Annotated in this window: 55 protein-coding genes and 1 riboswitch (1 of these 56 running past the window's edge); of the genes, 33 read left to right on the top strand and 22 right to left on the bottom strand. The window is 64.6% G+C overall.

Features of this window, described 5'->3' with window-relative positions; genetic code table 11:
• Both P6U27_RS03990 and P6U27_RS03995 read right to left on the bottom strand, forming a co-directional pair.
• Nucleotides 1-248, bottom strand: the 5' end (the start) of a protein-coding gene (locus tag P6U27_RS03990; RefSeq protein WP_122400758.1) for a phospholipase. 823 nt of this gene lie to the left of the window's left edge; only the first 248 of its 1,071 coding nucleotides appear in the window; the start codon lies at nt 246-248; the stop codon falls past the left edge of the window.
• Nucleotides 249-272: 24 nt separating this feature from the next.
• Nucleotides 273-1,244, bottom strand: coding sequence for a S1C family serine protease (locus P6U27_RS03995; RefSeq protein ID WP_122400759.1), 972 nt, complete (start codon nt 1,242-1,244; stop codon nt 273-275).
• A gap of 279 nt (nt 1,245-1,523) precedes the next feature.
• On the opposite strand from P6U27_RS03995, the gene P6U27_RS04000 reads away from it, so the two are divergent.
• The 6 genes from P6U27_RS04000 to P6U27_RS04025 all read left to right on the top strand — a co-directional run bounded on the left by P6U27_RS04000 (nt 1,524) and on the right by P6U27_RS04025 (nt 8,827).
• Nucleotides 1,524-2,942, top strand: coding sequence for a M20 family metallopeptidase (locus tag P6U27_RS04000; RefSeq protein WP_162500098.1), 1,419 nt, complete (start codon nt 1,524-1,526; stop codon nt 2,940-2,942).
• A gap of 263 nt (nt 2,943-3,205) precedes the next feature.
• Nucleotides 3,206-4,996, top strand: a complete 1,791-nt coding sequence (locus P6U27_RS04005) for a peptide ABC transporter substrate-binding protein (protein WP_122400761.1) — start codon at nt 3,206-3,208, stop codon at nt 4,994-4,996.
• A gap of 28 nt (nt 4,997-5,024) precedes the next feature.
• Entirely contained in the window at nt 5,025-5,984 is a 960-nt protein-coding gene (locus tag P6U27_RS04010; RefSeq protein ID WP_122400762.1) for an ABC transporter permease, read from the top strand.
• Nucleotides 5,950-6,867 carry an ABC transporter permease gene (locus tag P6U27_RS04015; RefSeq protein ID WP_122400763.1) on the top strand — a complete coding sequence of 306 codons (918 nt, stop codon included), beginning with the start codon at nt 5,950-5,952 and terminating at the stop codon, nt 6,865-6,867. Before P6U27_RS04010 ends, P6U27_RS04015 begins: the two co-directional genes overlap by 35 nt.
• Entirely contained in the window at nt 6,867-7,862 is a 996-nt protein-coding gene (locus tag P6U27_RS04020) for an ABC transporter ATP-binding protein (RefSeq protein ID WP_122400764.1), read from the top strand. The genes P6U27_RS04015 and P6U27_RS04020 overlap by 1 nt, the downstream gene beginning before the upstream one ends.
• Nucleotides 7,859-8,827 (top strand): ABC transporter ATP-binding protein, encoded by a 969-nt coding sequence (locus tag P6U27_RS04025; protein WP_122400765.1) that lies wholly within the window; start codon nt 7,859-7,861, stop codon nt 8,825-8,827. Before P6U27_RS04020 ends, P6U27_RS04025 begins: the two co-directional genes overlap by 4 nt.
• Before the next feature lie 14 nt (nt 8,828-8,841).
• Here the strand turns inward: P6U27_RS04025 and P6U27_RS04030 are convergent, their stop codons facing one another.
• Together P6U27_RS04030 and P6U27_RS04035 are read right to left on the bottom strand one after the other, a co-directional pair.
• Nucleotides 8,842-9,489: an HAD family phosphatase gene (locus tag P6U27_RS04030; RefSeq protein WP_162500539.1), complete on the bottom strand. Its 648-nt coding sequence runs from the start codon at nt 9,487-9,489 to the stop codon at nt 8,842-8,844.
• A 114-nt stretch (nt 9,490-9,603) separates the two neighbouring features.
• Nucleotides 9,604-9,825: a dodecin gene (locus P6U27_RS04035; RefSeq protein WP_129146234.1), complete on the bottom strand. Its 222-nt coding sequence runs from the start codon at nt 9,823-9,825 to the stop codon at nt 9,604-9,606.
• 204 nt (nt 9,826-10,029) lie between these two features.
• Between P6U27_RS04035 and P6U27_RS04040 the strand changes: the two genes are divergently transcribed.
• Entirely contained in the window at nt 10,030-10,323 is a 294-nt protein-coding gene (locus tag P6U27_RS04040) for a hypothetical protein (RefSeq protein ID WP_160118748.1), read from the top strand.
• A 95-nt stretch (nt 10,324-10,418) separates the two neighbouring features.
• Here the strand turns inward: P6U27_RS04040 and P6U27_RS04045 are convergent, their stop codons facing one another.
• The 5 genes from P6U27_RS04045 to P6U27_RS04065 all read right to left on the bottom strand — a co-directional run bounded on the left by P6U27_RS04045 (nt 10,419) and on the right by P6U27_RS04065 (nt 16,100).
• On the bottom strand, nt 10,419-10,976 hold the full coding sequence (locus P6U27_RS04045) for an HNH endonuclease (protein WP_025033554.1): 558 nt from the start codon (nt 10,974-10,976) through the stop codon (nt 10,419-10,421).
• Between the two features lie 204 nt (nt 10,977-11,180).
• The gene (locus P6U27_RS04050; protein WP_407193691.1) at nt 11,181-12,158 is read right to left on the bottom strand and encodes a peptidyl-alpha-hydroxyglycine alpha-amidating lyase family protein; all 978 of its coding nucleotides are present in this window, start codon (nt 12,156-12,158) and stop codon (nt 11,181-11,183) included.
• Between the two features lie 216 nt (nt 12,159-12,374).
• Entirely contained in the window at nt 12,375-13,889 is a 1,515-nt protein-coding gene (locus P6U27_RS04055; protein ID WP_122400768.1) for an acyl-CoA synthetase, read from the bottom strand.
• Nucleotides 13,890-13,904: 15 nt separating this feature from the next.
• Nucleotides 13,905-15,089 carry an ABC transporter substrate-binding protein gene (locus P6U27_RS04060; protein ID WP_122400769.1) on the bottom strand — a complete coding sequence of 395 codons (1,185 nt, stop codon included), beginning with the start codon at nt 15,087-15,089 and terminating at the stop codon, nt 13,905-13,907.
• Between the two features lie 36 nt (nt 15,090-15,125).
• The gene (locus tag P6U27_RS04065; RefSeq protein WP_209294853.1) at nt 15,126-16,100 is read right to left on the bottom strand and encodes a nitronate monooxygenase family protein; all 975 of its coding nucleotides are present in this window, start codon (nt 16,098-16,100) and stop codon (nt 15,126-15,128) included.
• Between the two features lie 178 nt (nt 16,101-16,278).
• On the opposite strand from P6U27_RS04065, the gene P6U27_RS04070 reads away from it, so the two are divergent.
• Nucleotides 16,279-17,163 carry a LysR family transcriptional regulator gene (locus tag P6U27_RS04070; protein ID WP_407193692.1) on the top strand — a complete coding sequence of 295 codons (885 nt, stop codon included), beginning with the start codon at nt 16,279-16,281 and terminating at the stop codon, nt 17,161-17,163.
• Here P6U27_RS04070 and P6U27_RS04075 read toward each other — a convergent pair.
• Complete coding sequence (locus tag P6U27_RS04075; protein ID WP_407193693.1) at nt 17,160-17,813, bottom strand: DNA-3-methyladenine glycosylase family protein; 654 nt, start codon at nt 17,811-17,813, stop codon at nt 17,160-17,162. The genes P6U27_RS04070 and P6U27_RS04075 overlap by 4 nt on opposite strands.
• Before the next feature lie 130 nt (nt 17,814-17,943).
• Between P6U27_RS04075 and gluQRS the strand changes: the two genes are divergently transcribed.
• A complete protein-coding gene (gluQRS, locus tag P6U27_RS04080) occupies nt 17,944-18,813 on the top strand; it encodes a tRNA glutamyl-Q(34) synthetase GluQRS (protein ID WP_122400772.1) in 870 nt (289 codons plus the stop codon).
• Nucleotides 18,814-18,914: 101 nt separating this feature from the next.
• Nucleotides 18,915-20,180: an ATP-binding protein gene (locus P6U27_RS04085; RefSeq protein WP_407193694.1), complete on the top strand. Its 1,266-nt coding sequence runs from the start codon at nt 18,915-18,917 to the stop codon at nt 20,178-20,180.
• Here the strand turns inward: P6U27_RS04085 and P6U27_RS04090 are convergent.
• Nucleotides 20,107-21,000, bottom strand: a complete 894-nt coding sequence (locus P6U27_RS04090; RefSeq protein WP_407193695.1) for a YihY/virulence factor BrkB family protein — start codon at nt 20,998-21,000, stop codon at nt 20,107-20,109. The two genes, P6U27_RS04085 and P6U27_RS04090, sit on opposite strands and share 74 nt — an antisense overlap.
• Nucleotides 21,001-21,314: 314 nt before the next feature.
• On the opposite strand from P6U27_RS04090, the gene P6U27_RS04095 reads away from it, so the two are divergent.
• The 6 genes from P6U27_RS04095 to P6U27_RS04120 all read left to right on the top strand — a co-directional run bounded on the left by P6U27_RS04095 (nt 21,315) and on the right by P6U27_RS04120 (nt 25,460).
• Complete coding sequence (locus P6U27_RS04095; protein WP_035711572.1) at nt 21,315-21,509, top strand: twin transmembrane helix small protein; 195 nt, start codon at nt 21,315-21,317, stop codon at nt 21,507-21,509.
• 88 nt (nt 21,510-21,597) lie between these two features.
• Nucleotides 21,598-22,170 carry a cob(I)yrinic acid a,c-diamide adenosyltransferase gene (locus tag P6U27_RS04100; RefSeq protein WP_122400774.1) on the top strand — a complete coding sequence of 191 codons (573 nt, stop codon included), beginning with the start codon at nt 21,598-21,600 and terminating at the stop codon, nt 22,168-22,170.
• A gap of 125 nt (nt 22,171-22,295) precedes the next feature.
• On the top strand, nt 22,296-23,045 hold the full coding sequence (locus P6U27_RS04105; RefSeq protein ID WP_122400775.1) for an electron transfer flavoprotein subunit beta/FixA family protein: 750 nt from the start codon (nt 22,296-22,298) through the stop codon (nt 23,043-23,045).
• Nucleotides 23,045-23,989 (top strand): electron transfer flavoprotein subunit alpha/FixB family protein, encoded by a 945-nt coding sequence (locus P6U27_RS04110; protein WP_027573280.1) that lies wholly within the window; start codon nt 23,045-23,047, stop codon nt 23,987-23,989. The genes P6U27_RS04105 and P6U27_RS04110 overlap by 1 nt, the downstream gene beginning before the upstream one ends.
• Nucleotides 23,990-24,198: 209 nt before the next feature.
• Nucleotides 24,199-25,080 carry a 3-hydroxybutyryl-CoA dehydrogenase gene (locus P6U27_RS04115; protein WP_122400776.1) on the top strand — a complete coding sequence of 294 codons (882 nt, stop codon included), beginning with the start codon at nt 24,199-24,201 and terminating at the stop codon, nt 25,078-25,080.
• Nucleotides 25,081-25,265: 185 nt separating this feature from the next.
• A complete protein-coding gene (locus P6U27_RS04120; protein ID WP_407193696.1) occupies nt 25,266-25,460 on the top strand; it encodes a putative motility protein in 195 nt (64 codons plus the stop codon).
• On the opposite strand, the gene tlpA is transcribed toward P6U27_RS04120, so the two are convergent.
• Nucleotides 25,457-26,122: a thiol:disulfide interchange protein TlpA gene (gene tlpA / locus P6U27_RS04125; protein WP_122400777.1), complete on the bottom strand. Its 666-nt coding sequence runs from the start codon at nt 26,120-26,122 to the stop codon at nt 25,457-25,459. The two genes, P6U27_RS04120 and tlpA, sit on opposite strands and share 4 nt — an antisense overlap.
• Before the next feature lie 101 nt (nt 26,123-26,223).
• Here tlpA and argH point away from each other — a divergent pair, with 101 nt between their 5' ends.
• The 3 genes from argH to lysA all read left to right on the top strand — a co-directional run bounded on the left by argH (nt 26,224) and on the right by lysA (nt 29,297).
• A complete protein-coding gene (gene argH / locus P6U27_RS04130; protein WP_122400778.1) occupies nt 26,224-27,621 on the top strand; it encodes an argininosuccinate lyase in 1,398 nt (465 codons plus the stop codon).
• Nucleotides 27,622-27,714: 93 nt separating this feature from the next.
• Nucleotides 27,715-28,008, top strand: coding sequence for an LPS translocon maturation chaperone LptM (gene lptM / locus P6U27_RS04135; RefSeq protein ID WP_122400779.1), 294 nt, complete (start codon nt 27,715-27,717; stop codon nt 28,006-28,008).
• A 23-nt stretch (nt 28,009-28,031) separates the two neighbouring features.
• Nucleotides 28,032-29,297, top strand: a complete 1,266-nt coding sequence (lysA, locus tag P6U27_RS04140; protein ID WP_122400780.1) for a diaminopimelate decarboxylase — start codon at nt 28,032-28,034, stop codon at nt 29,295-29,297.
• 16 nt (nt 29,298-29,313) lie between these two features.
• Here lysA and P6U27_RS04145 read toward each other — a convergent pair whose 3' ends face one another.
• Nucleotides 29,314-30,204 (bottom strand): NAD(P)-dependent oxidoreductase, encoded by an 891-nt coding sequence (locus tag P6U27_RS04145; protein ID WP_122400781.1) that lies wholly within the window; start codon nt 30,202-30,204, stop codon nt 29,314-29,316.
• Between the two features lie 145 nt (nt 30,205-30,349).
• Complete coding sequence (locus P6U27_RS04150) at nt 30,350-30,733, bottom strand: carboxymuconolactone decarboxylase family protein (RefSeq protein ID WP_122400782.1); 384 nt, start codon at nt 30,731-30,733, stop codon at nt 30,350-30,352.
• A 168-nt stretch (nt 30,734-30,901) separates the two neighbouring features.
• Between P6U27_RS04150 and P6U27_RS04155 the strand changes: the two genes are divergently transcribed.
• Nucleotides 30,902-33,571, top strand: a complete 2,670-nt coding sequence (locus P6U27_RS04155; protein ID WP_407193697.1) for a TIGR02302 family protein — start codon at nt 30,902-30,904, stop codon at nt 33,569-33,571.
• Between the two features lie 217 nt (nt 33,572-33,788).
• Here the strand turns inward: P6U27_RS04155 and P6U27_RS04160 are convergent, their stop codons facing one another.
• Nucleotides 33,789-34,163: a response regulator gene (locus tag P6U27_RS04160; protein ID WP_407193698.1), complete on the bottom strand. Its 375-nt coding sequence runs from the start codon at nt 34,161-34,163 to the stop codon at nt 33,789-33,791.
• A gap of 38 nt (nt 34,164-34,201) precedes the next feature.
• Nucleotides 34,202-35,080, bottom strand: a complete 879-nt coding sequence (locus tag P6U27_RS04165; RefSeq protein ID WP_407193699.1) for an MJ0042-type zinc finger domain-containing protein — start codon at nt 35,078-35,080, stop codon at nt 34,202-34,204.
• Between the two features lie 191 nt (nt 35,081-35,271).
• Between P6U27_RS04165 and ftsE the strand changes: the two genes are divergently transcribed.
• The 4 genes from ftsE (at nt 35,272) to P6U27_RS04185 (ending at nt 38,727) form a co-directional block, all read left to right on the top strand.
• Nucleotides 35,272-35,931 (top strand): cell division ATP-binding protein FtsE, encoded by a 660-nt coding sequence (gene ftsE, locus P6U27_RS04170; protein ID WP_122406363.1) that lies wholly within the window; start codon nt 35,272-35,274, stop codon nt 35,929-35,931.
• Nucleotides 35,924-36,892: an ABC transporter permease gene (locus tag P6U27_RS04175; protein WP_122400785.1), complete on the top strand. Its 969-nt coding sequence runs from the start codon at nt 35,924-35,926 to the stop codon at nt 36,890-36,892. Before ftsE ends, P6U27_RS04175 begins: the two co-directional genes overlap by 8 nt.
• Before the next feature lie 333 nt (nt 36,893-37,225).
• Nucleotides 37,226-37,930, top strand: coding sequence for a YdcF family protein (locus tag P6U27_RS04180; protein WP_407193700.1), 705 nt, complete (start codon nt 37,226-37,228; stop codon nt 37,928-37,930).
• A 23-nt stretch (nt 37,931-37,953) separates the two neighbouring features.
• Entirely contained in the window at nt 37,954-38,727 is a 774-nt protein-coding gene (locus P6U27_RS04185) for a 1-acyl-sn-glycerol-3-phosphate acyltransferase (protein WP_122406364.1), read from the top strand.
• On the opposite strand, the gene P6U27_RS04190 is transcribed toward P6U27_RS04185, so the two are convergent.
• Nucleotides 38,724-39,335, bottom strand: coding sequence for a gamma-glutamylcyclotransferase (locus P6U27_RS04190; protein WP_122406365.1), 612 nt, complete (start codon nt 39,333-39,335; stop codon nt 38,724-38,726). The two genes, P6U27_RS04185 and P6U27_RS04190, sit on opposite strands and share 4 nt — an antisense overlap.
• A gap of 110 nt (nt 39,336-39,445) precedes the next feature.
• On the opposite strand from P6U27_RS04190, the gene P6U27_RS04195 reads away from it, so the two are divergent.
• Nucleotides 39,446-40,630: a DUF2125 domain-containing protein gene (locus P6U27_RS04195; RefSeq protein ID WP_122400787.1), complete on the top strand. Its 1,185-nt coding sequence runs from the start codon at nt 39,446-39,448 to the stop codon at nt 40,628-40,630.
• Nucleotides 40,631-40,716: 86 nt separating this feature from the next.
• On the opposite strand, the gene P6U27_RS04200 is transcribed toward P6U27_RS04195, so the two are convergent.
• From P6U27_RS04200 to P6U27_RS04210, 3 genes are read right to left on the bottom strand one after another with little or no spacing between them, the layout of a single operon-like run.
• Nucleotides 40,717-41,652, bottom strand: coding sequence for a prephenate/arogenate dehydrogenase family protein (locus P6U27_RS04200; protein WP_122400788.1), 936 nt, complete (start codon nt 41,650-41,652; stop codon nt 40,717-40,719).
• Entirely contained in the window at nt 41,649-42,746 is a 1,098-nt protein-coding gene (gene hisC, locus P6U27_RS04205) for a histidinol-phosphate transaminase (RefSeq protein WP_122400789.1), read from the bottom strand. The genes P6U27_RS04200 and hisC overlap by 4 nt, the downstream gene beginning before the upstream one ends.
• Before the next feature lie 33 nt (nt 42,747-42,779).
• A complete protein-coding gene (locus P6U27_RS04210; RefSeq protein ID WP_122400790.1) occupies nt 42,780-43,628 on the bottom strand; it encodes a chorismate mutase in 849 nt (282 codons plus the stop codon).
• Between P6U27_RS04210 and P6U27_RS04215 the strand changes: the two genes are divergently transcribed.
• The 3 genes from P6U27_RS04215 (at nt 43,627) to metW (ending at nt 45,891) form a co-directional block, all read left to right on the top strand.
• Complete coding sequence (locus tag P6U27_RS04215) at nt 43,627-43,845, top strand: hypothetical protein (RefSeq protein ID WP_122400791.1); 219 nt, start codon at nt 43,627-43,629, stop codon at nt 43,843-43,845. The genes P6U27_RS04210 and P6U27_RS04215 overlap by 2 nt on opposite strands.
• Before the next feature lie 4 nt (nt 43,846-43,849).
• A riboswitch (SAM riboswitch) is annotated at nt 43,850-43,929 on the top strand.
• A 94-nt stretch (nt 43,930-44,023) separates the two neighbouring features.
• A complete protein-coding gene (locus P6U27_RS04220; protein WP_122406366.1) occupies nt 44,024-45,226 on the top strand; it encodes a homoserine O-acetyltransferase in 1,203 nt (400 codons plus the stop codon).
• A 2-nt stretch (nt 45,227-45,228) separates the two neighbouring features.
• The gene (gene metW, locus P6U27_RS04225) at nt 45,229-45,891 is read left to right on the top strand and encodes a methionine biosynthesis protein MetW (RefSeq protein WP_122400792.1); all 663 of its coding nucleotides are present in this window, start codon (nt 45,229-45,231) and stop codon (nt 45,889-45,891) included.
• A 77-nt stretch (nt 45,892-45,968) separates the two neighbouring features.
• On the opposite strand, the gene P6U27_RS04230 is transcribed toward metW, so the two are convergent.
• Complete coding sequence (locus tag P6U27_RS04230) at nt 45,969-46,832, bottom strand: alpha/beta fold hydrolase (RefSeq protein WP_122400793.1); 864 nt, start codon at nt 46,830-46,832, stop codon at nt 45,969-45,971.
• Nucleotides 46,833-47,047: 215 nt separating this feature from the next.
• Here P6U27_RS04230 and P6U27_RS04235 point away from each other — a divergent pair, with 215 nt between their 5' ends.
• Complete coding sequence (locus P6U27_RS04235; RefSeq protein WP_122400794.1) at nt 47,048-47,707, top strand: TIGR02594 family protein; 660 nt, start codon at nt 47,048-47,050, stop codon at nt 47,705-47,707.
• A gap of 119 nt (nt 47,708-47,826) precedes the next feature.
• Here the strand turns inward: P6U27_RS04235 and P6U27_RS04240 are convergent, their stop codons facing one another.
• Nucleotides 47,827-48,615, bottom strand: coding sequence for an MOSC domain-containing protein (locus P6U27_RS04240; protein WP_122400795.1), 789 nt, complete (start codon nt 48,613-48,615; stop codon nt 47,827-47,829).
• A 241-nt stretch (nt 48,616-48,856) separates the two neighbouring features.
• Between P6U27_RS04240 and clpB the strand changes: the two genes are divergently transcribed.
• The 4 genes from clpB (at nt 48,857) to P6U27_RS04260 (ending at nt 54,594) form a co-directional block, all read left to right on the top strand.
• Nucleotides 48,857-51,496 (top strand): ATP-dependent chaperone ClpB, encoded by a 2,640-nt coding sequence (clpB, locus tag P6U27_RS04245; protein ID WP_407193701.1) that lies wholly within the window; start codon nt 48,857-48,859, stop codon nt 51,494-51,496.
• A 383-nt stretch (nt 51,497-51,879) separates the two neighbouring features.
• Complete coding sequence (locus P6U27_RS04250) at nt 51,880-52,878, top strand: hypothetical protein (RefSeq protein ID WP_407193702.1); 999 nt, start codon at nt 51,880-51,882, stop codon at nt 52,876-52,878.
• Between the two features lie 11 nt (nt 52,879-52,889).
• On the top strand, nt 52,890-53,618 hold the full coding sequence (locus P6U27_RS04255) for a lysozyme (protein WP_197711526.1): 729 nt from the start codon (nt 52,890-52,892) through the stop codon (nt 53,616-53,618).
• A gap of 46 nt (nt 53,619-53,664) precedes the next feature.
• Complete coding sequence (locus tag P6U27_RS04260; RefSeq protein WP_129145574.1) at nt 53,665-54,594, top strand: hypothetical protein; 930 nt, start codon at nt 53,665-53,667, stop codon at nt 54,592-54,594.
• Nucleotides 54,595-54,825: the final 231 nt, after the last annotated feature.

Raw genomic sequence — 54,825 nt, forward strand, 5'->3', positions numbered from 1 at the left:
CCGGCAAAGGCGGCAAGCGTCTCGTTGCAGGCGCGATCGAGCCGCTCGCGGAGGCCAGCGAACTGCTCCGGCCACGCTCCGATCGCGGTGTGTGCGGCCTGCAGCGCCTCGTCCGGTGTGCCGATTGCGTTCATCACGGAGGCGAAGGCCGGCGGGTGCAAATGCCGCTGGAAGAAGCCGAGCGCTTCCAGCGCATTGAGCAGCGGCGGCAGCACGGCCACGATGTCGTCCACCACGGCCTCGGTCATCGCCCGCTTCCTCGAGCCTTGGGATCAGTGCAGCTTCGGCGCCTTCAGGAGCTTGAAGCGATCGGTCGAGGTCACTGTGACGTCGAAGGTGACGCCTTCATGGTGCACGGTCAGCGGCACGTCGATGCCGGCGGGGCCGAGCGCCCACATCTTCTTGTAAAAATCGATCTGGCTCGTGACCTTGTCGCCGTCCACGGCGAGGATGACATCGCCGGTCTTGAGCTCGGCGCGGGCGGCCGGGCCGTTGCCGGAGATCCCGATCACCACCACGCGGTTGTCGATCTCGGTCGAGAAGAGCCCGAGCCAGGGCCGCGCCGGCTTGTTGACGCGGCCGAATTTGCGCAAGTCCTCCAGGATCGGCTTCAAGAGGTCGATCGGCACGTTCATATTGACGTGCTCGGCCTTGCCTTCCCGTTCGCGCTCGAGCTGGAGCGAGCCGATGCCGATCAACTCGCCGCGTTCGTTGAGCAGCGCCGTGCCGCCCCAGTTCGGATGTGCGGGACAGGTGAAAATGGCCTCATCCAGCAGATACTCCCAGTAGCCGGCGAATTCCTGCTTGGCCACGATCTGACTCGCGACGGAGCGCGTGCGGCCGCCGGCGCCGCCCACCACGACGCGGTCGCCGATCCGGGTTGCCGCCGACGAGCCCAGCGGCAGCGGCGCGACGTCGAGCCGGCCGAGCGCCTGCACCAGCCCGAACCCGGTCTCGGAATCGAAGCCGAGCGCATGGCCCTCCACCACGCGCCCGTCGGCGCGGTGCAGCCAGAGCGTTTCTGCCTCGGTGATGAGATAGCCTATCGTCAGCACCAGCCCATCGTCGATCACGACGCCGTTGCCGGCCCGTTCGGTGCCCAGCGTCTCGGCGCTGAAGGCATCCGGCGGGATCAGGGCGTGCAGGCCGACGACGGAGCCGAGAGCGCGGTCGAGATCGAAACCGTAGTCGCTCGCCCGCGGCTGGTTCGCCGGCGGCACTCTCCATTCGGTCAGAGTGCTCATGGAGTTCTCCTGGCTGAGAGCGTCACTCCGGCGGGTTAGCGGAACGACGCGCGAAGCACGCGTAATTTAAGCTGGAGCAGGCCGTCTTGAAAGCCTCGTTCCCAATATTCGTGAGAACGCCGGGTGAAATCTTTGAAAGGCACGGAAACACCCCTTTCACTGGGCGCCGTGCGATCCGGCATCGGCCGCATGGCTGCTGTCCGGCGGGATGCTAGGCGCCGCACAGCGAAGCTGCTAACCATTGCCGCTTCGTTTGACCTTGGGATCACGGACGACAACATGGACAACCGCAGCGACATCTGGCGTGGCATCGACACGATCAAGGCACGTTTCATCGACCTCAGCGACAGGGTCTGGGGCATGCCGGAGGTCTGCTACACCGAGTCACGATCGGCCGCCGAGCATCTCGCCGAGCTGCGCCATCAGGGCTTCCGCGTCACCGAGAACGTCGCCGGCATCCCGACCGCGTTGATGGGCGAGTGGGGCGAGGGCGGTCCGGTCATCGCCTTCATGGGTGAGTACGATGCGCTCCCGGGTCTCAGCCAGGAGGCGGGTGTCGCCGAGCATCGCCCGGTCGAGACCGGCGGCCATGGCCATGGCTGCGGTCACAATCTGCTCGGTTCCGCCGCACTGCTCGCCGCGACCGCGGTGAAGGACTGGCTGGCAGAGAACAAGGTGCCCGGCCGCGTGCGCTATTATGGCTGCCCGGCTGAGGAGGGCGGCGCGGCAAAGGCCTTCATGGTGCGCTCCGGCGCGTTCGCGGACGCCGACATCGCCATCACCTGGCATCCGCACAGTTTCTGGGAAGTCGCGGTGACGCCGTCGCTCGCCAACACGCGCGCGGATTTCATCTTCACCGGCCGCACCTCACACGCGGCGGCCTCGCCGCATCTCGGCCGCTCGGCGCTCGACGCGGTGGAGTTGATGAATGTCGGCGTGAACTACATGCGCGAGCACATGCCGAGCGACGCGCGCGTGCACTACGCCTTGCTCGACACCGGCGGCATCGCGCCCAACGTGGTGCAGGCCCATGCGCGGGTGCGCTACTCGATCCGCGCCCGCGATCTTCCCGGCATGAACGAACTGGTCGAGCGCGTCTCCAAGATTGCGCAGGGCGCCGCGTTGATGACCGAGACCAAAGTCGAGATGAAGATCATCTCCGCTGTCTCCAACATCCTGCCGAACGCGCCGCTGGAACAGGCGCTGCACCAAGTGATGGAAGAACTCGGACCGCCGCATTTCGACGATGCGGACAAGAGCTTTGCCAGCCAGATCCGTGCAACCCTGAGCGACAAGGACATCGCGTCGGTCTATTACGCGATCGGCATGGAGCCGACCGATCGGCCGCTGGCCGACTTCCTGGTGCCGCTCGATGCCAAGCGCAACCCGCTCGTAGGTTCGACCGATGTCGGCGACGTGAGCTGGGTGGTGCCGACGGTGCAGGTGCACGCACCCACGGTTGCGATCGGCACGCCCTTCCACACTTGGCAGGTGGTGGCGCAGGGAAAGAGCCCGCATGCCCACAAGGCCATGGTGCAGGCGGCCAAGGCGATGGCCGGCCTCGGCATCAAGGCGTTGACGGAACCGACGCTGATCAAGGCCGCCAAGGCGGACCTTCAGAAGCGGACGGCCAAGACGCCTTACGTCTGTCCGCTGCCGGATCACGTCGCGCCGCCGCTCGACATGTCCGTGGCGTAGAATTCCGCCTCGATACTTCGTCTGATCCGGCGAACAAATTTTCCGCAGTGCAGCGCGCAAATCCAGCAGATTTTCATGCTGGATTGCCGAACGGATGGGCTGCGGAACGCAATTTTGCTCAATGGAAAGCCAGAAGACCGTTTGCATACACACGGTCCCTGTTGACGTGCACCCCATTCGGTGTGCCATCTACCGCCAGCCAAAACCGGCGGTCGCCTCTTGCGGCCGCCTGCATCCATACCGGAACCAGACGGGGGACAACCATGCTGGATAAAGAACTGCGTTCGATGATCGGCCAGGTGAAGGACGGGCGGATGGATCGCCGCGGCTTCATCAAGCACATGGCCGCCGTTGGTCTCACCGCTCCCCTGGCCAACCAGATCCTCGCGCTCGGCGGCGTCGCCATGGCCGAGGGCGCCTCGACGTACAAGCCGACCAAGCGCGGCGGTGGTGGTGCGCTGAAGCTGTTGTGGTGGCAGGGCCCGACCTTGCTCAACCCGCATTTCGCTACCGGCACCAAGGATCAGGACGGCTCGCGCCTGTTCTATGAACCGCTCGCCTGCTGGGATCCGGACGGCAACATGAAGCTGGTGCTGGCGGCGGAGATCCCGTCGATCCAGAACGGCCTGCTCGCAGCTGACGGCAAGTCGGTGACGTGGAAGCTGAAGCCCGGCGTGAAATGGCACGACGGCAAGCCGTTCACCGCCGATGACGTCGTCTTCACCTGGGAATACATCATCGATCCCGCGACCGCCGCCATTACCGTGGCGACCTATCGTGACATCACCGTTGAGAAAGTAGACGACCTGACGGTTCGCATCACTTTCAAGAAGCCGACGCCGTTCTGGGCGGACGCCTTCGTTGGCGCTCCCAACACCATCATCCCCAAGCATCTGTTCGCCGACTACAAGGGATCCAAATCGCGGGAGGCACCGGCCAACCTATCGCCGGTCGGAACCGGCCCCTACAAGTTCGTCGAATTCAAGCCCGGTGATCTCGTCCGTGGCCAGCTCAATCCCGATTACCACATGCCGAACCGGCCCTATTTCGACACGGTCGAGATGAAGGGCGGTGGTGACGCCGTCTCGGCCGCGCGCGCCGTGATCCAGACCGGCGAGTACGATTTCGGCTGGAACATCCAGGTCGAGGACGACGTCCTCCTGCGCCTGGAGAAGGGCGGCAAGGGCAAGACCATCTATGCCGTCGGCGGCGATACCGAGTTCATCGCGCTCAACTTCACCGACCCCAACACCGAGGTCGACGGCGAGAAGTCGTCGATGAAGACCAAGCATCCGCTGTTCTCGGACCCCGCCGTGCGCAAGGCGCTGTCGCTGCTGGTCGATCGCGAGTCGGTGAAGAAGGCGATCTACGGCCGTGCCGGCCGCACCACGGCCAATTTCCTCAACGGCCCGGAAAAGTTCGTCTCCAAGAACACCTCGTGGGAATTCAGCATCGAGAAGGCTTCGAAGATCCTGGACGATGCCGGCTGGAAGCCGGGCGCGGACGGAATTCGCGAGAAGGACGGCAAGAAGCTGAAGCTGCTCTACCAGACCTCGATCAACGGCCCGCGCCAGAAGACGCAGGCGATCGTCAAGCAGGCCTGTCAGAAGGCCGGCATCGACGTCGAATTGAAGTCGGTCGTGGCCTCGGTGTTCTTCTCGTCGGACGTCGCCAATCCCGACACCTACGCGAAATTCTATGCGGACATCGAGATGTTCCAGATCCCGCTGAGCCAACCCGATCCGTCGCAGCACATGCGCCGCTTCCTGTCGACCAACGTCGCCACCAAGGAGAACAAGTGGCAAGGCACGAACTTCCCGCGCTGGGTCAACAAGGACTACGATGCGGCGATCGAAGCCGCTGAAAGCGAGATGGATCCGCTCAAGCGGGCAGCGCACTACATCAAGGCCAACGACCTCATGTATCAGGACACCGTGTTCATCCCGGTGCAGCATCGGCTCAAGGTGGAAGCGGCGGCCAACAATTTGCGCCCCATCATCAGCGGCTGGGCTAACGAAACCGACAATCTGCACGATTGGTACCGCGAGGAATGATCCCCAGCTCTAGACGGGGCCTTCCCTCATGAGTCAATACGTCCTGCGTCGCCTGCTGATTGCGATTCCGAGCCTGCTCGGAATTTCGGTCGTGCTGTTCGTCGTGCTTGCGCTCGCCCCCGGCGATCCGTTCTCCGAACTGGCGACCAATCCGAACGTACCGCCCGAAGTGCAGGCCGCGCTTCGGGCCAAGTTCGGCCTCGACGATCCGATCTACCTTCGTTACCTGCACTGGCTCAACGCCATGCTGCACGGCGACTGGGGTTTCTCCTTCGTCAGCCGGATGGACGTCGACACGCTGATCCTGCAGCGCCTGCCGGCCACGCTCTACGTGATCGGCTCGGCGCAGATCCTGGCGCTCCTGATTGCGATCCCGGTGGGCGTCTATGCTGCGACCAAGCCGTATTCGCTGTTCGACCAGATTGCCAACACGCTCGCCTTCGTCGGTTTTTCGCTGCCGACCTTCTTCACCGGCATCCTGTTCATCCTCATCTTCTCGGTTACGCTGGATTGGCTGCCGTTCGTCTATACCACCGACATCAAGGCGACCGGCATCCGCTGGGTGCTTGAGATGATTCGTCAGGCGATCATGCCGGTGGCGGTGCTCGGCCTGTTCCAGGCGGCGTCGATGACGCGCTTCGTGCGCTCGGCGATGCTCGACGTCATCAGGCTCGACTACGTCACCACAGCCCGGGCCAAGGGCCTCGGCCAGGCCAAGGTCATCGTCAAGCACGTGATGCGCAACGCCATGATCCCGGTCGTGACGCTCATTGCGTTGCAGATGCCCGCGGTGTTCGGCGGCGCCATCGTCACCGAGCAGATCTTCCGCATTCCCGGCATCGGCTCGCTGCTGATCTCCTCCATCCTTTCCAACGACACGCCGGTGGTGATGGCCGTCACCTTCGTCTTCGCGTGCCTCGTGGTGCTGTTCAACCTCATCGCGGACGTCCTTTATGGCTGGCTTGACCCTCGCATCTCCCTCCGCTGAGCGGGGCGTCTACTCGCCCTGGCGCGAGACGTGGCGGCGTTACAGCCGCCACCGGCTCGCCGTGATCAGCGCCTTCCTGCTCCTGATCCTGGTGCTGGCGGTGGTGGTCGGCCCGTTCATCTGGCGCATCAAGATCAACGAGATCGACATCGTCGCCGGCCTGCAGGGGCCATCGCTCGCGCATCCCTTCGGCACCGACGATCTCGGCCAGGACATTCTGGCGCGCATGATCTATGGCGGCCGGATCTCGCTCGCGGTCGGGCTCGCCGCGATGCTGGTCTCGGTTTTCATCGGCACGCTGATCGGCGCGCTTGCCGGCATGTCGCGCGGCGCCCTCGGGCACGGATTGATGTGGCTCACGGACCTGTTCCTCTCGCTGCCGCAGCTGCCGCTGCTCCTGCTGCTGATCTATCTCTTCCGTGACGGGCTGAAGCAGGTGTTCGGCCCGGAGGGCGGCATCTTCATCCTGATCGTGCTCGTGATCGGGGGCCTGCGCTGGATGCCGGTGGCGCGGCTCGTGCGCGCCCAGTTCCTGTCGATCCGCGAGAAGGAGTTCGTCGAGGCGGCCCGCGCGCTCGGCGCCAGTCCGGTGCGGCAGGTGGTGCGGCACATCCTGCCCAATGCGGTCGGCCCCGTGATCATTGCCGGCACCATCGACGTCGCCGCCGCCATCATCGCGGAATCGACGCTGTCCTTCCTCGGCCTCGGCTTCCCGCCGGACACCCCGACCTGGGGACGGCTGCTGTATGACGCCAAGGACTTTCTCGACATTGGCCCGCACTGGGCGCTGTTTCCGGGCGGCGCGATCTTCATTGCGGTGGTCGCCATCAACTTCATCGGCGACGGCCTGCGTGACGCGCTCGATGCGCGACGGGTGATCTGATGGCGCCGCTGCTCGAGATCAAGGGCCTGAAAACCCACTTCTCCACCGACGACGGCATCCTCCAGGCCGTCGACGGCGTCGACATCTCCATCAACAAGGGCGAGACGCTCTGCGTCGTCGGCGAGTCCGGCTGCGGCAAGACCGTCACCGCGATGTCGATCCTGAAGCTGATCGCGATGCCTCCGGGCCGCATCGCGGCCGGCCAGATCATCTTCGAGGGCCGCGATCTCGTGCCGCTGACGAGCAATCAGCTCGACGAGATCAGGGCCAAGGAGATCGGCTTCATCTTCCAGGAGCCGATGACCTCGCTCAATCCGGTGCTCACGATCGGGGAGCAGATCGCCGAGAGCCTGCGCCGGCATGAAGCGGTGACCAAGAAGCAGGCGCTCGAACGCACCATCGAGATGCTGAAGCTGGTGCAGATCCCCAATGCCGAAGGCCGCGTGCACAATTATCCGCACCAGTTCTCCGGCGGCATGCGCCAGCGCGTCATGATCGCTATGGCGCTCGCCTGCAAGCCGAAGCTGATCATCGCCGACGAGCCGACCACCGCGCTCGACGTCACCATCCAGGCGCAGATCCTCGACCTCTTGCAGGACATGAAGGAGCGCTTCGGCATGGCGGTGATGCTGATTACCCATGCCATGGGCGTCGTCGCCGAGACCGCGCAGCGCGTCGTCGTGATGTATGCCGGCAAGGTCGTGGAGGAAGCGCCCGTCGATGATCTCTTCGGCGATCCCCGCCATCCCTATACGCAAGGCCTGATCCGCTCGATCCCGCGCATCGACCTCGACAGCGAACACAAGACGCGGCTGGAGGCGATCGGCGGCTCGGTGCCGATCCTGATCAATCCGCCGGTCGGCTGCCGCTTCGCGCCGCGCTGCAAGTTCGCCATGAACGTCTGCACCGAAAGGGAGCCGCTGCTGCGCGAGGTCTCGCCCGGCCATCGCATGGCCTGCCACTTGGGAGATACAAGCGTGGGAGCCGCGTCATGAGCGAACCGTTGCTCCGCGTCAGCGGCCTGAAGAAACATTTTCCCGTGCTCGGCGGCCTGCTGTCGCGCCAGGTCGGCACGGTCTATGCGGTCGACGGCGTGTCGTTCTCGGTCAACCGCGGCGAGACGCTTGGTCTCGTCGGCGAATCCGGTTGCGGCAAGTCGACAACCGGACGCTGCGTGCTGCGCCTGATCGAGCCGACCGACGGCGAGGTCATCTTCGACGGCCAGAACGTGCGCAAGCTCGGCGGCAACGATCTGCGCGCGATGCGGCGGAACATGCAGCTGGTGTTCCAGGATCCGTTCGCCTCGCTCAATCCGCGCATGACGGTCGGCGCCATCCTCGGCGAGGCCTTCACCATCCATAATCTCGCCGCCTCCCCGAAAGAGCGCGAGGAGCGCGTCGCGGCCCTCCTGGTCAAGGTCGGACTCAAGGCCGAGCACATGCGGCGCTATCCGCACGAGTTCTCTGGTGGCCAGCGCCAGCGCATCGTGATCGCGCGGGCCCTTGCGGTCGAGCCGAAGCTGATCGTCTGCGACGAGCCGGTCTCCGCGCTCGACGTGTCGATCCAGGCGCAGGTGATCAACCTCCTGGAGGATCTCCAGGCCGAGCTGAACCTCACCTATCTCTTCGTCGCGCACGACCTCTCTGTCGTCGAGCACATCTCCGACCGCGTCGCGGTGATGTATCTCGGCCGCATCGTCGAGCTCGCCAAGGCCAGCGATCTCTACCGCAATCCGCAGCATCCCTACACCAGGGCACTGCTGTCGGCGGTGCCGGTGCCCGATCCCAAGCTCAAGCGCGAGCGCATCCGCCTCAAGGGCGACGTGCCGAGCCCGATGAAGCCGCCGTCGGGCTGTCACTTCCACACCCGCTGTCCGATCGCCCAGCCGCGCTGCGCCGAGAGCGCGCCGGCGCTGAAGGAGGGGGCGGGAGGGCACTTCGTGGCGTGCCATCTCGCCTGACGTGTACGAAGCATTCAGCCGTGAGGCAGGCCGCGCTCCGAGAGAGCCAGCCTGAAGGCCTCCACCGACGTGTGGTGATGCGCGAACAGGCCCGCCTCTCGCGCGCCCGCGACGTTGGCCGCGAGATCGTCGACGAACAGGACGGTCTCCGGCCTCACATTGAGCTCCGCCAGGCAGAGGCGATAGCAGCGCGGGTCCGGCTTTGCAGCCTTGAACTGGGCCGAGGTGTAGATTCGGGAGCCGAACAGCGGACGCAAGTCCGGCAGCAGTCTGTCGATGTGGTCCGCGACCAGGGTGGTATTGTTGGTCAGCACGGCAATGTCGACGCTTTTGCGTAAGCTGTCGGCAATCTCCAGCATCGCGGAATTGGGCTGCATGGAACGGCGCCGTGCCTCGACCCAGTCCTCCAGGGATAAGGGGCAGCCGATGCGTTCGCCGAAGCCGCGCAGATAGTCCGCAGCATCGAGAGCGCCGCAATCGCCGAGCGACTCGAACCCGGATTCCCATATCGCCTTGTGGACGAACTCGCTCGTGACCCCTGCGAGCTCCGCGAGATACGCCACTCGCTTGCTCCTATCGTAGCGACAGAGGACGTTATCCATGTCGAACAGGACGAGCTTGACAGCATCAACCACAGCAACACTCTTGGCCCGGCCGGATATGGCCGCTACGAGCATAGACTGGAAGCGTACGATGCTGCCTGACAGCGGGTCAATGGTGGGCTCCGAAGGCGCCGTTCGCGAGGTTTGCGGATGGCGTCCAACGTGGGGCCGCAGTCACTCTTCGAGCGTGAAGCCTACGCGCAGGGTTACTTGATAGTGGCCGACAGTGCCGTTCTCGATGTGGCCACGAGTCTGCACCACCTCGAACCACCTCATCTCGCGAACGGTCTTCGACGCGCGGCTGATGGCGTTCTTGATCGCGTCGTCGATCGAGGTTTCGGACGATCCGACCAGGTCCAGGATCTTGTAGACGTGATCATGCTCGGCTGCGGGCATCATGGCCTCCCTCGGTTGCGCTGCGCCACGCGTCGATGCGTGTGCTCCCATTTGAACGAGCGCGGGGGCGGTCCGGTTCCGTCCTGCGCGATGGCCCGCATGCGCAGCCGAGGTGGAGCGGCCAACGTCGCCGCTGGTGACCTTGTTGCGACTAGGTGAAACTCCGATCGTGAGCAAAGCGCCGGGAGCCCACTCGAACGGGCGGTGAGCGCAGCCACCGTCACACCATCTTTCGAACGCGACCATCGCTATCCCATCGATCTTGCTGCGAGGAAGTACGCCCCTCAGGACCATGACGTCCGTGAATCCAAGACGCTCAATCCCAGAGTTGGGTTCGGAGAGGTGGCGGATGCTGACGAGACGGCCACCGAAGACAATTGGGCTCAGAGTATCGAGACCGACACGCCCCTCGAGATCAGCGGCTCTCTTGATTGGATCGACTTTCGGGTCGATCGCTCGAAAGAAGCGGGGATCGGAAGTCCGCAATCCAGCCCATAGACCGTGGCGGGCCAGCCAATTGAAAGAGCAGCCACGAAGATGGCTGATCGCATGCCGCGAGGACGACCGAACTGCATCGCCTCCAGCTCGCAACCCTACGGATCCAGCTCCGTATCCCAGTACAGATAGTCCAGCCAGCTGTCGTGCAGATAATTCGGCGGGAAGAGACGGCCGTTGCGATGGAGCTGGTGCACGGTGGGCGCGAACGCGGTCTGGCGCGGAAACATTTTTGCCTGCGCCGGCGTGAGGTTGCCCTTGCGCAAATTACACGGCGAGCACGCCGCGACCACGTTCTCCCAGGTGGTCTGGCCGCCTTTGCTGCGCGGGATGATGTGATCGAAGGTGAGGTCTTCGGGCGAGCCGCAATATTGGCAGGCGAAACGATCGCGCAGGAAGACGTTGAATCGGGTGAAGGCGGGATGGGTGGTCGGCTTGACGAAGGATTTGAGCGAAACCACGCTCGGCAATTGCATTTCTAACGTCGGACTTCGAACCGCCTGATCGTAATGGGCCACGATGTTGACGCGGTCGAGGAACACCGCCTTGATCGCGTCCTGCCACGACCACAACGACAGTGGGTAGTAACTGAGCGGCCGGAAGTCCGCATTCAGCACCAACACCGGCCAACTGCCTTGCGAGACATGTGCGTTCAAGTAACGCTCCCGGCCTCCAATGTACGCTGCGAAGCAGCATGTATTGACATACTACATGCAGCGTGACGGGATTGTGAAGCCCGTTGAGCGACTTATTCAAGCGCAAGCAATGCGGCCGCGGGGTGGCAAAAGTGCTCAAAAAGCCGCGATTCCGGAGGCGTGCGGAACCGCCCGCCCCAGCAGGGGCTCGCCTTGCCGCGGCGGCTACTCCCGTACCCGCTCCAGCTTCTGCAGGCACCGCGTCGTTCGCACCGTGGCCGGCATCTCCTCGTCCGGAAAGCTGGTTTCCCAGTTGGTGACGCCGACCTCGCCGACATAGATGTCGCCCCTCGAGTCCAGTGCGATCCCATGCGGCGCGAGGAACTTGCCGCTGGCAACACCCGGGCCCTCCTCGCCGCCAAGCCGCGCGATGCGATTTCCCTTGGCGTCCACGATCGACAGCCGCGGGCCGAGATTGGGCACATTGCGGTTGATGGCAAGGCCCGGGCCGAGTTCGCCAATCACGAAGGTCGGGCTCTCGGCCCCGCCACAGCAGCACAGCGCGCAGGGGCGATGCAGGTTGTTCCATTGCGTCTCGTATTTGCCCTCGCCATTGAAGACCTGGACGCGGTGGTTCTCGCGATCGGCGACATAGACCCAGCCGTCGGCATCTGTGGCGATATTGTGCACGATGTTGAACTGGCCCGGGTCGGTGCCCGGCTCACCCCAGCTCTTGATCAGCTTGCCGTCGGGCGTGAACTTGTGCACGCGCGCATTGCCATAGCCGTCGGAGACGTAGATCTCGCCCTGCGGCGACAGCGCGGTGTGAGTGCAGCGGTGGAACGGCTCGCCGCTCATGAACGGCGCCGGCTTTGCGGGGATGCCGAGCGTCAGCAGCACCTTGCCGTCGGTGGTGCATTTGCGCACAGTGTGGTCGCCGTCGTCGGTGCAATAGAGGTTGTCATCGGCGTCGATATGCAGCCCGTGCGCGCGGGAGAACAGGCCTTCGCCAAAACTGCGGAGGAAATTGCCCTCGCGGTCCAGCACGACCATCGGATGGGCGCCGCGATTGAAGACGTAGATCTGGTGCTTGCTGTCAACCGCGACCGAGGCGACATCGGTGAGTTGCCAGCCGTCCGGTAGCTTTGCGAAGTTTTCGACGACGCGGTAGCGGTGCTCGCCGCTGCCGAGAATGGCTGGCATGTGTATCTTCCCTCATTCCCTCTCGGGGCTGCGATGCAGTCTCCACGTTGTCATTGCGAGCGCAGCGAAGCAATCCAGAATCCCTCCGCGAAGACAACCTGGATTTGCTTCGCTGCGCTCGCAATGACGATGTTGCTCAAGCTGTGCTCATAGTCACAGCGCCTGGCAACTATGGCCGCCCCGTTTGCAACCTCAACGCTGTTCGTTCGCGTGCCCTCAACTCCGGTTTGCCCAATAAGGATCACGCAGCTTGCGCTTGAAGATCTTTCCGGTCGCCTCACGGGGCAGCGCGTCCAGGAATTGGACCTCCTTCGGCACCTTGAAATTGGCCAATCGCTCGCGCAGAAAAGCCTGCACGCCCGCGGCCGTGAGCTGCGCACCAGGCTCCGGCTCGATGCAGGCGCACAGCCGCTCGCCAAATTCGGCGTCGGGAATGCCGAACACGGCGCAGTCGCGCACCCCTTGCATTGCGATCAGCACGTTCTCGATCTCGGCGGGATAGATGTTGACGCCGCCCGAGATCACCATGTCGCGCTTGCGGTCGCACAGGAACAGATAGCCGTCTTCGTCGAGATAGCCGACGTCGCCGACGCTGACCAGGCCGTCGCGTCCGGCTTCGGCGCGGGCCTGCGCCTTGCCGTGATAGTCGAAGTCCGGCACCGCCGTTTGGCGCATGTAGATCTCGCCGACCTCATTGACGTCGCAAAGGCTGCCGTCATCGCGAAAAATCTTGACGATGCCGCCTTCGATGGCGCGGCCCACCGTGCCGGGCTTCCTCAGCGCCTCCTCGGCCGAGTGCCACACCGGGATGCCGGTCTCGGTCGAGCCGAAATATTCGTTGATGACCGGTCCCCACCAATCGATCATGGCGCGCTTGACCTCGGGCGGGCAGGGCGCGGCGCCATGCACGACGAAGCGCAGCGACGACAGGTCGTAGTGCTGCCTGACGGCCTCGGACAGGCGCAACAGGCGGACGAACATGGTCGGCACCATGTGGATATGCGTCACCCGGTGGCGCTCGATCAGCGCCAGCAACTCCTCGGCGTCGAACCGCGCCTGCAGCACGATGGTGCAGCCGTTGCGGAAGGCCATCATGCCGTAGGAATGCGGCGCGGAGTGATACATTGGCCCGTTGATCAGCACGACCTGGTCCTCGCGCGGCTTGATGCCGTAGGCGATCGCGCCGACGCGCTCGGAGGCGGCCGCCTGTTCCGGCTGCATCGGCATGCGCCGCACGCCCTTCGGCATGCCCGTGGTCCCCGACGTGTAGATCATCGCCGCGGCACGGCGCGGCGGCTCCTGCATTTCCGGATGACTGTTGCGCCAGCGGTCCCAATCGGTCAGTCCGGCCGGGACCTCGGTCAGCTCATGGGGAATGGCGAAGGTCGTCGCCAGCTCGGGCGGCGTCGCGACGACGAGCAGGCGGACATCTTCCGGAATACCGCCACGAATTTGCGGCAGCAGGTCGGCGTGGCAGACCAGGATCTTCGCAGCGCTATCCGTCAGGATATAGCGGACCTCCCCGGCTTTCAGGTGCCAGTTGATCGGCACCACGGGGCTGCCGAGCGCGGCCGAGGCCGCGACCACCTCGAACAGGGCGAAATCGTTGCGCAGCATCATGGCGACTGGCGCGCCTTCGGCAAGGCCGAGGGTGCGCAGCCCGCTTGCCGCGCGTCTGATGCGCGCCTGGATCTCGTCGTAGCCGATCTGGCGCTCACCGCTGATGATCATTGTGTGCCCTCGAGTCTAGCGATCGTCCAGCACGTCACCGAACCCCACCCAGCTCTTGCCGTTGAAGCGCCGGAGCTGAAGCTGCTGGAACGGCAGATAGTCGTCGGAGCCGGTCGAAACTGCCATGCCCGGCAGCAGCAGCGGCAGCTTCACCTCCTTCAGCGAGGCCGCCTGGCGCATGATGTTGTCGCGGCTGAAATCATCCTTGCACGCCTTCAGCACGGTCATCAGCAGTGTCGCATAGTGGTAGCCGGCTGCGTAGTTGGAATTGGAGAGATCCGCGTTCGGCATGTAGTGCTTCATGAAGGCGAAATATTCCTTCACACCGGGATCGTTGGCCCATTGCGGGTCCATCGTGTCCTTCTGGTTGCTCGACGAGATCAGGCCGACGGCGTTGTCGAGCCCGGCGGGCTCCAGGAACGAGATCGACGAGGCCGAGGTCGGCACGAAGAACAGCTCGGGCTTCCAGCCGATCTCGGCCACGCCCTTGATCATCTGCGAGGTGAACTTGCCGAGCACGACGCCGAACAGCACGTCGGCGCCCGACGCCTTCAGGGTCGAGAGCTGCGAGCTGATCGTCGGCGCGCTGGTCTCATAGGTCTGCTCCGCAACGATCATGCTGGCGGCCTTGGCGCCGAGCGCGCGTTTGAAGCCCGCGACATAGTCGCGGCCGAAATCATCGTTCTGGGACAGGATGGCGATCTTGGCGTCGGGCTTGGTCCGCAGCACGTGCTTGCCATAGACCACGCCCTCGGACTCGTAGGCGGCCATGCCGGGCATGGTCCACGGATATTTCTGCGGATCGGCCCATTTCGTCGCGCCCGAGAGCACGAACAGCTGCGGGACTTTCTTGCCGTTGAGATAGCGCTGCACGGCGCTGTTGGTGGCGGTGCCGAGCGAGCCGAACATCATCAGCACTTCGTCCTGTTCCACCAGCTTGCGGGTCTGCTCGACTGTTTTTGGCGGCGAGTAGGCATCGTCCAGCGTGATGAACTTGACCTTGCGGCCGTTGATGCCGCCCTCGGCATTGACCTTCTCGAAGAAGGCCTCCTGCGTCCGCCCGATCGCGCCGAAGCCGGAGGCCGGGCCGCTATAGGGCAGGGTTTGTCCGATGCGGATCTCGCCGCTGCCTTCGGCATGGGCGCCGCCGCTGGCGAGCGCCAGCAGGGACAGGCCGATCAATGCGGCTGCCAGCTTCATGATGTCCTCCCTTTTTTTCTTGCCCGGTCCGAGACGTCAGGCGCTCACGCGCATCAGGAAATCCTGACCGGCCTGATCGAATTCACTCTTCATGCGGTCGACGAGCTCCGCGACGGGAGGGACATCGGTGATCTGTCCGATGCCCTGGCCCGATCCCCAGATGTCGCGCCACGCTTTCGATTTCATGTTGCCGCCGGAGCCAAAGTTCATCTTCGATTTGTCGGCGACCGGGAGATTGCCCGGGTCGAGGCCGGCGGCGGCGATCGAAGGGCCGAGATAGTTGCCGTGCACGCCGGTGAACAGGTTGGTGTAGACGATGTCGTGCGCGGCATGCTGCGTCAGCGCCGACTTGTAGGCTTCGTCGGCATTGGCTTCCCTCGTGGCGATGAAGCGCGTGCCCATATAGGCGAGGTCGGCGCCCAGCGTCAGCGCGGAGGCGATGCCAAAGCCGTCGCTGATCGCGCCCGACAGCAGGATCGCGCCGTCGAACCATTGCTTGACCTCGCGGACCAGCGCGAAGGGCGACAGCGTGCCGGCATGTCCGCCGGCACCGGCGCAGACCAGGATCAGGCCGTCGACGCCCTGCTCGGCGGCTTTGCGCGCATGCTTGACGTTGATGACGTCGTGGAACACCAGCCCGCCATAGGAGTGCGCGGCCTCGACGATCTCCGCCGGCGGCCGTAGCGAGGTGATGATGATGGGCGCCTTATGCTTGACGCAGGTCTCCATGTCCTTCATCAGCCGGTCGTTGGAGGTATGACAGATCTGGTTGACGGCGTAGGGCGCGACCTTCTTGCCGGGATTGCGCGATCTGTATTCGCCGAGCTCGTCCTCGATGCGGCTCAGCCATTCGTCGAGCTTCTCGGCCGGACGGGCATTGAGCGCGGGAAAGGACCCGACCACGCCCGCCTTGCACTGGGCGATCACCAGCTCCGGCCCGGAGACGATGAAGAGGGGCGAGCCGACGACGGGCAGCTCGAGCGAATCCTTCAAGAGAGTGGGCAGCGCCATCATGTCCTCCTGAAACGCGGCACCGCCGGCGGGCGGATGACGAGGCGTTTCCATGTTGATTGTCGCGCGGGCGGATTGGCGCCCGTGTTGCGGATTTGAGTCCATTATAAGGTTGGACGGCGCGGCCCGGCCGTTCAATAATGAACGGACCATCATTTAGATATGAACAAGGCTGCCGATGGACTGGGACCTTTGCAAGACCTTCGTTGCGGTCGCCGATACCGGCAGCTTCACCGCCGCCGCCCGCCGGCTGCACACCAGCCATCCCACCGTCAGCCGCAACATCGCGGCGCTGGAAGCCCAGCTCGGCACCCGATTGGTGGCGCGCGCCGCCGACGGCCTGGCGCTGACCGCGGATGGAAGGACGTTGCGCGAGCACGCCGAGGCAATGGCTGCGGCGGCGCTACGGGCCGAGACCGCGGTCGCGGCGAAAGGACACAAGGCGCGCGGTATCGTCAAGCTGTCGATCGGCGCGACGCTGGCCTCTCATTGGCTGATGCCGCGCTTGCCTGCCTTCCTGCGTGCGCACGATCATATCCAGCTCGAGATCATCACCCATCCGTTTCCGGCAAGCGTGCGCCGGCGTGAGGCGGACGTGGTATTGCGGCCCGTCGACAGCGGCGAGGAAAACCTGGTTGGCCGCAAGATCGGCCGTCTCGGCACGGGATTCTATGCCTCCCGCGATTATGCCGCCGGGCGGTCACTGCCTGAACGGCGCGGCGAGTGGAAAGGGCACAGCGTCATCGGTTTCGCCGACCAGGCGTCCAATGCGCAGCTCGCGCGCTGGAGCGACGTCGTCACGCGGCAGGCGAGGGTGGTGATGCGCTGCTCCTCCCAGGGGGACATGCTGGCGGTCCGCGCCGGGATCGGAATCTCGGCACTGTCGTGCTTCGTCGCCGAAGCCTATTCCGATCTCGTGCGCGTCGCCCCGCAGAAGCTCGCCAGCGTCGCGGATCTGTGGCTGCTGGCCCATCCCGACCTCGTCGAGCTCCCGGCGGTGCGCGCCGTGGTCGATTTCGTCGCCGAATGCGCCCGGGCCGACCGCGCGCGGCTGCGGGGCTAGCCCGCCCCCGCGAGCACGCCCTCGCGTTTCTTCACCGCGCGGTAATAGCTCCACCACAGATGCGCCGCCGCGCCGCGCAGTGGACGCCAGGGTTCGGCGAGCGGCGCCATTTGCTTCTCCGTCGGCCGCGCCTTGAGGCCGAGCCCGATCTTGATGCCCTCCTGCACCGCGAGGTCGCCGGCCGGCCAGGCATCGCCGTGGCCGAGGCAGAACAGCAGGTAGACGTCCGCGGTCCACGGCCCGATGCCGGGCAGCGCGATCAGCGTGTGATGCGCGGCATCGCCATCTTCTTCTGCAAGCACGTCCAGGTTCAACCGCTGCGCGGTGATCTCGCGGGCGAGATGCTTGAGGGTCTTGATCTTGGCGGCGGAGAGGCCGAGCCGTCCCAGCCGGTCGGTGCGCGCGCGGCGCACGGCGTCATGGTCGAACGGATCGAACGCCGCCGACAGCCGTCCCCAGATCGCCGCGGCACTCGCGGTCGAGAGCTGCTGCCCGCAGACGATGTGCGCCAGCCCCGTAAAACCCGGCTCGCGCCGCCGCAGCGCCGGCATGCCCGCGATCTCGAGCACGGGTTTAAGGCGCGGATCGCGCTTGATCAGCGCGTGAACGGCGTCTTCGAGATCGGACTGGGTTTCGAGGTGAATGGTCATTCTTATGGGATCATTGTTATGGGACTCGTCATGGCCGGGCTTGACCCGGCCATCCATCTCCTATCGTAACAGAGTCATGGAGGATGGAGTGCCGGGTCAAGCCCGGCAATGACGGATACACCGAGAACTCATGCCACCCGTTTTCCGATTTGCCCCGAGCCCGAACGGCTTCCTGCATCTCGGCCACGCCTATTCTGCGCTGCTCAATTTCGATCGCGCGCGAGAGACCGGCGGGCGGCTGCTGTTGCGGATCGAGGACATCGACGCGACGCGCTGCCGGCCGGAATACGAGACGGCGATCTACGAGGATCTCGCCTGGCTCGGAATTGCCTGGGAGAGGCCGGTGCGCCGGCAGTCCGAACATCCCGCCGATTATCGCGCCGCCCTGGAAAAGCTCTCTGCGCTCGGTCTCGTCTATCCCGCCTTCGAAAGCCGGGCCGAGATCGCAAAGCTTGTGGCCGCGCGCGAGGCCGATGGGCCATGGCCGCGCGATCCGGACGGCGCACCGCTTTATCCGGGCGACGCCAAATCACTGTCGGCTGACGAGCGCTCGCAGCTGATCGCCTCGGGCGCGCCTTACGCGCTGCGTCTCGACATGGCGGCCGCCTGCCGCGGCGCCGCCGGCCTGAGTTGGAACGAGCTCGGCGAGGGGCCCGATGGCGAGCGCGGCAGCGTCCCGGCGCGGCCCGAGGTGTGGGGCGACGTGATCCTGGCCCGCAAGGAGACGCCGACCAGCTATCATCTGTCGGTGATCGTCGACGACGCACTCCAGGGCGTCAGTGAGATCGTGCGGGGCCAGGACCTGTTTCATGCCACATCGGTGCACCGTTTGTTACAGGTCCTGCTCGGCCTGCCCGAACCCACCTATCGCCATCACCGGTTGATTCGCGACGAGGCAGGCCGGAAGTTGTCGAAGTCGAGCCGCTCGACCGGTCTGCGCGCCTTGCGTGCGGCCGGCATCGCGCCTGCCCGTGTCCGCCAGCTGGTGGGATTAGATTAAGTTTCTCTGGGGGTTAGCTAAACGTCGCCGTGACTCCGGGGGTTCCTCCATGCCATGCTTGGCCAGTGCGGGGTTCGAAGAGGGTACTTCGAAGGGGATTCATGGCGGCGAAAATGCGTCCAGCGCGCACAACGCGGACGTCCAGGCGGCTGCCTCGGAAGCCCGGGGCGGCCGCCCGGTTGCGCAAGCGCAGCACCAAGGCGGTCGGGCCGGACGTGGTCCAGGCGGCGCTGGCCGCCTTTGCTCATGAGGTCCGCACCCCCCTGACTGGTATTCTGGCGATCAGCGACCTGCTCGCGACCTCCGATCTCGGCGAACGGGAGCGGCGCTGGGCCGATACGATCAAGGCCGGTGCCGAGCATCTGGCGAGCCTCGCCACGCTGTTCGTGGATGCCGCCAAAACGGGCAAGGGGGCGGGAAAGGGCGGCGGCGCGCTGCGGCAGGACCTGTTCGACCTCAGGACGCTTGCCCGCAGCGCCGGCGATTCGCTGGCCGGCCGCGCCGCGGCCAAAGGTCTCCGGGCCGAGGTCGGGATCTCCGAAAAGCTCCCTGGACTTGTGGTCGGTGATCCCGTCCGCCTGCGCGCCGCGCTCGAGAACCTGATCGACAATGCCGTGAAATTCACCGACCAGGGCGGCGTGGCGCTCGCAGTCGAGCCGTGGCGTCCGGCCAAAGGTCAAGCGAAGGGCAAGGGCAGGGTCGGCGTCGCCTTTGCGGTCTCCGACAGCGGCATCGGCCTCACCATGGCCGAGATCAAGCGGCTGTTCCGTCCGTTCACCCAGGCCAATGTCACCATCGCCTCACGCTTCGGCGGTGCCGGCCTGGGGCTCTCCTCGGTCAAGCAATTGGCCCGCGCGATGGGCGGCGATATCACCGTGGCACCGCGCCGCGGCGGCGGCGCCACCTTCACGTTGACGGTGTCGCTGGATGCTGCGGGGTCAGGCAAGACTCGCAAGGCGAAGGACGGCAGCGAGCCCGAAGCGGTCGCCGCCCTTCGCGTGCTCAGCGTCGAGGACAATCCATTCGGCCGCGTCGTGCTCAACACCATCCTGACCGAGCTTGGCCATCATGCCGAGTTCATCGGGCGCGGCGAGGATGCGGTCGGCCGGCTGGAGCAGGGCGCGTTCGACGCGGTGCTGATGGACATGGTCCTGCCGGGCATCGACGGCATCGAGGCCATCAAGCGGATTCGCGCGCTGCCGACGCCGCTGGCTCAGATTCCGATCATCGGCGTGTCCGGCCGCGGCGAGGACGAGGCAGCCTCGCGCCAGGCCGGTGCCGATGCCTTCCTAGTCAAGCCTGTGTCTCCGCGGGCTTTAGCGACTGCGCTGCTTGAAGCGACACGCCTTGAGGAAGCCGCGACTTGATGATCGCAGCGTTGAGTTCGCCGCCGTAAACGAAGATCGCGGCGATGAAATACAGGAACACCAGCGCGATGATCACCGAGGCGAGGCCCGCATACATCGTGACGTAGTTGTTGGCGAAGCGCGCCAGATACTGTCCGAAGACGACGCCGGAAACCAGCGACGCCACCACTGTGAAGATGATGCCCGGCACGATCTGGAGGAAGCTGCGCCGTCCCGCCGGCAGCCAGGCGTGCAGGATGAACAGCGCCACCACCAGCGCGCTGATGGTGATGCCGTAGCGTAGCCAGGTGAGAATGCTTTCGTTCGATTCGACGAACAGGGGAATGTGGCGCCGCGCGGCCTCGATGATCAGCGGACCGAGCACGATCAGGAATGCCATGGCGAGGGCCGTGAAGGCCGCAATCAGCGTATAGGCGATCGATTCCAGCCGCAGCCAATACCAGCGCCGCATCTCCACCACTGCATAGGCGCGGTTGAGCGCGACCCGGAGCGCCTCGACGCCGTTGGAGGCGAAATAGACCGACAGCGCCGCGCCGATGGTCAGGATGCCGGTGCGCGTGGTGGTCAGCACGTCATGCACCTCTCCGGAGATCGAATCGGCGACCTGCTTGGGCCAGACCTGAAGCATCAAGCCGGCGGCTTGGTCGGCGAGTTCCTTGGAGCCGAAGAAGCCGGCGAGCGAGGTCAGCACGATCAGGAACGGGAATAGCGCCATCAGCGTCGACAGCGCGATGTGGCTAGCGATCGCCCAACCATCATCGGCGAGGAACGTGTAGAACGCGTCCATCACCACGACGTAGATGTAGCGGATCGCTTTCACCGCTTGCTCCAGCTTCGCCTCTCCCCGCGCGCGAGGAGGGGCCGACGCAAGCCGAGCGATGCGCAGCATCGTTCGGCGGCGGGTGAGGGGGACTCTCCGCGGGGACGAAGAGAGAGGGACGCGCGGAGAATCCCCCTCACCCGGAATCCGCGCTGCGCGCGCATTCCGGCCTCTTCCCGCACGCGGGGAGAGGCGAAGAGAACGGGGCGCTCGCGCAAATCGGAAATCATCGAACCAGCTTCTGATATTATTGGCTCAAAAGCCAGATCGCGAACGCCATGGCGGACCGGCGCACACGGTGTTATCTACCCCCAATGGCATCTCTCCTCAGTACTTTCATCCTGCCGGCGGCAGCGGGCGCCGTGGCGCTGGTGCTGCTGCTCGGACTCGTCAACATGATGCGCGGTGGTTCGCCCAACACCTCGCAGAAGCTGATGCGCTGGCGCGTGCTGCTTCAGTTCGTGGCGATCATCATCGCGATGCTCGCGGTCTGGGCGATGGGGCGATAGGGCATGATCCGAAACCCGAAGGGCCGCGTTTGCGAAAAGTGCGAAGCGGTTTTCCGACAAGGTCATGCCCTAAACCAAGGAGACCAGCATGGTGGTGCTGAACCGCATCTACACGAAGACCGGTGACGACGGCACGACGGCGCTCGGAACCGGCGAGCGGCGTCCGAAATACGATCTGCGCATCGAGGCCTATGGCACCGTCGACGAGACCAATGCGGCCATCGGCGTGGTCAGGCTTCACACGCGGGACATGCCCCAGTTCGATGCGATGCTTGGCCGCATCCAGAATGATCTGTTCGATCTCGGCGCGGATCTCGCCGTGCCCGAACGGGAGGGCAAAGCCGAGCGGCTGCGGGTAGTGGTGGGTCAGGTCGAGCGGCTCGAGCGCGACATTGACGCGCTCAACGACAAGCTCGCGCCGCTGACCTCCTTCGTGCTTCCCGGCGGCACGCCGGCCGCTGCCTATCTGCATGTGGCGCGCACGATATGCCGCAGGGCGGAACGCGTGATCGTGGAACTGGCGGCTCGGCCTGGCGAGCCGGTCAGCGCGGCTGGCATCCAATATATGAACCGCCTGTCCGACTTCCTGTTCGTGGCCAGCCGGGCCGTTAATGGCAATGGCGCCGGCGATGTGCTCTGGGTTCCGGGCCAGAACCGCTGACCCATCGCGGTCCGCAATTCAGAAGGCCAAAATTAGAGCCGTTCGCGCGTTGACCGGGGCAGATCAGGCCTTTAGGTTCCGCGCCAGTTGATAACCCCCCTCCTAAATTGAGTGAAAGAGGATCGATGAAGGTCTTAGTGCCGGTAAAGCGGGTGGTCGATTACAACGTCAAGGTCCGCGTCAAGGGCGATGGGTCGGGCGTTGAACTCGCCAACGTCAAGATGTCCATGAACCCGTTCGATGAAATCGCGGTCGAGGAAGCGTTGCGCCTGAAGGAAGCCGGCAAGGCCACCGAGGTCGTGGTGGTCTCCATTGGACCGGCGCAAGCGTCTGAGACGATCCGCACTGGTCTCGCCATGGGCGCCGATCGCGGCATCCTGGTCAAGGCCGAGGGCACCGTCGAGCCGCTCGCCGTCGCCAAGATCCTGAAGAAGGTTGCCGAAGAGGAGCAGCCTGGCCTCATCATCCTCGGCAAGCAGGCGATCGACGATGACAGCAACCAGACCGGCCAGATGCTGGCCGCGCTGCTCGGCTGGTCGCAGGCGACCTTCGCTTCCAAGCTCGAGGTCGAAGGCTCTGATTTCAAGGTCACGCGCGAAGTCGATGGCGGCCTGCAGACTGTGAAGCTGAAGGGACCGGCGATCGTCACCACCGATCTCCGCCTCAACGAGCCGCGCTACGCTTCGCTGCCCAACATCATGAAGGCGAAGAAGAAGCCGATCGCGGAGAAGACCGTCACCGATTACGGCGTCGACGTCGCCGCGCGTCTCGAGGTTCTCAAGACGGCTGAGCCGGCCGGCCGCAAGGCAGGCGTCAAGGTCAAGGACGTCGCCGAGCTGGTGTCGAAACTCAAGAACGAAGCCGGGGTGCTCTGATGACGACGCTTCTGATTGCCGAACACGACAATGCGTCGCTGAAGGATGCGACCAACAAGGCCCTGACCGCGGCTGCCGCGCTCGGTGCGGATGTCGAGGTGCTGGTCGCCGGAAAGAACGCCAAGGCCGCGGCGGATGCCGCTGCCAAGCTCGCCGGCGTGAAGAAGGTTCTGCTCGCCGATGGCGACCTCTACGCGCACGACCTCGCCGAGCCGCTGGCCGCACTGGTCGTGTCGCTGGCGTCCGGCTATGACGCGATCGTCGCGCCGGCGACCTCGCGCTTCAAGAACGTGATGCCCCGCGTCGCCGCCCTGCTCGACGTCATGCAGGTCTCGGAGATCATCAAGGTGGTCGCGCCCGATACATTCGAGCGCCCGATCTACGCCGGCAACGCCATCCAGACGGTGAAGTCGAAGGACGCCAAGAAAGTCATCACGGTGCGGACCTCGACCTTCGCCGCAGCTGGCGAAGGTGGCAGCGCGCCGGTCGAGAACGTGGCGGCGGCCGCTGATCCGGGTCTGTCGACTTTCGTCGGCGAGGAGGTCGCCAAGAGCGACCGTCCCGAGCTGACCTCCGCGAAGATCATCGTCTCCGGCGGCCGCGCCATGCAGAGCCGCGAGAACTTCGCCAAATACATCGAGCCGCTCGCCGACAAGCTGGGCGCCGGCGTCGGTGCCTCGCGCGCCGCGGTCGATGCGGGCTATGCGCCGAACGATTGGCAGGTCGGCCAGACCGGCAAGGTCGTGGCGCCCGAGCTCTACGTCGCGGTCGGCATTTCCGGCGCTATCCAGCATCTGGCCGGCATGAAGGACTCCAAGGTGATCGTTGCGATCAACAAGGACGAGGATGCGCCGATCTTCCAGGTCGCCGATTACGGCCTGGTCGCCGACCTCTACCAGGCGGTTCCGGAGCTCACGGCCGAACTCGCCAAGCTCGGCAAGTAAAGCCGTACAAAACACCGGCCGGGAGGTATAAACTCCGGCCGGTGTTTCATTTTTGACGCGTTTTCTTTGGCGTGGGGCACGCCTTCGAAGCGATCCAATCTAGGTTTCGAGCCAAGGTTCTGATTAAATCAGGCTTCTGGTCAAATCAGACCTCCCGGCTCAGGGGATAGGCAGGGCGCGACATGCGCGCCGTTCCGGTGGATGACATTATGGCGGCAGTGATCAAGAAGGTCGGCGTGATCGGCGCGGGTCAGATGGGCAATGGCATCGCGCATGTCGCGGCGCTCGCCGGCTTCGACGTGGTGCTCAACGACGTTTCGGCCGACCGCCTCAAGTCGGGCATGGCCACCATCAACGGCAATCTGGCGCGCCAGGTCTCCAAGAAAGCCGTCACCGAGGACGACAAGGCGAAGGCGATGGCGCGCATCACGCCGGCCGAGAAGCTGGACGATCTCGCCGATTGCGACCTCGTGATCGAGACCGCTGTCGAGAAGGAAGAGGTCAAGCGCAAGATCTTCCACGAACTCTGCGCCGTCTTGAAGCCGGAGGCGATCGTCGCCTCCGATACGTCCTCGATCTCGATCACACGGCTCGCCGCCGCCACCGATCGCCCGGAGCGCTTCATCGGCATTCACTTCATGAATCCGGTGCCGCTGATGGAGCTGGTCGAGCTGATCCGCGGCATCGCCACTGATGATGCGACCTTCGACACGGCCAAGGAATTCGTGGCCCGGCTCGGCAAGCAGGTCGCCGTGTCGGAGGATTTCCCGGCCTTCATCGTCAACCGCATCCTGCTGCCGATGATCAACGAGGCGATCTACACGCTGTATGAAGGCGTCGGCAATGTCGAGGCGATCGATGCGGCAATGAAGCTCGGCGCGCATCATCCGATGGGCCCGCTCGAGCTTGCCGATTTCATCGGCCTCGATACCTGCCTCTCCATCATGCAGGTGCTGCACGAGGGGCTGGCCGATTCCAAGTACCGCCCGTGCCCGCTACTGGTGAAATACGTCGAGGCCGGTTGGCTCGGCCGCAAGACCCAGCGCGGCTTCTACGACTATCGCGGCGCCAAGCCGATTCCGACGCGGTAAGACAGTCCTGTGCCCCGGACGCAGCGCAGAGCGCTGCCGAGACGGCGCACAGAAGCCACGTGCACGGGGCCCCGGCTCTGAGGCGCGTCACTTCGTGCCGCACCTCGTCCGGGACACCAAACCTTCCCACTCACCTCTCGTTAACGCCTCGCGCCTAGGTTACGGCCGGTACGAGGGCTCGCGTCATGGATATGATGCCAATGGTCAGCACCATGCTGGCCGCTCAGCAAGGCGCGCTGCAGTCGAATATTGCGGCGACGCTGACCAAGCAGAACATGGATATGGAGAAATCCACCGTTCTGACGCTGCTCGGTGCCGGTCAGCCATCGCTCGCCAATGTCGGCCCTGGCGTCGGCGGCAATCTCAACGTGACGGCTTAAAGCGACGCGGCGGCCTTGCCGGTCGCCGCCCGGATTAGCTTGAGCGCGTCCTCGCTTGCCCATTCCGCCGGTCCCGCGATCGTCGCGATCTCGCACCCCTGGGGGTCGACCAGCACCGAGGTCGGCATGCCCAGCGCCCGGCCTATGGCCTTAAGATCCTGAAAAACCTTTGCTTTCTGGTCGTTGAAATAGCCGAGCCGGGTCAGATTGGCTTCTTTCAGGAACGCCCTGGGCTTCTCGGGGTCGCGGGTGTCGATGTTGATCGCCACGACCTCGAAATTCGGGCCCGACAGCTTGCCCTGGAGCTCGTCCAGCGCCGGCATTTCCTTCCGGCACGGCACGCACCAGGTCGCCCAGAGGTTCACCAGCAGCGTCTTGCCGCGGAAGTCGGACAGTTTTTTCGGCTTGCCGTCCGCGTCCTCGAAGACAAGGTCGGGCAGCTTCAACGGGGCGCTCGCCATGGTCAGCGCCGCCACCTCGCCATGGGCGAGCGGGGCAATCTTCTGCGCTGTGGCCACCGCCGTTCGGCAAGCGGGATCGCCAGATGGTGCGCGGTTGAGGCGGAGCCCGTACAGCGCGGCGAAGCCAGCCAGTCCGCCAATCGCCACGGTGGCGATGACGAGGGGGATGCGGCGCGTGGCGGAGGGCTTCTGGTCGAGCATATCGTTTGTCATCCGGTCGCAGATATGGCTATCAGGGGCCTCTTAATACGGCTGGCTGCGGCCAGCAAACGTGCGGCAAATCAAGGCGTGAGCAGGGGATCATGAGCAACAAGATGTGGGGCGGCCGGTTCTCGGAACGTCCCGACGAGATCATGGAAGAGATCAACGTCTCCATCGACGTCGATCGTCACCTCTTCGCCCAGGACATTGCCGCGTCCAAGGCCCACGCCGCGATGCTGGCCAACCAAGGCATCATCACGGCTTCTGATGCGAAAAATATCGGCAAGGGTCTAGACACGATTTTGTCAGAGATCGGCAAGGGCGGCTTCGAATTCAAGCGCGCGCTCGAGGACATCCATATGAATGTCGAGAGCCGCCTGTCGGAGCTGATCGGCCCCGCCGCCGGTCGCTTGCACACCGCGCGCTCGCGCAACGACCAGGTCGCGACCGACTTCCGTCTGTTCGTCCGCGATGTGATCGACGAGACCGATGCCGCGCTTGCCGCGTTCCAGCAGGCGCTGGTGCAGCGCGCGCTGGAGCACGCCGGCACGGTGATGCCCGGCTTCACGCATCTGCAGACGGCGCAGCCTGTCACCTTTGGCCACCATCTGCTCGCCTATGTCGAGATGGCCGCGCGCGACCGCGGCCGCTTCAGGGACGCGCGCCAGCGGCTGAATGAATCCCCGCTCGGCGCGGCCGCGCTCGCCGGCACCTCGTTCCCGATCGACCGCCACGCCACCGCGAAGGCGCTCGGCTTCGACCGGCCGATGGCGAACTCGCTCGATGCGGTCTCCGATCGCGACTTCGTGCTGGAGACGCTGTCGGCGGCCTCGATCTGCGCCGTGCACATGTCGCGCTTTGCCGAGGAGATCGTGATCTGGACTTCGCCGCTGGTCGGCCTTGTCAGGCTCAGCGACAAGTTCACCACGGGATCCTCGATCATGCCGCAGAAGCGCAATCCGGATGCCGCCGAGCTGGTGCGCGCCAAGACCGGCCGCGTCATCGGCGCGCTCAACGGGCTGCTGATCGTCATGAAGGGCCTGCCGCTCGCCTATCAAAAGGACATGCAGGAGGACAAGCAGGGCGCCATGGAGGGTTTTGCCGCGCTGTCGCTCGCGATCCGGGCCATGACCGGCATGGTCCGCGACCTCGTCCCTGACCAAGCCAAAATGAAGGCGGCCGCTGGCGAGGGTTACGCAACGGCGACTGATCTTGCCGATTGGCTGGTGCGGACCCTGAAGATGCCGTTCCGCGAGGCCCATCACGTGACTGGCCGGATCGTGGCGAAAGCCGCGGAGGGCGGCGTGGCGCTGCACGAGCTGCCGCTCAAGGAGATGCAGGCCATCGAGCCAAAAATCACCAAGGAGGTGCTCGGCGTGCTCTCGGTCGAATCGTCCGTGAAGAGCCGCACCAGTTTTGGCGGCACCGCGCCGAAGAACGTGGCGTCCCAGGCCAAAGCCTGGGCGAAGCGGCTGGAAAAAGAGCGAAAATTGGGCTGAGGGCAAAATTTCGCTTATGTTTCATGATCATCCGGCTCTCGCCAGAACGCGCCAATCTCTGTATGGTGCGCCGCGCGTAGTGGGGATTTCGTCGTGACGTCAAAGTTTCGCCCGGCCAGTTCGGGGTGGACCATCATTGTCTTGAGCCTGACGGCGCTTGCGCTGGCCGGCTGCGGCCGCAAGGGTCCGCTGGATCTGCCGCCGACCGCCTCCAACGCGTCCACGACCAGCGGTGCCGCACCTGTAGATACCGAGGCCGAAACTCAGCGGACGCCGAGCGTGTTCAACCCGACCTACGGTGCGGATGCCGCGCCCGCGGCGGCGAAGGGCAAGAAGAAACCGTTTATTCTCGACCCGCTCCTGGACGAACCTCCCGCCAAGAAATAAGCCGGGACAACCGAGCCTGCGCCATGAACCATTTCGAATATCGCAACGGCGTGCTGCACGCCGAGGCGGTGAACCTGTCCGAGCTGGCCGCGACCGTCGGCACGCCGTTCTATTGCTATTCGACCGCGACGCTCGAGCGGCACTACCGCGTCTTCACCGACGCCTTCGCCGGCGAGAAGGTGCTGGTCTGCTACGCCATGAAGGCGAACTCCAACCAGTCGGTGCTGCGCACGCTGGCCAAGCTAGGGGCCGGCGCCGACGTGGTCTCGGGCGGCGAGTTGAAGCGCGCGCTGGCCGCAGGCATTCCCGCAAGCAAGATCGTGTTCTCCGGCGTCGGCAAGACCGAGGCCGAGCTGCGTGCTGCGCTCGCCGCCGACATCCTCTGTCTCAACGTCGAATCCGAGCCGGAGCTCGAGCTGCTGTCGCGCCTTGCGACCGAGATGGGCAAGACCGCGCGGATCTCCTTGCGCGTCAATCCCGACGTCGATGCCGGCACGCATGCAAAAATCTCCACCGGCAAGTCCGAGAACAAGTTCGGCATCCCGATCGTGCATGCCCGCGAGGTCTATGCGCGCGCTGCGAAGCTGCCCGGTATCGAAGTGACCGGCACCGACGTACATATCGGCAGCCAGATCACCGACCTCTCCGGCATGGAGACCGCGTTTCGCATCCTCTCCGAATTCGTGCAGACGCTGCGCAGCGACGGCCATGACATCTCCCACGTCGATTTCGGCGGCGGCCTCGGCATTCCCTATTACATGGACCGCGAGGCGCCGCCGGCGCCGGCCGCCTATGCCGCCATGGTCAAGCGCGTCAGCCACAATCTCGGCTGCACGCTGATGTTCGAGCCGGGCCGCATGATCGTCGGCAATGCCGGCATCCTGGTCGCCAAGGTGATCTATGTGAAGCACGGCGACGGCAAGAACTTCGTCATCATCGACGCCGCCATGAACGATCTGATCCGCCCGACGCTGTACGAGGCCCATCACGACATCCTGCCGGTGACGCAGCCCGCCTCGGGCGCCGCCACCATCATGGCCGACGTCGTCGGCCCGGTCTGCGAGACCGGCGACTATCTCGCCCTCGACCGCACGCTGCCGACGCCAAAGCCCGGCGATCTGCTCGCCATCATGACCGCAGGCGCCTATGGCGCGGTGCAGGCCGGCACCTACAACACCCGGCCGCTGGTGCCGGAGGTGCTGGTGAAGGGCGACCAATACGCCGTGGTGCGCCCGCGCGTCGAGGTCGAGCAACTCATCGCGATGGATAAGCCGGCGCCGTGGCTGTGAGTGTTTAGGCGCGGCGCTATGTCTTCCGCCCGACCACCACGCCCGCCTTCTCCTCGATCGGCTTGATTGCCGCGGTGAAATCGGACTCGGCGCCTTCCGCGCTGATCACGGTCTCCCATAACCGTCCGACCGCATCCGCCACCTCCATCGACAGGCCAAGCTGCTTCATCTCCGCCAGCGCCAGCCGCACGTCCTTCACCATCAGTCCGGTGGCGAAGCCGAAATCGAAGGTGCGCGGCAGCACCGAGCGCGGGAACTTGTCGCGGCTCGCCGTGTTCATGCCCGAGCCGGCATTGATGACGTCGATCATCACGGCGGGATCGAGCCCGGCCTTGACGCCCATCACCACGGCTTCCGACGTTGCCACGATCGCGGTGGCCGACAGGAAATTGTTGGCGAGCTTCATGGTCTGGGCCGCGCCGGGCTTCTCGCCGATGAAGAACACCTTTCCGATCACGTCGAGCGCCGGCTTGAGCAGCTCGAACTCGGCTTTCGGGCCCGACACCATCACTGCCAGCGTGCCCTTCTCGGCGCCGCCGACTCCGCCGGAGACGGGACAGTCGATCTGCACGATGTCGCGTTTGGCGAGGAGGCCGTGAATCTTCACGGCCATCGCCGAGCCGACCGTGGAGAGATCGATGAAACGTTTGGCGCGCTTGCCCTCGATCACGCCGTTCGCTCCCGTTGCGACCTCGAGCGAAGCCTGCAGCGAAGGCAGGCTCGCCATGACGGTCTCGACTTGATCGGCGACGTCCTTCGGTGACGCCGCCGCAATTGCGCCGCGCGCCACCAGCTTGTCCATGACCTCCTTGCGCGTGTCGAATACCACGAGCCCGTGTCCCGCCTCGATCAGCCGCCGCGCCATCGGAAAACCCATGTTTCCGAGGCCGATGAATCCGATGTCCATGGTGTTTCCTTGTGGTTGTTATTCGTTGCTGTCGTGAAAATCCGCGCTCCATCCCCCGTGTCGTCCCGGACAAGCGCGCCTCAAGCGCGCGCTGATCCGGGACGACGATGAGGAGGAACGTTGCGCCCCTCACTCACACGCCGCCTCACGCCTTCCCATCGATCTCGGCGAACACCTCGCGCGCGATGCGGAAACTGTCGACCGCGGCGGGCATGCCGCCATAGATCGCGACCTGCATCAGGATCTCGCGGATCTCTTCGCGGCTGACGCCGTTGGTGAGTGCACCCTTGAGATGCGCGCGAAACTCGTGCTGGCGGTTGAGGATCGCGATCATGGCAATGTTGAGCATGCTTCGGGTCTTGCGCGGCAGCTCCTCGCGGCCCCACACCGCGCCCCAGCAATATTCGTTGAGCATCTCCTGGAACGGACGGTTGAAATCGTCGACGTTCTTCAGGGCGTTGTTGACATAGGCCTCGCCCAGCACCGCTTTGCGGACTTCCAGGCCCTTGTCGTGCATCTTCTTGTCCATGGCGTTTCCTTTGTTCCAACAGGGATGGCGCGCGGAAATTACGGGGTTGCACCGGGCCAGTCACGTCCTCGTGTTATGCGGGAAAAGGAGGCTCCTCCGTACCGGAACGGATGCCTCAGTGCTGCCGTTGTGATAGGCTCTTCTCTACCGGGCAACCTGGAGAGTTGATTGAACGGCGTCACCCCCGGCCCGTCAGGCCCGATCCGCAACAGTGACGCGCTGTCGCGGCTGAAGCTGGCGCAGGCCCTTGATCGGGCTACTTATGCCATCGCGTGGGAGCGTGCCTGGCCCAATGTGGCGCGCCTTCTGACCGTCGCCGGCTTGTTCCTGGTGGTGTCCTGGGCTGGTCTCTGGCTCGCCGTGCCGTTCGTTGCCCGGGCCATCGGCCTTGCCCTCTTCGCTGCGATTGCAGTCGTCGCCCTGTTCCCGCTGATTCGCTTCCGCTGGCCGAGCCGCGAGGAAGCGCTCGCCCGGCTCGACCGTGGCTCCGGCATCCGTCACCGCCCGGCCACCACGCTCACGGACACGTTGACCTCGCAGGACCCGGTCGCGCAGGCGCTGTGGCAGGCGCAGCGCGAGCGTACGCTCGCCTCCATCAAGCGCATCCGCGCCGGTCTGCCGCACCCGCGGCTCGCGCTTCACGACCCCTGGGCGCTGCGTGCCCTTGTCATGGTGATGCTGGTTGCGACCTTCTTCGCCGCAGGTGACGAGCGTGCGATGCGGCTCGGCGCTGCCTTCGACTGGAACGGGGTGCTGGCGCCGACCAATGTTCGCGTCGACGCCTGGGTCACGCCGCCGCTCTACACCGGTAAGCCGCCGGTCATCCTGTCGGCCGCCAACAAGGAGGCTGCGGCCTTGCCCGCCGGCGGCCCGCTTTCCGTTCCCGCCGGCTCGACCCTGATCGTGCGCTCTTCCGGTGGCAGTCTGGATGTCGTCGTCTCCGGCGGACTCAAGGAAGTCGCCCCAACTGAAGCCAGCCCCAAGGGGACCAACGAAAAGCACTTTGCCATTTCCGGCGACGGCACCGCGCGTGTCCGCGCGCCTTCCGGCCAGCCGCAATGGGCGTTTGCGGCCACGCCGGACCGTCCGCCGACGATCGCGCTCGCCAAGGACCCGGAGCGCCAGGCGCGCGGCGCGCTCCAGCTCTCCTACAAGCTTGAGGACGATTACGGCGTCACCGGCGCCGAGGCGAAATTTGCCCCGCGGTCGACCGATGCCAAGGACGGTACAAAGGACGGTACAAAGGACGGCACGAAGGACGGGACGAAGGCTGCTGCCGGCGATGGTGACACCAGGGCGGCTCCGCGGCCTCTGTTCCAGCCACCGCAATTCCCGCTCGCGCTGCCGAATGCGCGGACCCGCAACGGCGTCGGACAGTCGGTGAAGGATCTCAGCGAGGATCCCTATGCCGGCGCCGAGGTCACGCTGACCCTCACGGCCAAGGACGAGGCCGGCAACGAGGCCGCAAGCGAACCGTTCAACATGCGCCTGCCCGAACGGCTCTTCACCAAGCCGCTGGCACGTGCACTGATCGAGCAGCGCCGCATTCTCGCGCTCGATGCGAACAAGAATTCCGACGTGTATGCCGCGCTCGACGCGCTGATGATCGCGCCCGAAATGTTCACGCCGGAGCCCGGACAATATCTCGGCCTGCACAACGTGGCCCGACAGCTCGAGGCCGCGCGCACCGATGATGCCCTGCGCGAGGTCGTGGCAAGCCTGTGGGCGCTTGCGGTGACGATCGAGGACGGCAAGATCTCCGACGTCGAGAAGGCGTTGCGCGCGGCTCAGGACGCGCTGAAGCAGGCGCTGGAGCGTGGCGCGAGCGACGAAGAAATCAAGAAGCTCACGCAGGATCTGCGTCAGGCGCTGAACGATTTCATGCGCCAGCTCGCCGAGCAGTTCCGCAACAACAATGACCCGCAGCAGCTGGCGCGGCCGCTCGACCCGAACACCAAGGTCCTGCGCCAGCAGGATCTGCAGAACATGATCGACCGCATGGAGCGCCTGTCGCGCTCCGGCGACAAGGATGCGGCCAAGCAGTTGCTCGACCAGCTCCAGCAGATGTTGGAAGGTCTCCAGATGGCGCAGCCGGGGCAGTCCGGCGAGAGCGACATGGAGCAGGCGCTGAACGAGCTCGGCGACATGATCCGCAAGCAGCAGCAATTGCGCGACAGGACCTTCAAGCAGGGCCAGGATTCCCGGCGCGACCGCTCGCGCGGCAAGCAGGGCGATCAGTCCATGTCGGAGCTGCAGCAGGACCAGCAGGGGCTGCGCGACCGCCTGAAGAAGCTGCAGGACGAGCTTGCCAAGCGCGGCCTCATGCAGAAGGGAGAAAAGGGGCAGAAGGGCCAACAGGGACAGAAGGGCCAGCAAGGGGATCAGGGCCAGCCCGGCCAGAACGGCGATCAGGACGGCGACCAGGGCGATGACGACGGCAGTCTGGATGCTGCCGACGGTGCCATGGGCGATGCGGGATCAAAGCTCGGCGAGGGCAATGCCGACGGCGCCGTGGACTCGCAGGGCAAGGCGCTCGATGCGATGCGCAAGGGTGCGCAGAAAATGGCCGAGGCGATGCAGCAGGGTGACGGTGACGGCCAGGGCGACGGACCCGGCCAACGCGCCGGCCGTCAGCAGAGCGGTGGCAACCAGACCGACCCGCTGGGCCGTCCGCTGCACGGGCGCGAATATGGTGACGATTACACGGTCAAGATTCCCGGCGAGATCGACACCCAGCGTGTCCGCCGCATTCTCGAAGAGCTCCGCCGTCGTCTCGGCGACCCCTCGCGCCCGCAGATCGAGCTCGACTACATCGAGCGGCTGCTGAAAGAGTTTTAACGTCACACTCGCTGTCATCGCCGGGCCCTGACCGGGCGATCCAGTATTCCAGAGACCGGCGTTGAAGAGCTCGCTCTTGGCACATCCGCCGCGGCGTACTGGATGCCCCGGTCCCGGCTTCGCCAAGGCTACGCCGGGGCCACAAGGGTGCTCGGCCGCCGAAGCTTTAGCGAAGGCGGCAAGCCGGGGCATGACAGGGGAGTGTGTAGCCGCTGCGCTAACCCTTCCTCGCTGCCAGCGCATCCGCCACGGCCGTGCGGATGTCGGCGACCGAGAAAGGCTTGGTCACGACGTCATGCACCAGCGCATTCAGGTTCGAGGCGCGCTCGCGCTGGTCGGCAAAGCCGGTCATCAGCAGAATGGTCAGATCAGGGAAATCGCGCGCGGCCGAGAGAGCCAGCGCGATGCCATCCATGACCGGCATCTGGATGTCGGTGAGCAACAGGTCGAAGGCGCCGTCCTCGCGGGTCAGGATCTCCAGCGCCTCGGCGCCGTCATGGGCGGTGACGGTCTCATGGCCGTCCATGGCGATGGCGCGCGCCACGAGCGTGCGCATCGAATCCTCGTCGTCGGCGATCAAGATTTTCGGCATGAGACCAACCTTGGGATCAATCTCCCCTGTGGGGTCGATTATACGCTGCCGCCGGCGATGTCGCGCCGGTTGAAGAAACGAACGTCGATATTGCGGCCCTCAGGCGGCGGCGAGGCAAGGCGCGAGCGGAAGAAGGCGCGCTCGCCGGGCCGCAGCACGGTCTGTTCCAGCACCGTGTTCCAGGCGTAGATCTCCGCGCCTTGCGCGTCGCGCACGGCAAAGCGCAGCCGCGGGATGTCGAGCGGCTTCTTGCCCTCGCCCACGATCACGCCCTCGATCACCAGCACCTGCTTACCGTCCACGGTCTCGCTGGAGAGCTTGACGTCCTTGAAGGCGAGGCCCCGCAGGTTCACCTCGAGCCCGACCATCTTGTAGAACGCCGCCGTCTGGGGCAGCAGCCGCACCACGTCGCCGCGCCAGATCACCAGTGCCAGGACCAGCGCGCCCATCGCGGCGCAGGCGGTCGGGAGGCCAAAATAGGATTTGCGCGGAGCCGTGGTGGCGACCGCGCGGCTCACCCGCGCCCCGCGGCGGCGGAACAGGCCGCGGAACCAGGACTGGTGCTGTGCACCGGCGGCCTCCTCCTCGGCCTGCCGGGCCGCCGCTGACCATTCGTCCTCGGTTTCGCGGGCCTCCTGGTCCGGCCAGTCGCTGGCGATTGAGGGACTGTCGACGACAGGCGCATCAATGGTGCCGGCGTCCTTGGCATAGGAGTTCCATTGCTCGGCGAGGTCGGACTGGTCGTCGGCCCGGCTGGCCGCGGCGATCGCGGGAACGGACGCCTCCTCGATGGCATCCTCGGCATGCGCGATCCAGGTCTCCTTGCAGCGGGAGCAGCGGACCGCTCGTCCGTTCGCCCCAAGGCTCGCGAGCTTGATGGCGTAGGATGTCATACAATGGGGGCAGACGATATGCATGGACGAGCCTTGATGTATGAACGAAGGTCTTGGACTGGTCTTGACGATGCCGCGGCCGCGGAGAACCGGGCGCCCTTATGCTACAGGGCGACCGTTAACGAACCGGAAACCATAACGGCGGCAAAACCCGATGATCGCGCATGGCGGAGTGCCGCAGCGCGACCCGCGCCCCCTCTCGAACGGAGCTGAACTTGGTTCGGTTCGAAAATGTCGGATTGCGTTACGGTCTGGGGCCGGAGATCCTGCGCGATCTCAATTTCCAGATCCCGGCGCATTCCTTCCAGTTTCTCACCGGACCTTCCGGTGCCGGCAAGACCTCCCTGCTGCGTCTGTTGTTCCTCTCGCATCGACCGACGCGGGGCCTCGTCAATCTGTTCGGCCACGACATCTCGCAGCTCGGCAAGGACGAGATCGCGGACCTGCGCAAGCGCATCGGCATTGTCCTCCAGGATTTCCGGCTGCTCGACCACATGACGACCTATGAGAACGTCGCGCTGCCGTTCCGCGTCATGGGCCGCAGCGAGTCGAGCTACCGCAAGGAGGTGATCGACCTGTTGCGCTGGGTCGGCCTCGGCGATCGCATGGACGCGCTGCCGCCGATCCTGTCTGGCGGCGAGAAGCAGCGCGCGGCGATCGCGCGCGCCGTGATCTCGCGGCCGCAGCTGCTGCTCGCGGACGAGCCGACCGGCAGCGTCGATCCGACGCTCGGCCGGCGCCTGCTGCGGCTCTTCATCGAGCTCAACAAATCAGGCACCGCCGTCATCATCGCCACTCACGACATCGGCCTGATGGATCAGTACGAGGCACGGCGGCTGGTGCTGCACCAGGGACGGCTGCACGTCTATGAGTAGGCTAGACGAGCGCGGCGTGCTGGTCGATCTCGGACAGGAGCGTCCGCAGCTTCCGGCCAAGGCGCGCAACATGTCGCCGATCGTGCCGCGCGCCTCGATCCATGGCAGAGCGCTGGTCGCCGTCGTCGCCATCATGACCTTCCTCGCCTCGATGACCACGGGGACGGTGCTACTGGTGAGTGCCTCCGCCGCGGAATGGCAGTCGGACGTGGCAAGCGAAATCACCATCCAGGTTCGTCCGCAGGCCGGCCGTGATATCGAGCGCGACACCGCCGCCGTGGCGGAGGCGATGCGCGCGCAAGCCGGCATCGTCGAGGTCAAGTCGTTCACCAAGGAGGAGAGCGGTAAGCTGCTCGAGCCCTGGCTCGGCACCGGCCTGTCGATGGACGATCTGCCGGTGCCGCGCATGATCATCGCGCGCGTGCAACCGGGCACGCCGCTCGATCTCGGCGCCTTGCGCGCGCGCGTGACGCAGGTCGCGCCGGGGGCCAGCGTCGACGATCATCGCGCCTGGATCGAGCGCATGCGCGTGATGACAAACGCCACCGTGCTGGCCGGCCTCGGCATCCTCGCGCTCGTCATCATCGCCACGATCATCTCGGTTTCGTTCGCGACCCGCGGCGCCATGGCGGCGAACCGTCCGATCGTCGAGGTCCTGCATTTCGTTGGCGCCGGCGACCGCTACATCGCCAATCACTTCCTGCGTCATTTCCTCAGGCTGGGTCTGGAAGGTGGCGTGATCGGCGGCGGCGCCGCCATGCTGGTGTTCGGCTTCTCAGAGTCCATCGCAGGCTGGTTTTCCGGTACCCCCGTCGGCGACCAGTTCGCCGCGCTGCTCGGCACCTTCTCGCTGCGGCCATCCGGCTACATCGTGCTTGCGGTCCAGGCCGTGCTGATCGGCGGCATCACCGCGGTGGCCTCGCGCCAGACCCTGTTCGCGACCTTGAATGATGTTGATTGAGTTCTTTTCTTTCCTTCTCCCCTCGCGGGAGAAGGTGGCATAGGAGGCCTTCGGCCTCCGTTCTCGAGAACGCCGCAGCGAAGCTTCGGCTATGGCGCTGGATGAGGGGTTCTGTCCAAGCGTACAAATGCTGAGGTGAATGCGCGGAGAGAACCCTCACCCGTCTCGCCGCTGTCGCGACGAGCCACCCTCTCCCACAAGGCCCTACAAGGGGAGAGGGTGAATCGACTTTTCGGCCTGACAGTTTCGTAGCATTGATAAGCCTTTCAAACCGGACTCCACTTCGCCTCAAAACGTCATAAAATTACTCAGGGAAGGGATCACCGACATCGCATGACCTCGCCGACCGACGATCGATCGCCGAAACTGCCGCGCGGCTGGCTGCGCGCGACAATCGTGTCGACGATCGCGCTCGCCTTCGTCGGCGCGGCGGCGGGCTTCATTGCGTTCCTGTCGCAATTGCGCGGCGCCGAGATGGTGCCGGACCGCAAGGCAGACGGCATCGTGGTGCTGACCGGCGGCTCCTCACGGGTATCGGACGCCATGGAGCTGCTGGCTGCCGGCTACGGCAGGCGGCTCCTGATCTCCGGCGTGCATCCGACCTCGACGGCGAGCGACATCTCCCGGACCTTGCCGGAGAACCAATCCTTCATGACCTGCTGCGTCGATCTCGACCGCACCGCGCTCTCGACCCGCGGCAACGCGGCCGAGGCGCGGCGATGGACGCATGAGCGCCGATTTACATCTTTGATCGTGGTCACCTCCAACTATCACATGCCGCGCGCGCTGGTGGAATTCTCGCACGCGATGCCACAGACGACGCTGATCCCCTTTGCGGTGGTCGGCGACAAATGGCGCGAGGAGCCGTGGTGGACCTCGGGTTCGACGCTGCGCCTGCTCCTGTCCGAATATGTCAAGTACATCGCGGCCGAGCTCAGGGTCCGGCTGGAGGATTTCGGGATTGACCTTTCGCCCGAGATGTCGGAGCAGCCTGCGGGTCAGCAACCGAGGCGGCCCGCCACCGCCCAGGCCAATTGACTGGCAAATTGATCGGACCGTCGATGTTTCTGATTTTCCTGCGCTCGCTCGTGTTCAACGTGCTGTTCTACGCCGTGCTTGTTTGCCTTGCGATCGTGGCACTGCCGACCTTCGCATTGCCGCCGCGCGCGATGCTGACGGTGGCGGAATGGTGGGCCAAGGCAACGCTGGTCTTGATGCGGGTGGTTTGCAACATCAAGGTGGAATTCCGCGGTGTCGAGAACATCCCGGAAGGTCCGCTCTTGATCGTGGCGAAGCATCAGTCCTTCTGGGAGACGTTCGTGCTGCCGGGTTTCTTCAACCGGCCGATCTTCATCCTCAAGCGCCAGCTCATGCAGATCCCGGTGTTCGGTCAATTCCTGGTCAAGACCGGGATGATCGCAATCGACCGCAATGCCGGCGTGAAGGCGCTTCTGGACATGACGCGGCGGGCGCGCGAGGCGGTACGCAGCGGCCGCCAGCTCGTGATCTTTCCGGAGGGCACGCGCCGTGCTCCCGGCGCGCCGCCCGACTACAAGACCGGCTTTGCACAGATCTATTCGTCCTGCGGCGTGCCGTGCCTGCCGATCGCGCTCAATTCCGGCCTGTTCTGGCCGCGTCGCACCTTCATGCGCTATCCGGGCACGCTCGTGGTGGAGTTTCTCGAACCGTTGCCGCCGGGTCTGCCGAAGGACGAATTTCTCTCCCGCGTGCAAACGGTCATCGAGGACGCGACCGGGCGTCTCGTCGAAGCGGGGCGGAAAGAGCAGGAGCAGTTGATCGGTAGCGCGCCAAGCTACGCGCCGACCAGCGGCTAGCGACTTTCGCTGTCTTCGTTCGGAGCCGGCGCGTGCGGCGAATGCGCATCACCATGCAGCATCAATGCAAGCTGATGCAGCTGCGCGTCGCGAAAGCCTTCGGCCTCGATCGCCTTCACCGTCGCGGTGACGTAGTCGCGGTTGGCGCCGGACTGGCCGTGGCCCTGGATGACATGGCGGTGCTGCTCGGCGAGCGACAGACGGCCGGCATATTGCACATGACCGCGGTCGACGACGTAGGCGAGCGCGGAGACGCGCTGCCGCGCATCGTTCTCCAACCATACCGAGCGCATCACCTCGCGATAGACCGACGTGACCTGCTCGCGCGCGCGCAAATAAGCGACGACATCGGCGCGGTTCTTCTCGGCGACGCGAAAGGCGATGCCGCGGCAGGCGCCGCCGCGGTCGAGCCCGAGCACCAGGCCCGGCTTCTCCGGCGTGCCGCGGTGCACGAAGGAATAGACGCAGAGCGCCCGATGCTCGCCGACCAGCCGCGCCGGGACGCGTTCCTCGAAGTCGAAGCCCGGCCGCCACATCAGCGAGCCGTAGCCGAACACCCAGAGGTCGCCCTTGGCGGTGGTGACGGAGGGGAGGGAGATTTCGGACATTTCGGGAACGGCTACCAGAACCATGTTCCGAAGCGAAGCGAATTCTCCGTCTTTCGTCGGGGGCCGGCCCCGCTTACATTTGCCTGAATCTGGGGCCAAAGGGTCGCCGCATGTCCGATATGACCGTTGCCACAGGCCGCCGCTCCCGTTGGGGCCTTTTCATCGCACCCGTTCTCCTGCTGATCCTCGCCGTCGCCTGGAGTTGCTTCTGGTTCTACGCCGCGTCGCAAGCCGAAATCGCCGCAGACGCCTGGCGGGCGCAGGAAGCCAAATCCGGCCGCATCTATGATTGCGCCAAGCGCTCGATCGCGGGTTTCCCATTCCGCTTCGAGGTCCAGTGCTCCGGCGCGAGCGTCGCCCTGGTCTCGCAAAATGCGAGCAAGACGCCGTTCACGGCGAAGCTCGACAACATCCTGGTCGTCGCCCAGGTCTACGACCCCAAGCGCGTCATAGCCGAATTCTCCGCGCCTGCGACGCTCATCGACGGGGTGACGCAAAACACCTTCGTGGTGAATTGGAGCAAGGGCCGCGCCAGCGTGGCCGGCCTGCCGGCCGTGCCGGACCGTGCTTCCATCGTGTTCGACGATCCCAGCCTCAACCGTCTCGATGGCAGCGTGCAGGTGCCGCTTGCGCGCGCCAAGCAGGTCGAGCTGCACGGCCGCCTCGCCGACGGATCGCCGTCGGATCATCCTGTGATCGAGACCGTGCTCCATGTCGCGCAAGGCAGCATCCAGGGCGTGCATCCGCTGCTTGCCGAGCCGTTCGAGGCGGACACCCGCGCCAAGATCACCGGCCTCTCCGACCTCACGCCAAAGCCCTGGCCGCAGCGCTTCCGCGAGATCCAGGCTGCCGGCGGTCACATCGAGATCGTCCAGTCGCGGATCCAGCAGGGCGAGATGATCGCGGTTGCGGCCGGCACGCTCGGCCTCTCGGCCAATGGTCGACTCGACGGCGAATTGCGGATGACGGTGGCCGGCCTCGAGCGCGTGATCCCGGCGCTCGGCATCGAGAAGATGCTGGAGGAAGGCGTGCCGCAGGCGACGCTCGACCGTGTCGCGCCCGGCGTGAAGTCGCAGGACCTCAACAATCTGTTCGGCGCGCTCGACCGCGCCGTTCCCGGCCTCGGCAAGGTCATCAAGCAGAACGCCAATGCCGGCGTTGCTGCCGGCATCAATTCGATCGGCACCGAGAGCACGCTTGAAGGCAAGAAGGCGCGGAGCTTCCCGCTGAAATTCGTCGACGGCGCCGTGCTGCTCGGCCCGGTCAAGGTCGGCCAGATCCCGCCGCTGTATTGACTGCGCGGTAGCGTAATCCGGGACAGCGCCGGCCGTATCGAAGAACCCCCGGATTGCGCTGCGCTCCATCCATCCGGGCTAAGCGCTCACGGCTTCTTCAGCGCCGCATGCGGCCGGCCGAAGTCCGGCGCCGCCGAATCCTGGCCGATCTCGACGATGCCGCGGCGGATGGCGCGGGTACGGGTGAAGTGATCGAACAGCGCCTCGCCGTCGCCGCGCCGGATCGCGCGGGTCAGCTTTGCGAGATCCTCGGTGAAGGTGCCGAGCATCTCCAGCACTGCTTCCTTGTTGGCGAGGAACACGTCGCGCCACATCGTCGGGTCGGACGCCGCGATGCGGGTGAAATCGCGAAAACCGCCGGCAGAGAATTTGATCACCTCGGATTCCGTCACCTGCGCCAGCTCGTCGGCGGTGCCGACGATGGTGTAGGCGATCAGATGCGGCAGATGGCTGGTGATCGCGAGCACGAGATCATGATGATCCGGCGTCATCACCTCGACCTTGGCGCCCATCGCGGCCCAGAAGGCGCGCAGGCGATCGGTCGCCGCCGCGTCGGTGCCATCAGGTGGCGTCAGGATGCACCAGCGGTTGATGAAGAGCTCGGCGAAGCCGGAATCCGGGCCCGAATGCTCGGTGCCCGCCACCGGATGCGCCGGCACGAAATGAACGCCCTGCGGCAGGTGCGGTGCCATGTCCCTGACCACCGCTCCCTTGACCGAGCCGACGTCGGAGATGATCGCTCCCGACTTCAGATGCGCGGCGATCTCCTGAGCGACAGGTCCGCAGGCGCCGACGGGAATGCAGAGGATGACGAGATCGGCATCCTTCACCGCCTCCGCATTGGTCGCAACGACCTGATCGACGATGCCGAGCTCGGCAACCCGCGCGCGCGTCTTTTCCGAGCGCGCGGTGGTGACGATCTCGCCGGCCAGGCCCTGAAGCTTCGCGGCGCGCGCGATCGAGCCGCCGATCAGGCCGAAGCCGATCAGCGCGACGCGCTGGAAGTGCGCCGTCGTGCTCATTTGCCGCCCATGAAGTCGCGCAAGCCCTCGACCACGAGGCGGTTGGCCTCCTCGGTGCCGATGGTCATGCGCAGCGCATGCGGCAGGCCGTAGTTCTTTAGCCCGCGCAGCACGAGGCCCCGCTTGGTCAGGAAGGCGTCGGCGTCATCAGCGGTCTTGCCCTTGTCGGTCGGGAAATGGATCAGCACGAAATTGGCGACGCTCGGCGTCACCTTCAGCCCGAGCTTGCCGATCTCCTCGGTCAGCCAGTTGCGCCAGGTCTCGGTGAACTGCTTCGACATCGCCTGGTGCGCGGTGTCCTCGATCGCGGCGACCGCGGCGTACATCGCCGGCGTCGACACGTTGAAGGGACCCCGGATGCGGTTGACCGCATCGATGATGTGCTCGGGCCCGAACATCCAGCCGATGCGCAGCGCGGCCAAGCCGTGGATCTTGGAGAAGGTGTGCGTCACCACGGTGTTCTCGGTGGTGGCGACCAGCTCGATGCCCATCTCGTAATCGTTGCGCGAGACATAGTCGCAATAGGCGGCGTCGAGCACCAAGAGCACGTGCGAGGGCAGGCCGGCGCGCAGCCGCTTGACCTCGTCGAACGGCAGATAGGTGCCGGTCGGGTTGTTGGGGTTGGCGAGCCAGACCAGCTTTGTGCGCGGCGTGACCGCCTTGAGAATGGCATCGACGTCGGCAGTGAAGTTCGTTTCGGGCGCAACGATATTCTTGGCCCCGTTCGCCATGGTCGCGATCGGGTAGACCAGGAAGCCGTGCGTGGTGGAGATCGCCTCGTCGCCCTGGCTGAGATAGGTGTGCGCGAGCAGATTGAGGATCTCGTCGGAGCCGGCCCCGCAGATGATGCGGTTGGGATCGAGCCCAAACGAGCGGCCGATCGCCTCGCGCAGCACGCGCGAGGTGCCTTCCGGATAGTCTTCGAGATGATCCGCCACGTGCTTGAAGGCCGCGATTGCCTTCGGCGAGGGCCCGAACGGCGTCTCGTTGGCCGAGAGCTTGAACACCTTGCGGCCCGGCTCAGGCACCGGGCTCTTGCCGGGCGTGTAGGGCGCAATATCGAGAATGCCGGGATTCGGCACGGGGCGGGACATCTTGGACTCCGGATAGGCTGGGCTGCTCGCGATTTACGATTTCGCCCCGGTCGGGGGCACCGTATAGCGCGTTGCGTGGCTGCCGACGAGGGCCGTGGAGCGCACCGAGGCCCCCGCCTCGATCAGGGCAGCCCTGATTTTGTCGATGCTGGTCGCGCTGGTGACCGAGACCAGCAGCGCCGCGCCGTCAAAGGCGGTATCGGGCACCGCCACGATCTCGGCGAGCGGCGACAGGGCGCGCGCGACCTCGGCGTTCCACCCGGAGACACGTACGCTGAAGGTCTCGACCTCCGTCACCAGGGCGCTGTCGGCGACGCGCGAGACTGCGAACACCGGCATTGCCGCCGGATGATCGGCACGCTCGACGAAAGGCAGCCGCGCGATGATCTTCGGTGCGCCTTCCGCTTCGAGCTCCAGCCACCATGGTGTGCGGCTGGAGGTGGCCGAGACCAGCGCCAGGTCGCCCTTGGATCTCGCGACCGCCTCGACCGCGGCTTGCGCGCTGAAATGCGCGACGTAAGGCACCGTGAAGCCAAAATGGAAGCGCGCGGAGTCGCGCATCGCCGGCTCGCTCACCGAGACGTCGGCATGCACGGAGAATGGCGCCTGCACATAGGTGAACGTCGAGATGATGACGCGCCAGATGCTCTCGACGGTGTCGAGCGGCAGGATGCCGCGATGGCGCTGCACGAGGTGGCGCATCATGTCGGCCTCGCGCGCAGGCCGAAACGCCGAGCCGACCTCCTGGGTCTGCTTCACCTGGATCAGGCGGTCGATGATGTCGCCGCGCTGCATCAGCAGGCGATGCATGCCCTCGTCGATCGCGTCGATCTCCTTGCGCAGTTCCTGGAGCGATGGTGGCGCGGGCGGACGTTGGGTCATGTCTGACTTGATTGTTGAAGAGCTTGGGCTGTTGAAGGACGTTCCGGTGCGGATCGGCAAGACAATTGGTAAGGCCGTCACCGCTGCGATCAATGTCCTGATTAGGCAGTCGGGCCGACGAAAGCAAAGAGAAATGACGGCCCTTTCCGTTCACGGCGCAAGAGGCGAATTGGCTCGATCCGGGCCGCGACTTGACGAAAACGGCCCGAGACGGTAGCTTTTGCCTGTTCCGTGGTCATTTGAGCCGGCCGGCTTGCAGCCACGTTAAAAAATTCGCTAAACAGGCCGGGGACGCTTCCGATCCCGGCCGAACCTATCGTTCAGGCCGGGTTTTTCATGGCCTGATGTCAGCGGCGCGGTCTAGTAGCCAGTCGCAAACGAGGTCGATGTCCGAGATGGGTAGCGTCAAGTCGATACCGAGTCCTGCGATCAGCGCCGACGAACGGTCGCACGAGGTGGATCATCCAAGCTCGCAAGTCGCGCATTTCGGCACCGAGCAGCCGCTGCGGCTCGATTGCGGCGTCGACCTCTCCCCGTTCCAGATCGCCTACCAGACCTATGGCGAGCTCAACGCCGATCGCTCCAACGCCGTGCTGATCTGCCATGCGCTGACCGGCGACCAGCATGTCGCCAATGTGCATCCCGTCACCGGCAAGCCCGGCTGGTGGGAGACGCTGGTCGGCCCCGGCCGACCCATCGATCCCAAGCACTACTTCATCATCTGCTCCAACGTGATCGGCGGCTGCATGGGCTCGACCGGGCCGGCGTCGATCAATCCCGCGACCGGCAAGGTCTGGGGCCTGGATTTCCCTGTCATCACCATCCCCGACATGGTGCGGGCGCAGGCGATGCTGATCGACCGGCTCGGCATCGACACGCTGTTTGCCGTCGTCGGCGGCTCGATGGGCGGCATGCAGGTGCTGCAATGGACCGCGGCATATCCTGCTCGCGTGTTCTCCGCGTTGGCGATTGCCTGCGCGACGCGGCACTCTGCGCAGAACATCGCCTTCCACGAACTCGGCCGCCAGGCCGTGATGGCCGACCCCGACTGGCACGGTGGCGGCTATGCCGACCGCGGCATCCATCCGCATCGCGGGCTCGCGGTGGCGCGGATGGCGGCGCACATCACCTATCTTTCGGATGCGGCGCTGCACCGCAAGTTCGGCCGGCGCATGCAGGACCGCGAGCTGCCGACCTTCTCGTTCGACGCCGACTTCCAGGTCGAAAGCTATCTGCGCTACCAGGGCTCGTCCTTCGTCGAGCGCTTCGATGCCAACTCCTATCTCTATTTGACGCGCGCGATGGACTATTTCGACATCGCCGCCGATCACGGCGGCGTGCTGGCCAAGGCCTTCGCCGACATCAAGACCCGCTTCTGCGTGGTCTCCTTCACCAGCGACTGGCTGTTCCCGACCTCGGAATCGCGCGCGCTGGTGCATGCGTTGAACGCTTCGAGCGCGCGGGTGTCGTTCGCCGAGATCGAGACCGATCGCGGCCATGATGCCTTCCTGCTCGACGTGCCCGAATTTTTCGACATCTCCCGCGCCTTCCTGCAATCGGCAGGCAAGGCCCGCGGGGTCAGCCTCAAGGACCGCTAGCAATGTCCGTCCAGCAAGTGCTGCCTCTGAACCGCGTTGCGACCGCGCCGTCCGGCCAGTTTCGTGCCGACCACCTGCTGGTCGCCGAGATGGTCAAGCCGGGCTCCAAAGTGCTCGACGTCGGCTGCGGCGACGGTGATCTGCTCCAGCTGCTGGAAACCCGCGGCATCGACGGCCGCGGCATCGAGCTGTCGCGTGAGGGCGTCAATCGCTGCGTCGCCAAGGGGCTTGCGGTGGTGCAGGGCGATGCCGACACCGACCTCGTCAACTATCCCGACGACGCTTTCGACTATGTGATTCTGTCGCAGACGCTGCAAGCGACGCGGCAGCCGAAGGTCGTGCTGGAGAACCTGTTGCGCATCGGCCGCCGCGCCATCGTGTCGTTCCCGAATTTCGGCTTCTGGAAGATGCGGCTCCAGCTCCTGATCGGCGGCCACATGCCGCGCACGGAGAATCTGCCGGCGACCTGGTACGACACCGCCAACATCCATTTCTGCACAATCAAGGATTTCGTGCAGCTCTGCGACGAGATCAACGTCAAGATGGAGCGCTCGATCGCGCTCGATCTCCACGGCCGCCCCGTGCCGCTGAACCTGCCCTGGTGGGTGTGGAACATGTTCGGCGAGCAAGGCGTGTTTCTGCTGAGCCGGGGTGGAGGGAAGTAGCTGTCCATCCGCGCTCCATGAGTTGAGGAGTCGAGATCTATCCTCCGTCATTGCGACGCGTGTGGTGAGCCACTGCCTCAATGCGCGGCCAGCGACCTCGGGTCCCGCACCGGCCAGCGGCCCGCCTCAACCAGCGTGACGAACCGCTCGACGCTCTTGTTGAACAACGCCGGCTCCTCGAGATTGAGCACGTGGCCGGATTTCGGAAACATCGCGAGGCCCGCTGCGGGCAGGTGCTTCTTCAGGAACAGGCTCGGCCCGATGCAGGGATCGTCCTCGTCGCCGCAGATGATCAGCGCGGGCGTCGACACCTTCGCGATCGCATCCGTCATCGTGTAGATCGAGGGGCGGCCGCCCTGGAAGCCCCGCATGGTGCGCGCCGATCCCTTGGCATCGTGCCGCGCCAGGGCGGCATAGAAATCCGCGTGGCCGCGCGGGTCCTTCACCAGGAACGGAATCCGGCTCGGCGCCTCGCGCGTGACTTTCGCGACCTCGGCGGAGCCCAGCGTCTCGAACTGCTCGGCATTGGCGCGGCACTGCTTGCGCCAGGCTTCCAGGTTCTCGAGCTCCGAGCCGGAGCCGACCCCGGCCAGCGTCATCGACAGCGCGCGTTGCGGCGTGTTCAATCCGATCTGCAGCGATGAGTAGGCACCCATCGACAGCCCGACCAGATGTGCGCGTTCGATGCCGAGGTGATCGAGCACCGCAAGCGCATCGGTGTAGAAATGCGTGTAGGTGTAGACCTCGCCGTCGGGCACGTCCGACGGCGTGTAGCCGCGCGCCGAATAGGTGATGCAGCGGTGGCCGCGCGAGAAGTAGCGCATCTGCGGCTCCCAATTGGTGTAGTCGGCCGCGAACTCGTGCAGAAAAAGTATCGGCGTTCCCTGACCCGCCTCTTCGAAATAGATGCGAACGTCGTCCCTGGTCGTGGCGTGGGGCATTAACTGTTTCCCTCTCTTCAAGCCGCGTTTGCAGGATCGCAGTTAACGCAGTTGTCCGCAATGCGGCAGCATCAGGCCAGTCCCGATACACAATCATCGCAGCCATTCGCCCGGGCGTGGCGTCTTTTTCTCGCCACATCCGGAAGCTTTACGGCCCGCCGGATGTCGGCCACCGCACGGGCCGACGGGAAGTGGGGTGTAACGAAGGATGACGTATGGTCGAGTTGTTTGCGTTCCGCCTGTCGCGGTGTGTTGTCGCGCTGGCGTTTTTCTTCGCGGCGGTTGCCGCGTTCGTTTCTCCGGCCTCGGCCCGGCCACATCATCGTCATAGCGCAGAGCGGCACGCTTACGTGCACCACGCCAGGCATCATCACCACCGCCATCATGCACGCGGCTCGCGCTTCGAGCGCAGCGCCGCGCAGTTGCAGGCGGGCGGCTTCGCCGACACGCAGGCCAGCTACAATCCGAATGCCAACGGCGGCGGCACGGGCAATGACAGCATGGCTGCGAGCGGCGGCTTGGCCGGCGGATCGGGCCTCGTGTCCGAGGCGCGCCGCTATCTCGGCGGCAATCCGACCGGGCGCGGCAGTCTCTGGTGCGCGCGCTTCATGAACATGGTGCTGGAGCATACCGGACATAAGGGCACCGGCTCCGATATGGCGAGCTCGTTCGCTCGTTACGGCACGCGCGTCTCAGGCCCGCAGGTCGGCGCCATCGCGGTGATGTCGCGCGGCCGCCGCGGCGGCCATGTCGGCATCATCACCGGCATCGACGCGCAGGGCAATCCGATCATGATCTCCGGCAACAACGGCAACCGCGTCCGCGAAGCGCCGGTCTCGCGCGGCCGGATTTACGCGTATGTGATGCCGAATTGAGGCTCGTCACCCTCATTGCGAGCGAAGCGAAGCAATCCAGAATCCCTCCGCGGAAATACTCTGGATTTGCTTCGTGCTTCGCTCCTCGCAATGACGGAGTGCGTGAAGACAGCGTTGGCTCACAGCAGCTTCGGCTCTTCCACCTGGACGGCGTCACCGACGCCGACGTCACCGTCTGCGATCACCTCGGCGTAGATGCCGCAGTCCATGTGGCCGAGATGGCGCGAGAGCGTGGGCGGAATTTCGAGATCGCGCTTGGCGGTCTCAGGATCGACATTGGTGGCCGGGCAGCGGACGATGCGCTTGATCACCTTCAGCCGGGCCTGCCCGATCGCAAGCGTCTGGCCGACGAGATCGAGCTCTGACCAGGCCGGCCAGCCCTTGACGTAGAGATTGGCGCGGAAGCGCAGGGGATGCACGGCGGCGCCGCCGAGCATGGTCTCGATCGCGCGAACGCTGCCGAGATTGATGATGGAGACGACCTTGCGGGCGACGTCAGAGAAGCTGTGGTCGCGGCCGGACAGAACCTTGGGCGGGCCCTTCAACTCGGGCTGGAAGTTCTCAGTAAAATAAGCCTCGATGGCGGCGCGTCCGGTGGTGGTCTCGAGATCGCCGCTGGCGACGATTTGGCCGTCCTTGCGGATGGTCAACACATTGGTGGCGTCGTCGAACCGGCTGTCGAGCTCGGCCAGCCGCTCATTGCGCGCCAGCATCAGGAACTGGATTTTCGGCTTCCATTCGGGAGCGTCAGGGTCGAACCCGCTCGGGCCGTTTTCGATGGCGTAGCGGCGGTCGGCCGGCAGGGTCTGGCCGACCCGCAGCGGGGCGCGCGACAGGCGTTCCGGGGTCAGGCCCTTGATCGGGTAGCGATAGAGGCCGGTGATCTCGGCAGTATGGCTGGCTGTCATGCTGCTACTTAAGGGATTCGGCCCGCCACCGCCAAGCCCGCCCACGTGCGCACGAAATTGTGAAGCCGCCTCTTTCGCATCCGCAAGCCGCTTCCCACATCTGCGTCAGGCCGGCGGCAACGCCGGCAAGAGACGGCCGTTTGCTGCTTGAGAAACCTCAATGCGGTAAGCGGAAACCCAATGAAGATGCCGTATTGGGGTGCCTGAGAGGGCCCCAAGGGCAGGCCGAGGGACAGAAAAGATGAATATCGAGAAGTATACCGAACGCTCCAGGGGCTTCATCCAGTCGGCGCAGTCGCTGGCGATGCGCGAGGGGCATCAGCAGTTTTCCACCCTGCACGTCCTGAAAGTCCTCCTGGACGACAATGAGGGCCTCGCGGCCGGTCTGATCGACCGCGCTGGGGGTAATTCCCGTGCCATTCTGAAGGCGACCGAGGACGCCCTTAAGAAGGTGCCGAAGGTTTCCGGCGCCGGCGCCGGGCAGATCTATCTGGCGCCCGAGCTCGCCCGCACCTTCGATGCCGCCGAAAAGGCCGGCGAGAAGGCCGGCGACAGCTTCGTCACCGTCGAGCGGCTGCTGCTCGGGCTGACGCTGGAGAAGACCAGCGAGGCCGGCACCATCCTCGCCAAGGGCGGCGTCACCCCGCAAAACCTCAATGCCGCGATCGAGGCGCTGCGCAAGGGCCGGACTGCGGATTCCGCGACCGCCGAGAACGCCTATGATGCCCTGAAGAAATATGCCCGCGACCTGACCCAGGCCGCGCGCGACGGCAAGCTCGATCCGGTCATCGGCCGCGACGAGGAGATCCGCCGCACCATCCAGGTGCTGTCGCGAAGGACCAAGAACAATCCCGTCCTGATCGGCGAGCCCGGCGTCGGCAAGACTGCCATCGCAGAAGGCCTCGCGCTGCGCATCGTCAATGGCGACGTGCCGGAGAGCCTGAAGGACAAGAAGCTGCTGGCGCTCGACCTCGGTGCGCTGATCGCCGGTGCAAAATACCGCGGCGAGTTCGAGGAGCGGCTGAAGGCGGTGCTCCAGGAGGTGACCGGGAGCGAGGGCACCTTCATTCTCTTCATTGACGAGATGCACACGCTGATCGGTGCCGGCAAGGGCGATGGCGCGATGGACGCCTCCAACCTGCTCAAGCCGGCGCTTGCCCGCGGCGAGCTGCACTGCATCGGCGCGACCACGCTCGACGAATACCAGAAGCACGTCGAGAAGGACGCGGCGCTGGCGCGGCGTTTCCAGCCGATCTTCGTCAGCGAGCCCTCGGTCGAGGACACCATCTCGATCCTGCGCGGCCTCAAGGACAAGTATGAGCAGCACCATGGCGTGCGGATCGCAGATTCCGCGCTGGTGGCGTCCGCGACGCTGTCCAACCGCTACATCACCGACCGCTTCCTCCCCGACAAGGCGATCGACCTGATGGACGAGGCCGCGGCGCGGCTGAAGATGCAGGTCGATTCCAAGCCGGAAGAGCTGGATTCGCTGGATCGTGAGATCATCCGGCTCAAGATCGAGCAAGAGGCGCTGAAGAAGGAAAGCGATCCCGGTTCCAAGACCCGGCTCGAAGCGCTCGAGAAGGAGCTGGCCGAGCTGGAAGAAAAGTCGGCGGCGCTGACGGCGCGCTGGAGCGCGGAAAAGGACAAGCTCTCCAACGCCCAGAAGCTGAAGGCCGAGCTCGACGGCCTGCGTGTCGAGCTTGCCAACGCTCAGCGGCGCGGCGAATTCCAGAAGGCCGGCGAGCTGGCTTATGGGCGGATCCCGGAGCTCGAGAAGAAGCTGTCGGAAATCGAGGCCAAGGAGAACGCCGGCGAGATGATGGAGGAGGCGGTCACCGCCAACCACATCGCGCAGGTGGTCTCGCGCTGGACCGGCGTGCCCGTCGACAAGATGCTGGAAGGCGAGAAGGAGAAGCTCCTGAAGATGGAGGAGCAGCTCGGCAAGCGGGTCGTCGGCCAGGCCGAGGCCGTGCGTGCGGTCGCAACCGCCGTGCGCCGCTCGCGCGCAGGCCTGCAGGACCCGAACCGCCCCACCGGCTCGTTCATGTTCTTGGGGCCGACCGGCGTCGGCAAGACCGAGCTGACCAAGGCTCTCGCGGAGTATCTGTTCAACGACGAGACCGCGATGGTCCGGCTCGACATGTCCGAATACATGGAGAAGCACTCGGTCTCGCGGCTGATCGGCGCGCCTCCGGGTTATGTCGGCTATGACGAGGGCGGTGCGCTCACCGAGGCGGTGCGGCGCCGGCCTTACCAGGTGGTGCTGTTCGATGAGATCGAGAAGGCGCACCCTGACGTCTTCAACGTCCTGCTGCAGGTGCTCGACGATGGCCGTCTGACCGACGGCCAGGGCCGCACCGTCGACTTCCGCAACACGCTGATCATCATGACCTCGAATCTCGGTTCGGAATTCCTGGTGAACCAGCCGGAGGGCGAGGATACCTCGGCGGTGCGCGAGCAGGTGATGGGAATGGTGCGGGCGCATTTCCGCCCCGAATTCCTCAACCGCGTCGACGAGATCATCCTGTTCCACCGCTTGCAGAAGAGCGAGATGGGCCGGATCGTCGAGATCCAGTTCGCGCGGCTGCAGAAGCTCTTGACCGATCGCAAGATCGTGCTGACGCTCGATGCCCCTGGCCGCGACTGGCTCGCCGCCAAGGGCTGGGACCCCGCTTACGGCGCACGGCCCTTGAAGCGGGTGATCCAGCGCTGCCTCCAGGACCCGCTCGCCGAGATGATCCTCGCCGGCGACGTCAGGGATGGCGACACGGTCGCGATCTCCTCCGAAGGCAACGTGCTGACCTTCAACGGCAAGGCACCGCAGACCGCGGAGATCACGCAGTTCGAGGCGCCGGTGCCGAAGCGGAAGTTGAACTGAGCACGCCTAACGTGGCAGCGAACCTGTCCAAACCTCCCCGCTATGCGGGGAGGTTTTTTCATATCATGAGGCGAGCGTTGTGCTTCAGGCGACGAGGCGGTCCGGTGCTGCACTCTATGCACGACAAATAGCACAACCACCGGGTGCGTCACTACAGCGCATGCTGGAGCAGTGTGTTATAAATAGAACACGCATTGCGCTTTCTCTCTGAGCGTGCATGAATCTGCTTGAACAATTTGATCGAGGCTCGGCACACTCCCTATCCAATATTTGAGGGGTTGTGGCGAAGCACGGCCTGCGCGGGACATTGTTCGCGTGAGAGCGTGCTTCTTGGACACAGGGCGGCTCGCCATAAACCGAAAGGAATTTTTTGGGGGCGTGCGATGCGTACGGGTATCGTTGCGAGTTGCGTTGCGCTGGCGCTGTTTTTGGGCGGCTGCGATACCCTTGATTGGCGCTATACGAACGAGGGGGTCGGAACTGAGCTCTATGCACCGGAAACTGTGAATCAGGCGCGTCTTCAGGAAATATATGTCGGATATATCTGCCAACAGGCAGGACTTTCATACGAGGAGAGGGGGGAAATTCTTTTCTGTCGTGAGCCGCCCGTCAGCAGGAATTGGCAGATCTTCGTTCAGGCTGGCATGAATGACATCGATCGCCGCTGCGACGCGTATCTCACCTGGCTAGACAATAAACGCCGTTGGGTTGGACCAATTCATCAGCAGATCTTGGACACGGAAGCGGCAACTCTCCTAATCCTCGGAGCTACGGCCGCTGATCCGACCAAGGCCATTGCCGTCGTGGGCGCAGCCTTCGGCCTGGCTTCCCATGCGTTCACAAATTTCAACAGCCGCTTCATCTTCGAAGTCGAAAAATCAACTGTGCAATCGGTCGTTCTCACGCGGCAACAAAAGTATCGCGAAACGCTTCCAGTAGTGATCGACAATAGACCTGCCGCGATTTACGCGCTGCGGCAATATCTGCGCCTCTGCATGCCTATGACGATCGAGACGCAAATTAATACGACCGTCAAGCTGTTTGAAAGAGGTGGGACGGTTGCGCTCGAGCAGGCTGCTGCTCATCCAATGGTTGATGCCCGTACAGTCAGTACGGCGGCGACCGTGCGGATCACCAAATCGGCAAGCGATGCGAGCTACATTGATTTGCGCTCGTTGCTATTCCCCAACGGGGCGAAGACGATTGATCCAGAGCTGAAGGCGTATATCGGAAGACTGCTTGGCAGCGACAAAATCGCAATCGGCGTGATTGTGACTCGGCCCGAATTCTCGGGACTACGTCGAAGAATTTCTGCGTGCATCGTCTCTCGTTCCTCAGGGAGTCCCTGTGCCGACGGGTCGCTGGCGAAGTTCATTCAATAGCGGGGGTGGCAATGTCGCAGGTCGTTGAAGTTCCGGGATTGACAACGCGGGTTGAAGCCGAGCAACGCGCAGAAGATTTTATGATCGACAGCGTTCCGGTTGAAATCATCGAGCCGGGTGACGGGACATTTACCGTCCGCGCCACCTATCCAGATGATGTACACATTCCGAGCGCAATGCCCGACGAAGAACCTAGGCCACCGGGGGAGCATGTCGCTCCGCCGCCGCCAGCTCCCAAGAATAGGAAGACAAAACAACTCGGAGAAAAGGGGATAGCACTCATCAAGGCGTTCGAGAGTTGCATGCGTGCCGTACCTACAGGCTTCCAGGCTTACTTCGATCCGGTTCAGGTCTTGACCATCGGCTGGGGGCACACGAACGATAACGGCCGCACTTTTAAAGTAGGTGACATTTGGACCCAGCAGGAGTGCGACGCAGAATTCCAGAACGACATGCAGGTATTCGTTCGAGCCGTAAACAGTATGGTTACGGTACCGATCAATCAGGATCAGTTTGATGCCCTGGTTTCATTCGCATTCAATGTGGGAGCACCGAGCCTGAAAGGCTCAACCCTATTGAAGAAGTTGAATGCCAAGGATTACGCGGGCGCAGCGCAAGAATTCAAGCGTTGGAATAAAGCGAAGGGCAAGGAGCTGCCCGGACTGACGCGTCGCCGTGCATGCGAGGCATTGTTATTCCAGAGCATACCGGACAAGAATTACGACGGCATTCCCGACTGATTTGGCGTTTGATCGAAGCATCATCATTGAACGAAGGAGATTGACGATGTTGCCGGTGGTCGAAATTCCTGGGCTCACCAAGGCCGAAGCTGACCAACGCGCAATTGATCTTGGCATCGACAGCCCAACGATTGAAATCATTAGAGAGTCGGGTGGTTTGTTCACTGTACGAGCTACATATCCAGAAGGAATGATCATTCCGGGCGCGACGTCGGCCGTTGCCGATAACAGCGCTCCATTCGAGCTTACTGGATTGAGCCAAGCCGCAGTTGATGAGGAGGTGGCCGTTTTCAAGGGAAGCGGCTCGACCTTTACGGTAATCCCGGAAGCCGGCAATCTTTTCACAATCAGGATTTCGCCACCCAAAGCTCCGGCGCTCGTTGAGCCTCCGCCGACCGTCGTTCCAAACGCTCCCGATCTCGATGGCTACGTGCTTTGTCTCGATCGCATCAGGACCGAGCGAAGACCGGGCATGGGCTTCGACCGAACGGTTTCGCGCTATCAGGCTTATTTCAATCGTGCCCCGATCGCGGACGTTTTTGGGATGGCGGTGGAACGGCAAGGACCAGATGATAATGGATCGACGGGAGTCGCTAGACATCGCCGCATAGCAGCCGGAATTTATCCGCTCTTCACGCACGCAAGCGGGGCTACGAACAAGTACAAGACGATTGGTTACGCAAGGCCTGCGAATATTAGGATGAGACCGTGGCCTTGCATTGGAGTTGAGGAGACCGGTTCCCGGTCTGGAATTCTCATTCACTGCGCAGCCGGTTATCTAATGAGCACTGGTTGTATAAACTTGACTTCGAATGTGATCAGTGCGGGTACCAATCTGCTATTTTCCGACAGCTGGGCGCGCGTAACTGCGTTGATTGACAGTATTAAAGAACATCTCGGAGATAGATTTCCTAACAGCAACAACACAAGGTTGCCGCATGTGTCGCTGGTGATCCGGGACGGTGCTTTGGTTTAAGTCTTTCGGACTTTTCCTCAGCGGCACGGCCCGCGCAACTTTATCCGCGATTGCTCAGTTGCCAACAGCTGGAAGGCGAGTTCGTGAAATTGATCGTCTAGTTTAGGCGGCGATTGTGCAGCGGTGATCCCCTCGATCTGGCAGTGCATCATGGCGCTGTAAGTGGTGCGCAGAATTAGGTCGATCCTGGACGCGGCGCCGGGAAAGGCTTCGTCGATGATGACTTCGTTG

Source organism: Bradyrhizobium sp. STM 3566, assembly GCF_045571445.1.
Taxonomy (GTDB): Bacteria; Pseudomonadota; Alphaproteobacteria; order Rhizobiales; family Xanthobacteraceae; genus Bradyrhizobium; species Bradyrhizobium vignae.

Coding starts and splice junctions, on each gene's coding strand:
- P6U27_RS03995 (WP_122400759.1), bottom strand. CDS start 1,244: ATGAGCACTCTGACCGAATGGAGAGTGCCGCCGGCGAACCAGCCGCGG.
- P6U27_RS04000 (WP_162500098.1), top strand. CDS start 1,524: ATGGACAACCGCAGCGACATCTGGCGTGGCATCGACACGATCAAGGCA.
- P6U27_RS04005 (WP_122400761.1), top strand. CDS start 3,206: ATGCTGGATAAAGAACTGCGTTCGATGATCGGCCAGGTGAAGGACGGG.
- P6U27_RS04010 (WP_122400762.1), top strand. CDS start 5,025: ATGAGTCAATACGTCCTGCGTCGCCTGCTGATTGCGATTCCGAGCCTG.
- P6U27_RS04015 (WP_122400763.1), top strand. CDS start 5,950: ATGGCTGGCTTGACCCTCGCATCTCCCTCCGCTGAGCGGGGCGTCTAC.
- P6U27_RS04020 (WP_122400764.1), top strand. CDS start 6,867: ATGGCGCCGCTGCTCGAGATCAAGGGCCTGAAAACCCACTTCTCCACC.
- P6U27_RS04025 (WP_122400765.1), top strand. CDS start 7,859: ATGAGCGAACCGTTGCTCCGCGTCAGCGGCCTGAAGAAACATTTTCCC.
- P6U27_RS04035 (WP_129146234.1), bottom strand. CDS start 9,825: ATGCCCGCAGCCGAGCATGATCACGTCTACAAGATCCTGGACCTGGTC.
- P6U27_RS04050 (WP_407193691.1), bottom strand. CDS start 12,158: ATGCCAGCCATTCTCGGCAGCGGCGAGCACCGCTACCGCGTCGTCGAA.
- P6U27_RS04055 (WP_122400768.1), bottom strand. CDS start 13,889: ATGATCATCAGCGGTGAGCGCCAGATCGGCTACGACGAGATCCAGGCG.
- P6U27_RS04060 (WP_122400769.1), bottom strand. CDS start 15,089: ATGAAGCTGGCAGCCGCATTGATCGGCCTGTCCCTGCTGGCGCTCGCC.
- P6U27_RS04065 (WP_209294853.1), bottom strand. CDS start 16,100: ATGGCGCTGCCCACTCTCTTGAAGGATTCGCTCGAGCTGCCCGTCGTC.
- P6U27_RS04070 (WP_407193692.1), top strand. CDS start 16,279: ATGGACTGGGACCTTTGCAAGACCTTCGTTGCGGTCGCCGATACCGGC.
- P6U27_RS04075 (WP_407193693.1), bottom strand. CDS start 17,813: ATGACCATTCACCTCGAAACCCAGTCCGATCTCGAAGACGCCGTTCAC.
- gluQRS (WP_122400772.1), top strand. CDS start 17,944: ATGCCACCCGTTTTCCGATTTGCCCCGAGCCCGAACGGCTTCCTGCAT.
- P6U27_RS04085 (WP_407193694.1), top strand. CDS start 18,915: ATGGCGGCGAAAATGCGTCCAGCGCGCACAACGCGGACGTCCAGGCGG.
- P6U27_RS04095 (WP_035711572.1), top strand. CDS start 21,315: ATGGCATCTCTCCTCAGTACTTTCATCCTGCCGGCGGCAGCGGGCGCC.
- P6U27_RS04100 (WP_122400774.1), top strand. CDS start 21,598: ATGGTGGTGCTGAACCGCATCTACACGAAGACCGGTGACGACGGCACG.
- P6U27_RS04105 (WP_122400775.1), top strand. CDS start 22,296: ATGAAGGTCTTAGTGCCGGTAAAGCGGGTGGTCGATTACAACGTCAAG.
- P6U27_RS04110 (WP_027573280.1), top strand. CDS start 23,045: ATGACGACGCTTCTGATTGCCGAACACGACAATGCGTCGCTGAAGGAT.
- P6U27_RS04115 (WP_122400776.1), top strand. CDS start 24,199: ATGGCGGCAGTGATCAAGAAGGTCGGCGTGATCGGCGCGGGTCAGATG.
- P6U27_RS04120 (WP_407193696.1), top strand. CDS start 25,266: ATGGATATGATGCCAATGGTCAGCACCATGCTGGCCGCTCAGCAAGGC.
- tlpA (WP_122400777.1), bottom strand. CDS start 26,122: ATGCTCGACCAGAAGCCCTCCGCCACGCGCCGCATCCCCCTCGTCATC.
- argH (WP_122400778.1), top strand. CDS start 26,224: ATGAGCAACAAGATGTGGGGCGGCCGGTTCTCGGAACGTCCCGACGAG.
- lysA (WP_122400780.1), top strand. CDS start 28,032: ATGAACCATTTCGAATATCGCAACGGCGTGCTGCACGCCGAGGCGGTG.
- P6U27_RS04145 (WP_122400781.1), bottom strand. CDS start 30,204: ATGGACATCGGATTCATCGGCCTCGGAAACATGGGTTTTCCGATGGCG.
- P6U27_RS04150 (WP_122400782.1), bottom strand. CDS start 30,733: ATGGACAAGAAGATGCACGACAAGGGCCTGGAAGTCCGCAAAGCGGTG.
- P6U27_RS04160 (WP_407193698.1), bottom strand. CDS start 34,163: ATGCCGAAAATCTTGATCGCCGACGACGAGGATTCGATGCGCACGCTC.
- P6U27_RS04165 (WP_407193699.1), bottom strand. CDS start 35,080: ATGCATATCGTCTGCCCCCATTGTATGACATCCTACGCCATCAAGCTC.
- P6U27_RS04175 (WP_122400785.1), top strand. CDS start 35,924: ATGAGTAGGCTAGACGAGCGCGGCGTGCTGGTCGATCTCGGACAGGAG.
- P6U27_RS04180 (WP_407193700.1), top strand. CDS start 37,226: ATGACCTCGCCGACCGACGATCGATCGCCGAAACTGCCGCGCGGCTGG.
- P6U27_RS04185 (WP_122406364.1), top strand. CDS start 37,954: ATGTTTCTGATTTTCCTGCGCTCGCTCGTGTTCAACGTGCTGTTCTAC.
- P6U27_RS04190 (WP_122406365.1), bottom strand. CDS start 39,335: ATGTCCGAAATCTCCCTCCCCTCCGTCACCACCGCCAAGGGCGACCTC.
- P6U27_RS04195 (WP_122400787.1), top strand. CDS start 39,446: ATGTCCGATATGACCGTTGCCACAGGCCGCCGCTCCCGTTGGGGCCTT.
- P6U27_RS04200 (WP_122400788.1), bottom strand. CDS start 41,652: ATGAGCACGACGGCGCACTTCCAGCGCGTCGCGCTGATCGGCTTCGGC.
- hisC (WP_122400789.1), bottom strand. CDS start 42,746: ATGTCCCGCCCCGTGCCGAATCCCGGCATTCTCGATATTGCGCCCTAC.
- P6U27_RS04215 (WP_122400791.1), top strand. CDS start 43,627: ATGTCTGACTTGATTGTTGAAGAGCTTGGGCTGTTGAAGGACGTTCCG.
- P6U27_RS04210 (WP_122400790.1), bottom strand. CDS start 43,628: ATGACCCAACGTCCGCCCGCGCCACCATCGCTCCAGGAACTGCGCAAG.
- P6U27_RS04220 (WP_122406366.1), top strand. CDS start 44,024: ATGGGTAGCGTCAAGTCGATACCGAGTCCTGCGATCAGCGCCGACGAA.
- metW (WP_122400792.1), top strand. CDS start 45,229: ATGTCCGTCCAGCAAGTGCTGCCTCTGAACCGCGTTGCGACCGCGCCG.
- P6U27_RS04230 (WP_122400793.1), bottom strand. CDS start 46,832: ATGCCCCACGCCACGACCAGGGACGACGTTCGCATCTATTTCGAAGAG.
- P6U27_RS04235 (WP_122400794.1), top strand. CDS start 47,048: ATGGTCGAGTTGTTTGCGTTCCGCCTGTCGCGGTGTGTTGTCGCGCTG.
- P6U27_RS04240 (WP_122400795.1), bottom strand. CDS start 48,615: ATGACAGCCAGCCATACTGCCGAGATCACCGGCCTCTATCGCTACCCG.
- clpB (WP_407193701.1), top strand. CDS start 48,857: ATGAATATCGAGAAGTATACCGAACGCTCCAGGGGCTTCATCCAGTCG.
- P6U27_RS04250 (WP_407193702.1), top strand. CDS start 51,880: ATGCGTACGGGTATCGTTGCGAGTTGCGTTGCGCTGGCGCTGTTTTTG.
- P6U27_RS04255 (WP_197711526.1), top strand. CDS start 52,890: ATGTCGCAGGTCGTTGAAGTTCCGGGATTGACAACGCGGGTTGAAGCC.
- P6U27_RS04260 (WP_129145574.1), top strand. CDS start 53,665: ATGTTGCCGGTGGTCGAAATTCCTGGGCTCACCAAGGCCGAAGCTGAC.